We start from the raw sequence: 57,671 nt of genomic DNA on the forward strand, positions 1-57,671 counted from the left end.
AGCTATCCGCATGACTGGCGCACAAAGAAACCGGTCATCTATCGCGCAACGCCGCAATGGTTCGCATCCATCGATAAATTCCGTCAAGACATTCTGGACGAAATCGAAAATGTAGAGTGGCTGCACCCATCCGGCAAAGTCCGCTTGTTCAACATGATCCGCGACCGCGGCGATTGGGTCATTTCCCGTCAACGTGTCTGGGGCGTTCCGTTGCCGATCTTCTATGCGGAAAATGGAGAACCTGTCATCACGCCGGAAACGATCGACCACGCTGCGAAATTGATCGGCGAATTCGGATCGAACGTCTGGTTCGAAAGAGAAGCGAAAGACCTGCTGCCTGAAGGGTTCACGCATCCTGGCAGCCCGAACGGGGAATTTACCAAAGAAATGGACATCATGGATGTCTGGTTCGATTCCGGATCTTCGCATGAAGCGGTGCTTCGTGCAAGAGAAGATTTGACATTCCCTGCGGATATGTACTTGGAAGGCTCCGATCAATACCGTGGTTGGTTCAATTCAAGCATCACGACCAGCGTTGCGATCAATGGTGTTGCACCATACAAGACAGTCCTTTCCCAAGGTTTTGTATTGGATGGAGAAGGCCGCAAAATGAGCAAATCATTAGGCAATACTGTCCTGCCTGAAAAAGTCGTCAAGAATATGGGCGCCGATATCATCCGTTTATGGGTGTCCAGTGTCGATTACGAATCCGATGTGAGAATCAGTGACGATATTCTGAAGCAAGTTTCTGAAACTTACCGCAAAATCCGCAACACCATGCGTTTCTTGATCGGGAATACGGAAGATTTCCAACCGAAGGAACATGCCGTAGCCTACGAAGAGCTGCGCAGTGTCGATCAATACCTGATGGCGCGCTTGGATCAAGTGGTTGAAACATGTGTGACAGCTTATAAGGAATATGAGTTCTCGACCATCTATCAAACAATCATGAACTTCTGTACAGTTGATTTGTCGGCATTCTATCTTGATTTTGCGAAAGATGTTGTCTACATCGAAAAAGAGGATAATCTGGAAAGACGCGCCATGCAGACCGTATTTTACGAAGTATTGGTTAAGTTGGCTAAACTTTTGACACCGATCATCCCACACACAACAGAAGAAATCTGGAGTTTCCTGAAGGAAGAGGAACAATACGCCCAACTGGCTGAATTGCCGGAAAGCAGCATCCGTGAAGACCAGGCAGCGATTCTGGGTCAATGGGGAAAATTCATGGATATCCGCGATGCAGCTTTGAAAGCATTGGAAGTTGCGCGTAATGAAAAAACAATCGGGAAATCCTTTGAGGCGCATCTATCCTTATTCGTTGATGAAGAAACAAAAGACTTGTTCGCGTCCCTTGATGCGAATCTGGAACAGTTATTCATCGTTTCACAGCTTGACATCAATGAATTGACGGCTGCTCCAGCTGAAGCGATACAGTTCGATAATCTTGCCATTCTTGTAGAGCATGCCCATGGGGAAACCTGCGAAAGATGCCGTGCCATTAAAGAAGAAGTCGGAACGATCGAAGATGCAGCTACACTTTGCGGACGTTGTGCAGATATTGTGAAATCTGAATACCCAGAAGCACTCGTGCCAGAAGAGGCATAACCTTATCGCTCGGAACAAAATTGGTAAGGGCATGTGAATGAAAAGTAAAGAGTACGCAGGAAGACGTCTTCTGACGGCATTCCTGCGTGCTCCTTTTGATTTTAAGCGTACATCAAAGATGGTTCCATTACTGTTAAAGTTTTTAAAGAAAGCGCATAAATTCCTCTTGAATTTAGATGAGATATTCGTTATAATTATATTAGTAATTTGTACTAATATGATAGTATTTATTTGTATTAGCATTTTACCAATGAAAATTTTGGAGGTATTACACGATTATGGAACAAGGCAAAGTAAAATGGTTTAACGGCGAAAAAGGTTTTGGATTTATCGAAGTTGACGGAAAAGACGATGTATTCGTACATTTCTCAGCTATCCAAGGCGAAGGTTTCAAAACTTTAGAAGAAGGCCAAGATGTTGAATTCGAAATCGTTGACGGCAACCGTGGCCCTCAAGCAGCTAACGTTGTAAAATTATAATCCTATTCTTTTTAACCTTAGCGAATTCAAAGCGCCCAGAGTTTATCTGTGGCGCTTTTTACATGCAAAGAAAACCGTTGTTCGACAATCCATATCAGGATTGCCAAACAACGGTTTTATGAGAAAACAGACGGCTGTCTGCTTAGTTTATGTAGTGACAGGTTACTTCTTCATACTTCTCATAGCAAAGGATACGATGAAAATCAGGATGACTGCTCCGACTAATGCAGGAACAATGTAGAAGCCTCCTATTTCTGGACCCCATGCTCCAAACAGAGTTGTTCCTAACCATGAACCGACGAAACCAGCAATGATGTTACCGATAATACCACCGGGAATATCCTTACCCATGAACGATCCTGCTAATGCTCCTAAGACGCCACCAACAATTAAAGACCAAATAAAGCCCATTTCTCTTCCTCCTTTTTCTAATACGAGTGCAGTAACAATATAGTTATTTCCAATTAACTATACTCTTATTATATATAAAATGAGTCACATTACAAATAATAAGCCCTCGAGATGGTAGTTTTTCTGAAAACAGGAAGTGGGAGTCAGCCATCTGATGCGAGAAAAGCTCAGTTTCACAAAGAACAAAAATCAGGATAAGAGGATAAATAAAGAGCTGCCCCGAAAAGACGAGGCAGCCCTAAGGTATCAGTGGAGTTGTTGTTCCTGTTGGTGGATATTCAACAGTTTAACTTTCAGATCGTTCTCCATCAGAGACAGCTCTTTTTCGGCCTCTTTGCGTTTGATGCGGCCTTCTTGCTGGATCTTCAGCGTCTCTTCCAAAGTTTCGATCAGATCCTGCTGTGTCTGTTTGAGCGTTTCGATATCGATCACACCCCGTTCATTTTCTTTGGCAGTTTCGATGGCTGATATTTTCAGCATTTCGGAATTCTTGCGCATCAGATCATTCGTGGTCTGCGATACTTGCCTTTGCGCCGTTACGGCATCCTTTTGGCGCAGCAGCGTAAGGGCGATGGCCACTTGGTTTTTCCATAACGGGATGGCAGTGTGGATCGAGGACTGGATTTTCTCAGCCAACGCTTGATTGGTGTTTTGGATCAACCGGATTTGTGGCGCTTGCTGGATCGTCATTTGTCTGGTTAAACGCAAGTCATGGGTACGTTTTTCAAGTCGGTCAAGGAACTGTTTCAGGTCGTTGACGATCTGCACATCCATTTGGCTTTGGGAAGCCTCAGCAGTCTGGATCGCTTTCGGAATTGCGTTTTTCTGAAGATCCTCCATTTTCACCTCACCGGCCGCGATATAGATATTCAAGGCTTCAAAATAATCCTTATTTTTTTGATATAGCTGCTCCAACGTGATGTTGTCATTGAGCAAGCTATTTTTTTCTTTATCCAGTTTGATCGCGATCTTATCGATTTGGGCACCGATCTTTTGGTATTTTGCGGTCATTTCGTAAGCGGATTGTTTTACCTTGCCGAAGATCTTGCGGAAGACATTGTTGTCTTCTGCCCGGAGGTCTTCCGGTTTGGCCTCATTCAAACGATACATCAGATCGTTCAAGGAGTCGCCGATTTCGCCGGTGTCCTGGTTCTGAACATGGTCCAGCATCGAATGGGAAAATTCACCCAATTGTTTTTGGGCTGCAGCGCCATAACTGATGATGGCTTGCATGTTGTTCTCATCGATTTGGCCGGCTAACGCCAACGCCTGTTTTTGCCGTTCTTCCGGTAAGCGATCGATCAGGCGATCCGGATTGATCACCTCGGCTGTGGCTTCGATTGCATCAGCAACAACTGCTGGTTGCGCAAATGGATCCGAAAAAGGATTGGCCAGCAAATCTTCCAATTCTTGATTGACATTTTTGCTGTCAGTTTGTTTATTTTGTCCGGTAGCATCAAATTGGTCCATCAGTATTCCCCCTATATTTCTTCGTCCAAAGCATTTGCATTGCTTTTTCCTTCATTATCCCTTTTCAAAACTTGCTTTGCAAGTTCCAACTCGATATCCATATCTTCGATATCGTTGGACATGAAGTGAACGTAATCTTCGCCGATAAGCCGGCTCATATCATCGATTGTTCTGGCGCAGTTGTCCAAGGCTGTATAGGTTTCTTTTGTCTTGGAAACGTGGCCATCGATTGCGATGTATTTTTCTGTCAGCTCTTTCAGGCTGGGAAGATGTGTATACAGGAATTTATCAACCTCATGAAGACGATTCGGTTGATTGACGATATTTTTGAAGAAATCCTTCAGTATGTCCATCGTATCGTTGCGTGCCGCGATAGCTTTTAATTTTGAGCGCTGCTGCAGGTTGGATTCGATTTCTTGAATTGTTGTTTTGGCTTGATCCATCGTGCTGCGGAAATAGGCAATCTGTTCCTTGGTCATCCCTTTGGATTGGTAGAAGGCTTCTTTGTCGGCGCTCACTTTTCCGAGTGTGCCTCGTTGTTTTTTTGCCTTAGGCGACCATTGCATCCTTCCGCCGTTTTGGACGTAATACAAGCAAACGCCCAAGCCGATGGTCATCGCGATCGACGTCCAGAAATCGAATCCGAAGATGAAAAAGAAAATCACTAATGCAATCAGGCAGACTACGCTGGAAAACGTATATTTCAGTATATCTTTGATGTTGCTCCACATAAATTTTTCCTCCTTTGATAACGTGCTGTTCACTTTGTCTGTGCTTATGCTATTATTCTAGCATAAAAGTCTATTGAGCACCTATCGGCCGAAAGGATGATTTTCGTATCCGCTGCCCATTTAGCCTGAATTTCTCGCGGCTCTTGTAAATGGCGGAAAAGATAGGTTATGATATTAGATGATGAGGAAAGTGGATTGGGAGGTACAGAAATGGAATTTGAAGAAAAAACATTGAAAAGCGAAAAAATATTCGACGGTGTCTTGTTGCATTTAGTTAGGGAAGAAGTGCTGCTGCCGAACGGAAAAACTTCAGTCAGAGAGATGATCAGACATCCGGGTGCGGTAGCGATGATACCATTTACTTCCGACGGGAAAATGGTCATGGTCAGACAGTTCCGGAAACCGTTGGATCGGACCGTTGTCGAAATACCGGCAGGCAAATTGGAGACTTCCGATGCGGAACCTTTGCTGGCAGCGATCCGTGAGCTGGAGGAAGAGACCGATTATCGCGCAGAAAAATGGTCTGAATTGACGGTTTTTTACCCGACACCGGCTTATTTGGATGAAAAAATCACAATCTATTTGGCGGAAGGCTTGACGAAAGTCGAAAATTCTTTGCCTATGGACGAAGATGAATTCATCGAAATATTGGAATTGACCTACGATGAAGCGAAAGCTTTGCAGGAATCCGGAGAAATCTGCGATTCGAAAACAATCTATGCCATGCTGTTCTGGGAGATGCGTCTTTTGCGGGAAAGAATAGAGGGATAGCATGCCAGAACCAAAGAAACCGCTGATCACCAGGGAACGCTATCGTCAGTATAAAAGGGACCAGACTAAACCGCTGGTGACCGACGAAAAGAAACACACTCCGGCAACGGAAAAAAACAACAAGCAATCAACTGCTTCTGCGGGCGAGAAAAGCAGTATTCCGGCTGAAAAGAAACGTTCGGAAAACGGCAATAAAGCCAAAACCGCCAAGCCAAAAGCGAAGCTGTTCCGGAAGGCCGACAAACCGACAGCCTCAACAAAGGTGGAGCGTTTGTCGGACAAAGAAAGAGGCCGAAAGCTGGACGGCTATCTGAACAAAGCCATTCTGATCGTCGTCTTGTTGATCATTTTGGTTTTTGCTATAGCCTTTGTCCTATAACATAACAATGCAGATACAAGGAAGGAAATACTCATGATCGGAATTATTGGAGCAATGGAAGAAGAAAACCGTATTTTGTTGGAAAATATGGCAGAAAAAACAGAGAAAACGCATTTCCACCTTGTTTTTACAAGAGGGAAAATCGAAAACCAGGAAGTGGTGCTGGTGCAATCCGGTATCGGTAAAGTCAATTCAGCTATAGCTACCGCTTTTATCATCGATCGCTACCGTCCCGACTTCGTCATCAATACCGGTTCCGCCGGTGGGTTGAACACAGCTTTGCATGTAGGCGATGTCGTCGTAGCGGATAAGGTTGCTTATCATGATGTGGACGCTACCGCCTTCGGTTATTCGGTTGGACAAGTACCACAGATGCCGCATTATTATACGGCTGATAAAAAAGTCGTTGAAAAGATTACGCGGGCAGCTGAAAAAGTCGGCTTGCACGCTGTCCAAGGAACGATTGTCTCAAGTGATTCCTTCATTGCGTCTGAAAGCGGCACAAACCGCATCAAGGAACATTTCCCTGATGCCTATGCGACCGAAATGGAGGGCGCATCGATAGCACAGACTTGCTACGTTCTGGGGACCCCCTTCGCCATCATTCGTGCCATTTCGGACGGCGCAAGCGATGGTGCAGCCCTGAGTTTCGACGAATTCATCGTTGAAGCCGGAAAGAAATCAGCGGAAATGGTCATCGAATTACTGAAAAATAACGGAGCATAGTCCGAAATTGAACCGCTCATCCGATAATGGCTGAGTGGTTTTTGCTTTCTGCAGAATTTTGGAGCGCTGTTACTTCAGAAAAGGAAGGGCTTACTGTTGTAAGGGTTTTTCAAAATACTGTACAATAAGGATGAAATGTCAGGCTAAGGAGGGATTTTGGATGCGCCAAGAACTGGTTATCGGACAAGGGGAAAAACCGGCCATCATCCATTTGGATAAGTTGAATCGACACGGCTTGATAGCCGGAGCGACCGGAACAGGGAAGACGGTGACTTTGAAAGTGATAGCGGAAAAATTGAGCAAAGCTGGTATTCCGGTATTCCTCGCGGACGTCAAAGGGGACCTGGCGAGCATTGCGGAACCGGGTGAGTTGAGCGAAAAGATACTGGAGCGAGCAGCGAAACTGCAACCGGAGGATTTTGAGCCGCGCGCATATCCTGTTGAACTCTTGGATATATTCGGAGCGAACGGTGTACCGGTGCGGACAACCATTTCCGATATGGGGCCGATTTTGTTGTCGCGTCTGCTGGGACTCAATGAAACACAAGAGGGTATCCTGAACATTGCGTTCAAAGTAGCCGATGAAAAACAACTCTTGCTCATTGACATCAAAGATTTGCGGGCGATGTTGAATTTTGTCGGAGACAACGCCACAGAATTGCGTCGTGAATACGGGAATATTTCCAAGCAATCGATCGGTGCGATCTTAAGAGGTCTATTGGTTATTGAGGAACAGGGAGGCGACCTTTTCTTCGGGGAGCCGATGTTCGATATCCAGGATTTATTGAAAACAGATGCAGCTGGGCGCGGCTATGTGAACATTCTCATGGCGAACCGCCTGTTCATGTCTCCGAAACTCTACTCGACTTTCCTGCTATGGTTTCTTTCGGAGCTGTATGAGCAATTGCCGGAAGTCGGTGACCTTGAAAAACCAAAGATTGTTTTCTTTTTTGATGAAGCGCATGTCCTTTTCCAGGATGTTCCGGATGTGTTGGAGGAAAAAATCGAACTCATAGTCCGGCTGATCCGTTCCAAGGGAGTCGGTGTTTATTTCGTGACGCAAAATCCCACCGATCTGCCGAATGCCATTTTGAGCCAATTGGGCAACAAAATTCAGCATGCTTTGCGAGCCTTTACGCCGAAGGAACAAAAGACCGTCAGAGCAGTTGCCGAAACTTTCCGCCAACAGGAAGGAGAGGAATTGGAAAAGAAATTGACGGAACTGAAAGTCGGTGAAGCGCTGGTTTCCTTTCTCGATCCGGAAGGAATTCCCGGCTATGTTCAGCAGGTCATGATTTATCCTCCGGAGAGCAAAATGGGCATCCTGGATCCGCTCGTAAAGGAAGAAAAAATCAACCGTTCCTTGCTGTATTATAAATACAGCGAGGCAATCGACAGGGAATCCTCCTACGAACAACTGCAACGATTGTCGGAAATCAAGGCGATTGAGTTGGAGGAAAATGAAGAGCTTGCCGCGAGAGACAGGGAAAAAGCCGAACAATTGAAGCAACTCGAAATAGAGCACCAAAAACAAAAAGAACAAACCCAACAAAAACGAACGAGCAGTTCCCGCGATTCCACGATGGACAGATTCACAAAAAATTTGATGTCCCAAGTAGGCAGGGAAGTCGGGCGCGTCATTTCGCGTGGCATTTTGGGCATCTTGAAAAAATGAAAACAGACCGAAAAAGTAAAAGCCAGTCATTGATGACGCGCCCTTACTTTTTCGGTCTTTACAATTTTTCTGGATATTGGTGACGCTTTCCTTAAAATAGCTTACTTTTTTTCATGAAAATCTCATATTTGGTATTGTGTTTTATTTCCTCATCCATTAGAATAACATCTATACCATTAATTGAGAATGATTCTCAATTAGAATTGTTCTCATTAAGGAGTTGTTTTTGGAAGATGGTGAAGAGATGTTGAAGAAATTACTGCTTACTCTCGCATTGGCGGGAGTAATCGTGCTTTCCCTGAGTGTGGGAACGGCTGCGTTTTCGGTTGAACAGTTTCTGGTCGGGAGTAACACGGATCGTCTGATCCTATTGTCGTCAAGGCTGCCGAGGACGGTTACGGTTCTCTTGGCAGGTGCGGGATTGTCTTTATCCGGGTTGATCATGCAATCCTTGACACAGAACCGTTTTGCTGCCCCTGATACAGTCGGAACGGTGGATGCAGCGAGAGTTGGGATGCTCTGCGGCATGATTCTCTTTCCGGGTTTATCGGTTGTGGGAAAGATGGCCCTCTCTTTCTTCTTTGCGGCAGCGGGAACCTTCCTTTTTTTGGTGGTGGTGAATCGCTTACCTTTCAAGAGCCAGATGACAATCCCTTTATTAGGGTTGATGTACGGAAATATTTTGGGAGGCGTAGCTAATTTCTTTGCCTTCCGCTTCAACGTCACGCAAAATCTTTCGGCCTGGATGCAAGGAGATTTCTCATTGGTCATCAAAGGACAATACGAGGGGATGTATCTCATTTTCCTGTTATTTTTGGCACTTTATTTTTTTGCCGACCATTTTACGATTGCGCGTTTTGGGAAAGACGCGGCCAAAAATCTTGGTTTGCCTTTTGAAGCGGTCCTGTTCATCGGGACACTATTCGTATCCTTGACGGTTGCTGTCATCTTGAGTACGGTCGGAAATCTGCCGTTTTTGGGAGTCATCATCCCGAATCTTGTATCATTGCGCTTCGGCGACAACATCCGCAATACCCACGGCAAGGTTGCGCTTTTTGGAGCGGTTTTCCTGTTGCTGTGCGATATCTTTTCGCGCGCGGTTATCCCTCCATACGAAATACCGGTAGAAACGGTACTGGGTGTTTTCGGCGGTGGCCTGTTCTTGTGGCTGTTGCTGAAAGGAGGGCGGACTGCATGAAAAACGTGTTGAAAAATCGCATCATTATGAAGCGGCTGGCGGTGATGGCAGTGGCTGTGGCTTTGGTTTATTTTTTTTGGAACCAGGGTATCGGTAATTTATTCATTATGAAGTTGCGGAGCACGAAACTTTTGACATTTGCGGTCATCAGTATCAGTACTGCTTTTGCGACAGTCAGCTTTCAGACGATTGTGCACAGTAACTTTTTGACCCCTAGCATTCTAGGGGTCGAATCCTTCTACCGCCTTCTGCAGACAGTGTTGATGTTCTTCAGCTTCTCGTTGCTGGGCAGCCAATTGAATGCGGAATGGCAGTTCGTTTTCCTGGTATTCTTGATGTTGGGCAGTTATTTCTTGCTGTACCGGCTTTCGTGGAACCGGAAAAATTACGATATGCAAATCATTTTGATGATCGGGCTTGTCATGGGGACTTTTTTCAACAGTATCAGTTCCTTCATGCAGGTGCTGATGGATCCGAATGAGTACGACAAACTGCAGACGAAGCTGTATGCCAGTTTTCAGAACATCAATGATTCTGTACTTGTTTTGGCTGTTCCGATCGCCTTGTTTTCGATCATCAGTCTGTGGCGCAAGCGGAAGGTGTTGGAAGTTATGGGACTGGGTACACAAACGGCCAAAAATTTAGGGATCTCCGTCGAAAAGGAGACCAAGCTCACCTTCATGCATGTCATCCTGTTGATGACTGTCTCTGCAGCGCTCGTCGGGCCGATGATGTTTCTCGGTTTCGTGGCGGCGAATATCGCTTATCGTCTGTTCAGAACGTATTGCCTGAACTATCTGCTGCCTGGTGCGAGTCTACTCAGTTTTGTGATGGTCGTGGCCGGACAATTTCTGGCAGAAGAAGTTTTCAAGTTGCAGACGAATTTAAGCATTCTGGTCGAACTGTTCGGGGGAATCTATTTCTTTTGGTTATTATGGAAGGAAAGGAGTAAGTTATGAAAATCAGTCATGTCAGCAAAGCCTATGAGGATGAAAAAGTATTGGATGATATCTCTTTGGCTATCGAGAGAGGTAAAATAACGGCTTTCATCGGTCCAAACGGGGCAGGCAAAAGTACGCTCCTTTCAGTCATCAGCCGTCTGTTGACAAAGGACGAAGGCATATTGACGATACACGGGAAAGAAATTGAGGCCTGGCAATCCGATGAACTGGCGAGGGAGCTTTCGATCCTGAAACAACAGAATGCTTATCAAGTGCGTATGACGGTCCGTGAACTAGTCTCGTTCGGCAGGTTCCCCTATACGAAGGGCAGGCTGAATGAAGAAGATCATGCTATGATCGACAAGGTTTTAGGCTATCTGAACCTGGTGGAATTCTCCAACCGCTATTTGGATACGTTGTCTGGGGGGCAACTCCAGCGGGCGGCCATCGCAATGATCTTGGTGCAGGATACCGAGTATATCTTATTGGATGAACCGCTGAACAATCTCGATTTGAAGCAGAGCATTGTGACGATGCAGACCATCCGGAATTTGGCGGATGAATTGGGTAAAACCATTCTGGTCGTCATCCACGACGTCAATTTCGCCTCCGTTTTTTCGGACAACATCATCGCCATGAAAAATGGGAAAGTCTTCCGGAGCGGCACGGTCGAGGAAGTGATCCGGACTCAAGTTCTGCAGGAATTATATGAAGTGCCATTGGAAGTCATCACGACTGCAGATGGGAAAAAACATTGCACGTATCAAGCAATTTAACATAGAGGAGAATGGAAAATGAAAAAATGGCAAAAGACAATCATCAGTTTGGCTTCAATCTTTACCTTGGCGGCTTGCGGCGCCCAAGAAGGGGCTGCCGATGCGGCAGACTCAACAACAGTGACTTCGAATGCGGAAACTGAAACGACAGTGACCATCGAGGATGCGCGTGGATCCGTAGAAGTACCGAAAGATCCTGAAAATGTAGCTGTTTTGGATTTTGGCCATTTGGACACATTGATCGCCTTGGGCAAGCAAGATGCAGTCACAGGAACTGCGACAGACAACATGCCGGCTTATTTGGCGGATAAGGCAGATCAATTCGAGAATGTAGGGACACTTAAGGAACCGAATGTGGAAGCATTGGCGAATTTGGCGCCGGAGCTCATCATCATTTCCAACCGCTTGTTGGACTTCGCGGAACAGTTGGAGGAAATCGCCCCTGTAGTCGTGCTCAGCGTCGATTACACGGACTATTGGGGATCTGTGCAAAAAAACATCACAACTTTAGGAGTCATCTTTGACGAAGAGGAAGCCGCTGAAGAAGCCATTGTAACTTTGAATGAGGAGATTGAGTCCGTCAAAGCGAAGACAGCAGGAATCAGCGAGAAAACATTGACGTTACTCCTGAATGACGGCAGCATGTCCGCTTTCAGCACAGGCTCGCGTTTCGGCTTCATCTATGAGACACTGGGCTTCACTCCTGTCGATGCAGCGATCGAGGATTCCACACATGGGCAGTCCGTCGGGTACGAAGGGTTGTTGGAAATCAATCCGCAGATTTTGTTTGTCATCGACCGTACGGCAGCTCTTGGGACAGCCTCTGATGAAAATGCGGCGTTGTTGGAGAATGATTTCGTTTATCAAACGGATGCTTACAAAAACAATAAAATCATCAACCTGTCTTCCGACTTGTGGTATCTTTCAGGTGGTGGGATAGAATCAATCCATTTGATGATCGAAGAGATCGCAGTGGGCTACCAGTAAGCAAAAAATTGTCCAGCTTCTGATTTTTTCTCTATAATGATGGAAGCAAATCAGAAAGAGGTGCACAATTTGGCAGGTTATCATTTCGATAAGGCAGACTTCAACGTTTTTGATATTCAGGGACTCGATGAAAGGATGGCAGGCATCCGCGACCGGATCCAGCCCAAGTTCAGGCATTTTGCGGAAGCGGGTGCCCACCTCATCGTTTCGGAAGCGGGTCCCGAGTCGGTGCCTGTACATGTCGCCAAGCATCTGCGCCGCACAAAATATGCGCCCGAGAATACCTGGTGCGCCATCGGTGGGGATGCGAGGGGCTACAAGAAATATCCGCACTTCCAGATCGGCATTGCGAAGGAAGGGGTCAGCTTCTACCTTTGTCTGATCGACCAACCCGTCAAAGAGAAAGAAATGGCGGCCGCTTTATTGGAACGGATTCCGGAACTGGAAAGATTGCCGCATGATTACGTCGTTTCGGTCGATCATACCGTGCCGGATGTGCTTCCGATTGAGGCAGTCAATTGGGAGTCTATCCTGATCCGGTTGCGGGATGTGAAGAAAGCTGAGCTGTTGATCGGCCGCAAGTTGGCGCCAACCGATCCGCGCTTAGCGACGGAAGCAGGTACGCTGGCAGTGTTGGAGGATACTTTCCGTGAACTGCTGCCGATCTACCAGGCCTGCATGGAACACTACCGCTAAACGTGTAACCCAATACAAACTAAAAAGGACTGAACAGCGAGATTGATTGCTGTTCAGTCCTTTTTGGCTTGAAAAATATTTTGAGCATCCAAAACGTTGGCTAGCTTCACGGGTTAGTCCTTCGGAAAAAAGAATAAGGAACCTCTTGTCTCTGCGAGCCAAGACATACTGTTCGACTTGTCATGGTTCTTGCCATCTTTGATGGCTTAGAAACATGATACAACTGACCGGTACGGTCACGTTGATTCCTTTGTTTCGGAAGTCTCTCAGCAATTGCGCTCTGCGATGCTCATTTGCATGGAACTCTTGGGGATTCATCCCTTAGAGTCCCAGTACAAGGTGACTGTAGGGAACGTTGCGAGGCCAGATTTCCTAAATTGTCATGACTCTTGCGATTTCAATCGCTTAGTCCTGTCATCAGGCCATCCAACTGGTTTCGTAGTGAGGCCCTCTGATGTCGCACTGTGACATCAGAGTACTTGACCGATTAGGTCACAGTGTTTCCTTAAAGAAGGGCTGTACGAACCCGTTCCGCTTTTCCTGTACAAAAAAAACGGCAAATTGCTTTGCCGTTTCCTTGATGCCGCTCTCCGGGGAGATTAGCCTAATTTGTTGTAGTATTCTACTACGAATGACTCATCGATTTCAGCTGGCAATTCTTCGCGAACTGGCAGACGGTTCAATGAACCTTCCAATTTTTCTTCGTCGAAAGTAATGAAGTCAGGACGTCCGAACAAAGCTTCAGCAGCTGCTTTAACAACTACCAAGTTTTTGGATTTTTCACGCAAGCCGATTACTTGGCCAACAGCCACTTCGTATGAAGGGATATCGACACGTTTGCCATCGACAGTTACGTGACCGTGGTTAACTAATTGACGTGCTTGACGACGAGTAGAAGCCAAACCTAAACGGTAAACTACGTTATCCAAACGTTGTTCCAATAAGATCATGAAGTTAACACCTTGTTTACCTTCTTTGATTTTACCAGCTTTTTTGAATAAAGTTGCGAATTGGCGTTCGTTCATGCCGTACATGTGACGCAATTTTTGTTTTTCTTGCAATTGCATAGCATATTCAGATAATTTTTTACGGTTGTTAGGGCCGTGTTGACCTGGAACGTATGGACGACGCTCCAATTCTTTACCTGTTCCCAAAAGGGAGATGCCTAGACGACGAGCTTGTTTCCAACTTGGTCCTGTATAACGTGACATAATAAAATTCCTCCAATAAATGTTTGATTTTTGGAGTAAAATAAGAATGATAAGTCAGCAATGCGTGCAGGTCATCCTTCAATCTTCACCTTATGCAGCCGCAAGGGTACGCAATTGAACCATCTACAGATGGCGATGAACTGTTGACGCGGGTGCTTCTTTCTCGCTGCATTATTTTACACAAAGATTATTGTACCAAACAAAATCAGTAAATGCAATGAAAAAGTGGTGATATTCATCGTTTGCACAGCGGTGGACCACTTGGGGTATTCCAAACGAAGGAATTAAGTTTCCAGATTATTTTCTGGTTTATGATTGGTTCTTTCTATGTTATACTAAAAAATGAGATATATTGGGCGTTTTCAATTTTAAATCAAATAAACGAAATTGTCGGAATAGGTGGAGGATTTATTGATGGAGTTTATATATTGGTTAGTAGCGATAATATTGTTAGTATTGGTCGGGTATGGTGCGATCATGTATTTGACAAGACAACAAGCGAATCGGATCAAAGCAATCGATGAGAAGAAACAAAAAGCGATGGCCATACCGGTGGCCGACAATCTGTTCACGTTGAAAAACATGAATTTGACAGGGCAAACGAAGCGCACCTATGAGAGTTGGCAAGCCACGTGGCAGACCATTACGCGTTTTCAGTATCCTGAAATTGAGGCGGCGCTGGTCAGTGCCGAACAGTACATTCAACGCATGAATTTCATTAAGGCGAAGCAAGCCATCTCGCAAGCGGACCAATTGATCGACGAAACGAAGAACAGCGTCGAAAAAGTGAACAAGGCTCTCGAAAAGCTATTGGAAAGTGCGCAAGAAAACCGCAAAGAGTTGGAAGAAATCCAGGAACGATACAATAAAATCCGCAAGCAATTACTGGCGCACAGCTTTACATTCGGTCCGGCAATCGAAACGTTAGAGAAGAACCTGAATTACATGGAGTTGGATTTCACGAAATTCAATTCATTGACGAACGAGGGCGACCATATGGAAGCCAAAGAGATCTTGTCGCGTATCGAGCAAGATTTGTTGGTGATGGAAGAAGTTGTCGAAAAGATCCCTGAATTGAACGAAAAAATCAAGACCGAGTACGAAGAACAAGTGAGTGATCTGAAAGACGGCTACCAACGCCTGTTGGATGAAAAATACATTTTCGAAGGTGTAGATGTCTCAGCTGAGATAGCTGCGGTTGAAAAAGAAATCCAAGAAGCGAAAGATTCCATCGGCCTTGCCGATATCAATGAAGCAGGCAAGAAGATGGACAAGGTAGAACGCGACATCGAAGCAGTCTATGCTATCATGGAAAAAGAAATGGAAGCCAAAGAATTTGTAGGTCGTCACACTGCGAACCTGCAAAAGAAAATGGATCATGTCCTGCAGAGCAACCGTTATGTGTTGCTTGAAATCGATCGCGTCTCACAGAATTATTTCTTGAACAAAAATGAGCTAGGCCGAGCGCAAGAGTTTGAAGAGCAGTTACTGAAAGAAAATGAAGCCTTGCGTTATTACGACAAGATGATGAAGGAACACGAAATTTCTTACTCGGTTGTCCGCGAGTATTATGAAAAAATCAGTCAACGTCTTTCCGAAATCGACAAAGAACAATCTGAGTTGGTCAGCAACCTCAGTGATTTGCGCAATCGCGAAAAGGAAATCAAGGACAGCATCGATCTCTACGAATTGGATATGCGCAATATGAAGCGCACAATCGAAAAATACCATCTGCCCGGTTTACCGAAAATCTATTTGGATCTTTTCTTCTCAGTCACGGATCGCATCGAAGATTTGGCTTCCAAGTTGAACCGCGTGAAGATTGACATGGACGAAATCGATGCGATTTCGAAGATGTGCGAAGAGGATATTGAAATGTTGGATAACCAAACCCAAGCAATTGTGGACAATGCGATGCTGACTGAATATATGATCCAGTACGCAAACCGTTTCCGTCATTCACATGTGGAAATTGAAAATGCCATCAACAAAGCTTTAGTGCTTTTCCACCGCGAATATGACTATGAAGGTGCGTTGGAAGCCATACGAATTCCTTTGAACCGTATAGAAGCAGGGGCTGCCCGCAAGGTCGAAGAATCCTATCAGGAAGAAAAAAATCGCCGTTACTATTAAATACAGAATCAATAAGACGCAGGGGTCGGGACATTGTCTCGGCCCCTTTTTGGACACTCTTTTATGAGAGGAGAATAAAATTAAACCGTAAGCTTTTAATGGTCAGACATTTTCTATATAATGGATAGGATGTCCCGCTAAGGGTGCAAAGTTATTAAGGAAGTGTAGATATAGATGATTTATTTTGACAACAGTGCAACAACGAAAATGTATCCAGAGGTTTTGGATACGTACCGAAAGGTCAATGAACAATTTTTTGGCAATCCTTCCAGTTTGCACAGAATAGGTAATGAGGCAGATGCGTTGCTCCAACAATCGCGCAAACAAATTGCGCAATTGCTGGCTGTACAGCCGGATGAAATTTTCTTCACGAGCGGCGGTACAGAGAGCGATAACTGGGCAATCAAAGGTACTGCAATGGAAAAGTTCCACGCCGGGAAACATATGATCGCCTCTTCTGTCGAACATCCTGCCGTCTCAAAATCGCTGGAACAGTTGGGGAAATTGGGATTTGAAATTACTTATCTGCCTGTCGATACTGACGGAATCATATCCGTTGAGGAGCTTGGGAAAGCGATAAGAAAAGATACGATCCTGGTGAGTGTCATGGCAATCAATAATGAGGTCGGCAGCATCCAACCAATCGAGGCTATCGGAGAACTGTTGGAAAATTATCCTTGGGTTCATTTCCACGTAGATGCCGTGCAGGCTGTGGGTGAATGCGTGCCGCTGATCCAACATCCTCGTGTGGATCTCTTATCGCTTTCAGCACACAAATTCCATGGCCCTAAAGGTGTCGGTATCCTTTATAAGAAACATGGTAAACGGATTGCACCGTTGTTGACTGGAGGCGGGCAAGAAGCTGGTATGCGCAGCACGACAGAGAATGTCGGCGGCGTTGCGGCAATGGCGAAAGCTTTGCGCATGACGCTTGAAAATGGTGCTTCAAGCCGCGAGCAGGAACAGTTGGTCCGGGGTAAGTTGTTTGCTGCCCTTTCGGAATATGAAGATGTCCGAATCTTTTCGCCCGAAGATGGCGCCGGGCATATCCTCTGCTTTGCCATGAAAGGCGTCAGGGGAGAAGTGATGGTCCATGCTTTTGAAAGCCAGGACATCTTCATTTCAACGACAAGCGCCTGCTCAAGCAGAAAGAAAGGCACACCCTATACGCTGGGGTCGATGGGCGTACCGCTTTCCTGGAGCCAGTGCGCAGTCCGGATAAGCCTTTCCGGCGAGAATACGCAAGCGGAAGCAGATGCCTTCATCGAACATTTTCGGACGCTGCATCAACAGTTCCAAAAGATACAATAGAATAATAACTGACAGATTGGAAGAGAATATAAATGGAAACGCACATTCAAATACGCTTTGGTGAATTATCGACCAAAGGGAAAAACAAAAAACGTTTTGTCCAGCAGTTGGCGCAAAATGTCAGGATGGTCACAAAGGATTATCCGCAGATCAGAATCAAACCCGAGCACGATTTTATGTTATTGGAACTGAATGGAGCTGCAGAGGCTAACATTCTCGAGCGCTTGCAGCATGTGTTCGGTATTCAAAACTTTTCGCCCGTTTATCTTGTTTCGCACGATCTGAATGAAGTGAAACGGGTTTTGGTGGAGTTGCTTGGTAAAATGGAGACGGCGGGAAAAACGTTCAAAATAGCTACGCGCCGTTCCGACCATTCCTACGAGCATGACACTACTTTTATGAATGCCGAGCTGGGCGCTACTGTGTTGGCTGCTTTTCCGGCCATTTCTGTCAAGATGAAACAACCGGATATTCTTGTACGTGTAGACATCAAAACTAGCGGCATCATGCTCAGCACGCAGACATACCAAGGGGCTGGCGGGTTGCCTGTCGGTTCCAGCGGCAAAGGCATGCTGATGCTTTCCGGAGGCATCGACTCACCGGTTGCCGGTTATCTTACTATGAAGCGCGGTGTGAAAATCGAGGCTATTCATTTTCATAGTCCGCCGTACACAAGTCCACAAGCATTACAAAAAGCAAAAGATCTGGCTGCCAAATTGACTAAATTCGGTGGTGAAATCCAGTTCATCGAAGTGCCGTTCACTGAAATCCAGGAAGAAATCAAAGAGAAGGTGCCGGCGGATTATTTGATGACGATCACACGCCGGATGATGCTGCGGATCACCGATGCCATCAGAGCCGAACGCAAAGGATTGGCCATCTTTAATGGAGAATCTTTGGCTCAAGTCGCTTCTCAGACGCTGGAAAGTATGGTTGCCATAAATGATGTCACAACGACGCCGATCATTCGTCCTGTCGCTACGATGGACAAATTGGAAATCATCGCATTAGCGCAAAGAATCGATACCTTTGATTTGTCTGTGCAACCGTTCGAAGACTGCTGCACTATTTTTGCACCACCAGCGCCAAAAACGAAACCACACTTGGATAAAGCCAGACGTTTTGAAGCGTTGCTTGATGTGGAACCACTCGTTATGCGCGCGGTTGAAGGGATTGTAGTATCTAGCATAACGGGTCGGGAAGACACTTCCAGCCAAGATGAGGCGCTCTTTTCGGATTTGCTTTAATCTATTTTGCAAGTGCGTATCCTTACCATAAATCGCCACTTATCTGTATAATGAAGATATTATCGATCAAGGGGGAATGTTTTCATGCAAGTAACATTAAAGGGTGAAATTGTTGAAGTTTTAGGAACACAGCCAGTTGTTGGGGAGAAGGCGCCGGCTTTTTCGTTGTACAATACGGAAGACGAAAAGGTAGCTTTGGATGATTTGCGCGGATCGGTAGTCTTGATCAGCGTATTCCCGGATATCAACACGAGCGTTTGCGATAAACAAACACGTAAGTTCAACGAGACGGCAGCGGACATCGAAGGTTTGACTTTGTTGTCGGTTTCCAGAAATACAAAAGAAGAATTGGTCAACTGGTGTTCAGCAAACGGCATCGATATGCAGATGCTGCATGATGATGCAGGCGAATTCGGCGAGTCCTATGGCCTTAAAATTCCAAAAATGGGCAACAAGTTGGCCCGCAGCGTATTCGTCATCGACAAGGAAGGCGTCCTTTCCTATATGGAGATCGTCCCTGAAATCGCGACGGAGCCGGATGAGGAAGCAGCATTGGCAGCTGCCAAAAAATTACTTTAATCGCATTGAGATTTCAATGAAAAGGTGCTAAACTAGTGAAGTATAAACAAAGCGTCGATCAAGAAGAGTAGCTTGCCCGGAACCACACAAGAGAGAAAAGCGATTGGTGAAAGCTTTTTTGGGGAAGGAAAGTGAAGTAGCTTGTGAGCAAGTTGTGTGAAGGTCCGTGGACTGGGTAGCGCAGCTCGGAGTATTCTCCGTTATCAAAAAGAGAGACAGGGATCCGTTTCCTGTAATTTAGGTGGTACCGCGATTCATATCGTCCTGCATATTCGTATGCAGGGCGTTTTTTTTCGCAATAAATCAATGTAAAGAGAGAGGAAGTGGCTGAATGTCTAAAGCAGACGCAATGCCGACAAAGTATCAACCCCAGCAAGTAGAATCTGGGAAATATCAAAAATGGGTGGAAGCGGGGCTTTTCAAGCCTAGCGGAGACAAGAGCAAAAAACCGTATTCGATCGTGATTCCGCCTCCGAACGTAACCGGCAGGCTGCACTTGGGCCATGCTTGGGATGTGACGCTGCAGGATATGCTGATCCGCCAAAAACGCATGCAAGGGTTCGATACGTTATGGTTGCCGGGTATGGACCACGCCGGCATAGCCACCCAAGCCAAAGTGGAAGCGAAACTGGCCGAGGACGGGCTTACCCGTTATGACCTTGGTCGTGAAGCCTTTGTCGACAAGGTTTGGGAATGGAAAGAGGATTATGCAAGCGTCATCCGCGAGCAATGGGGAAAAATGGGGATCTCCGTTGATTATGACCGTGAGCGTTTCACGTTGGATGATGGTTTGTCCGATGCAGTCCGTAAAGTCTTCGTCGGCTTGTACGAAAAAGGTTTGATCTACCGCGGCGCATACATCATCAACTGGGATCCAAAGGCAAAAACGGCCTTATCAGATATTGAAGTTATCCATAAGGACGTCCAAGGCGCCTTCTATCACTTCCGCTATCCGATGACGGATGGTTCGGGATACTTGGAGCTGGCTACTACCCGTCCGGAAACGATGCTTGGAGATACTGCCGTAGCGGTTCATCCGGAAGATGAAAGATATCAGCAGTTCATCGGCAAGACCGTGACTTTGCCGCTCGTGAATCGGGAAATCCCTGTCATTGCGGATGATTATGTCGAAATGGACTTCGGGACCGGTGTCGTAAAAATAACACCGGCTCATGACCCGAACGACTTTGAAGTCGGTTTGCGTCATGACTTGCCGCAAGTGAATGTCATGAACGATGACGCGACGATGAACGAAGCAGCCGGAAAATATGCAGGTATGGACCGTTTCGCAGCGCGCAAAGCGATCGTAAAAGATATGGAAGAACTGGGCTATTTGGTCAAAATTGAAGAAATGACCCACAGTGTCGGACATTCTGAACGCACAAACGTTGTTGTGGAACCGCGCATCTCGACGCAATGGTTCGTCAAAATGCAACCATTGGCTGAGCGTGCGGTCGAAAATCAATCCGCAGAAGAAAAAGTTTCCTTCTATCCGGAACGATTTGAGAATACTTTCCTGACGTGGATGGGCAACGTCCATGACTGGGTCATCTCCCGTCAATTATGGTGGGGACATCAAATCCCAGCTTGGTATCATAAAGAAACCGGCGAAATGTACGTAGGCATGGAAGCTCCGAGCGACAGCGGAAACTGGACGCAGGATGAGGATGTTCTGGATACATGGTTCAGTTCGGCGCTTTGGCCGTTCTCGACAATGGGCTGGCCGGATGAAGATGCGGAAGATTTCAAACGTTATTTCCCTACCAGTACGTTGGTTACCGGCTATGACATCATCTTCTTCTGGGTAAGCCGGATGATCTTCCAGAGTCTGGAGTTCACCGAAAAGCGTCCGTTTGAGAATGTGCTGATCCATGGCCTGATACGTGACGAGCAAGGACGCAAAATGAGCAAATCGCTCGGAAACGGGATCGACCCGATGGATGTGGTCGAAAAATATGGGGCGGATGCTTTGCGTTGGTTCTTGGCGAACGGTTCCGCACCTGGTCAGGATGTCCGCTTCAGCTATGAGAAGATGGATGCATCCTGGAACTTCATCAACAAAATCTGGAATGCCAGCCGTTACGTGCTGCTTAACTTGGAAGACCTGACATTCGACGCTATCGACATTTCAGGGGAAAAGACGATAGCCGATAAATGGATTCTTTCCAGCCTAAACAAGACCATCACTAAAGTGACGGACCTGTTCGAGAAATTTGAGTTCGGTGAAGCCGGTCGCTTGTTGTACCGTTTCATCTGGGACGATTACTGCGACTGGTATATAGAAATGTCCAAAGAAGTCCTGCAAGGGGAAAATGAAGCTGCTAAAAAGACAACCCGCAGCATCTTAGCTTATGTTTTGGATAACGTCTTGCGCTTGTTGCATCCGGTTATGCCTTTCGTCACCGAAGAAATCTGGCAGAACGTACCGCATCAAGGTGATTCCATCGTGACGGCAGCCTATCCGGTAGCGGATGCAAGCCATATCGATGAAGCTGCTGAAGAAGCGATGGAGAAACTGATCGAATTGATCCGTGGCGTCCGCAATGTCCGCGCTGAAATGAACACACCGTTGTCCAAAAAGGTTCCGATGCAGTTGAAAGTGAATGACGAGGCGACCGAAGCGATTTTCCGCGCCAATGAATCGTACATCTTCCGCTTCTGCAATCCGGATACACTGGAAATCGGCCAGCACATCCAAGCGGCCAGCGACGCTGTCACCGCAGTTTTCTCAGGCGGAGAGGTATACATGCCGCTTGCCGGTCTTATCAAATTGGAAGATGAGATTTCCCGTCTCGAAAAGGAAGCGGAGAAATTGACCAAAGAAGTCGACCGTGTGGAAAGCAAATTGAATAACGAAAAATTTGTCAGCAAAGCCCCTCAGGCTGTAATCGACGGGGAAAAACAAAAAGGGACCGAATACCGCGAAAAACTGGCGGCCGTTGAAGAACGCATCGCTGCCCTAAAAGAACAGCTAGCTTAATAAGAGAATCGAATTGAACAGGAAGAACCCTATTAGCAAGTTCCTTTGTAGATAGGGTTCTTCTTAAACAGAAATGGAGTGAAGAGGTAGATGTTTGCAACTTATGAAGAAGCGATGGAATGGATCCATACCCGCAAAGGCATGGGGCCTAAGCCCGGAATAGTCCGAATGAAATGGTTGATGGAAAAACTGGATCACCCGGAACGTAAATTCAGATCCATCCATATTGCCGGAACAAACGGAAAAGGATCGAATGTTGCTTACTTAAGAAGCCTGTTCATGGCGGCCGGCTATACGGTGGGCACCTTCACCTCGCCGCATATCGTCAGTTTCAATGAAAGGATCAGCGTGAATGGGGCGAATATCCCGGATGAAGACGTATTGGAGCAAGCGAACATCCTTTACGCACTCTATGAGGAAATCGGCCGCACGGATATGGGTCCACTGACGGAATTCGAAGTAGTGACAGCCATGATGTTTTCCTATTTTGGGACACATCCTTGTGATGTCGTATTGTTGGAAGTCGGTCTGGGCGGTTTGTACGACAGCACGAATGTTGCCGAGCCGGATTTTTCGCTCATCACGACGATAGGCAAAGACCACAGCAATATCCTCGGGGATACCATTGCGGAGATCGCCTACCAGAAAGCCGGAATAATCAAGCAAGGGACACCTGTCGTCATCGGAAGATTGCCTGAAGAGGCTTTTGCGGTGATGCGTGACACTGCGGAAAAAAAAGCTGCGCCCTTGCATGCATTCGGCCCGGATTTCAGTGTTTCCAATTGGCATGAGGGTTCCGATTATCATGAGGTCTTTGACTTTGCCTCTCAGTTGGGCGCTTTTGAAAAACTGGAAATAACCTTGATGGGTGGCCATCAAGTCGATAATGCAGCCACTGCGCTACAAACTTTCTTACTGTTCTGCAAAAAATACGCTTTGAGTTACTCGGAGACGACGATCAAATCCGGTTTGCTGGGGACAGCTTGGCCGGTCCGGATGGAGATCATTTCGCAAAAACCGTTCATCATGCTGGATGGTGCCCACAATATCCCGGCTATGGCAGTGCTGACTGAAGCGATCAAAAAGAAGTTTTCGGATAAAAATATCACCATCCTCTTGGCGGCTTTGGCGGATAAGGATCTGGAGGAAATGGGCCAGTTGATCAAATCAATTCCCGCGAGTAAGCTGCACGTGACCACTTTTGATTTCCCGAGGGCTGCATCAGTCAAAGAACTGTGCGAGCGGGTAGGTGTACCGGAAGCTGGAGCCTACGAAGATTGGCGATTTGCGATTGATGATCTGAAGGCGAAGCAAGCTGAAGCAGGTATGCTATTGATTACCGGTTCGCTGTATTTTCTTTCCGAAGTAAGACATTATTTATTAAAGGATAAGGAGTTTGGAGATGCGTAAAAAAGCAGTCATTTTTGATATGGATGGATTGATGTTCGATACGGAAACGTTGGGTTATCAGGCACAAGGCGAACTGGCTGAAGAGATGGCTTTGCCGATAGCGTTCGACTTCGATTATTATCTGAAACAAGTAGGGCGATCCGATAAAGATGTGATGCCTGAATTGGCTTCCGACTTTGGTGATGCGGAACTGGCGGAACGATTTTTGAAGAGAATGAAGGAGAGGCAGACGGGCATCGCCACTGAAAAGGGGCTTCCGATCAAAAAAGGCCTTTACGATCTGTTGGCCTTTCTGAAGGAGGAAGGCGTAATATGCGTCGTTGCTTCCAGCAGCCGGAGGAAAGAAGTCAGTTTCTACCTCGAATTGGCTGATATTTCACAGTATTTCCGCTACCAAGTGTGCGGGGATGAAGTATCCTTCGCCAAACCGAATCCGGAAATTTTCCTGAGCGCCTGGAAACCCCTTGGCATTCCGAAAGAGGACTGTCTGATCCTGGAAGATTCGCTTAATGGCATCCGTGCTGCCTACGATGCGGGCATTGAAGTGATCATGGTTCCGGATCTGATCGTTCCCGATGACGAAGCCAAAGCAAAAACAATTGCCATTTTGCCCGACCTGCATGCGGTCATGGATTGGCTGAAAGAGAAATAACCTGTTAGGCTCCTTCCTGCGTACCTATTGAGTAGACGGAAGGAAAGGGGTAAAACAGGATGGTGCAAGAAACAAATCTGCTGATGGAGGTTCCAAAAGCCTCGCGACCGCGCGAAAGATTGGATCAATTCGGAGAAAAAGCCTTGGCGACGCATGAATTATTGGCTATCGTTCTGCGGACAGGGCCCAGGGACAGCAACGTTATGCAGCTGGCGTTGCGGGTGCTGAATGAGTTCGAGGATCTGCATTCCTTGAAGATGGCCTCGCTTGAAGAATTGACTGCTATTCATGGAATCGGCCGAACCAAAGCGATCGAAATCAAGGCCTGTGTTGAATTGGGGGTGCGTGTAGCCAATGCCACGCAACTGAAGAGCGGAACGATCACATCGACGCAAAGCGCCGGGACGCTGCTGCAGAAAGAGATGCGCGATCTCCAGCAGGAGCACGTGGTGGCTGTCTATCTGAACACAAAGAACGAAATCATCAAGAAGAAGACGATCTTCATCGGCAGCCTGAACAGTTCGGTTGCGCATCCCCGTGAGATATTCCGGGAGGCGGTAAGGTTTGCGGCAGCGCGGATCATTCTTGCGCATAATCATCCTTCCGGTAATCCCGATCCCTCGGAAGCCGACCTGGTGTTTACCCGCAGGATGGTGGAGTGCGGAGAAATGATGGGGATCGAGATCCTTGATCATTTCATCATCGGGGTCGATGATTATCTCAGCCTGCGGGAATACGGTATCATATAGTAAAGGTTCCTAAACGATTTACGCAAGCTGAAATGAAAATTTGATGGCAAAAAACTTGCAATATCGGAAAACCTGATATATCATTATGTTAGTGTTTTTGTTTGGTAAAGAATAGATTGTCATGAACATTCCTATCGTACCAAAAGCAAGAATAACAATTTAAAGTGCTTTGCACGAGGAGGAATTTTTCATGGAAAAAGGAACAGTAAAATGGTTTAACGCAGAAAAAGGCTTCGGATTTATCGAACGCGAAAGCGGAGATGACGTATTCGTACATTTCTCAGCTATCTTAGGCGACGGATTCAAGTCATTGGAAGAAGGACAAGCCGTTTCATTCGAAATCGTTGAGGGAAATCGTGGAGCACAAGCTGCCAACGTTGAAAAAATCTAATTAATCTTAACTTAATCGATCAAAAGGCCCGGGACACTGTCTCGGGCCTTTTTAAATGCCGGATGCCTGATGTTCGTCCGGGAACTCCGATCCACCGGGATATTCCCTGTGAATGGTCCAAACGTATTGTGTCAATCTGGAGGGATAATCGGCAGCAGTATTACCGATCAACGTCATTCCTGTCAAATTGATTAATTCTTTCTTTTGTTTGTTACATTGATGTTTTTCTTGTTCCGGTTTGTGGTAAAATAGAAAAGAATTTGTTTGTGGGAGAGTTTGTAGTCAATCAGACGGAAGGATGAGAAGTACTTGGTAAGTTTGAATTTTAAAGGCAAAAACATCGGCATTGATTTAGGTACGGCCAATACGATCGTCTTCGTAGCCGGCAAGGGCATCGTATTCAGAGAACCTTCTGTCGTCGCAAAAAATATCCATACGGGGGAGATTCTCTCCGTTGGAGAAGAAGCATTCCAGATGCTTGGAAGGACACCCGGCACCATTGTGGCATCCCGCCCAATGAAAGAAGGGGTCATTGCGGATTATGATACAACTGTCGCGATGATGAAATATTTCATCAAAAAAGCGACGGGTAATGCATTCATCAAACCATACGTGATGGTCTGCGTACCGAGTGGTGTTACAGAAGTGGAAAAACGGGCAGTTCTTGATGCTACCCGGACAGCCGGAGCGAAAGAAGCCTTCATCATAGAAGAGCCCTTCGCTGCTGCTGTGGGTGCTGGGCTTCCGGTGCATGCGCCTACAGGCAATATGGTGGTGGACATCGGAGGCGGTACGACGGATGTCGCGACGATTTCGCTTGGCGGAATTGTTACGAGCCGTTCCAGTACAGCCGGTGGCGATCGGATGGATGAGGCAATCATTCAGTTCATCCGCAAAAAGTACGGTCTGCTGATAGGCGAGCGGACTGCCGAAAACATCAAAATAACGATCGGTTGTGCCGATATTGAAAAGGCAGCTTCCTATGGCTCCATGGAAATAAGAGGCCGGGATATGGTCAACGGCCTGCCCAAGACTTTGGAAATCCACGCCGAGGATATTGCGGTTGCGATCCATGATGTGGTCGAGAACATCATCCTTTCCGTAAGAGAAGTGCTGGAAGAGACGCCTCCCGAAATATCTGCTGATGTCATTGACCATGGTATCGTTTTGACGGGTGGTGGCGCTTTGTTGAAAAACATCGCTGAAGTCATTTCAGCAGAAGCGGAAGTTCCTGTATTTATCGCCAACGATCCATTGGACTGCGTCTCCATCGGGACCGGTGAAACCTTGAAGAACATTAACGTTTACAAGCGTAAAAATTTAAGGCAGTAAGTATAATGAATGTAATTGAAAGTGATGTACGAAATGAGGTGTCAATGTGAATCAGTTTTTTAACAATAAAAAATTGATTATCCTATTGATCAGTGTGATTACCTTTATCAGCTTGATAGCATACTCTCTTACCAACAACAGAGAAGATACATCGATACCGCAACAAGTAGGGAACGATGTAACAGGCTCCATTGCGAGAATATTTTCTAAGCCAGCGGAAGTAGTGGCGAATTTTGTTGATTCAGTCGATAACCTGATGAATACGTATGAAGAAAACCAATCTTTAAAAAGTAAAATTGATACCGTTTATGAGCTGCAAGTGAAAGTCTATAATTTGGAGCAAGAAAACGCAAGGATGCAGGAAGAACTTGAATTGAAAACTACTTTGTCAGAGTATGAACAGATCAATGCTTCTGTGGTATCCCGCAATCCCGACAGTTGGCTGAACCAAATCGTCATCGATAAAGGATCCCAGGACGGGGTGGAGGTCGATATGTCGGTGATGGCGGGGAACGGTCTGATCGGCCGTGTATCCGAAGTCAATTCGACCAGTGCGAAAGTCCTGCTTTTGACCACATCCAACGATACAACCAACCGTGTATCAGCTGAAATCCAAACGGAATCTGGACCTGTACATGGTATTGTCAATGGTTATGATGAGAATACGAAGAAGCTTTCCATGTCCCAGATTGCCCCTGATGCAGTGATCAATCCGGGCGATAGCGTGATTACATCAGGATTAGGCGGTGTTTCTCCAAGCGCTCTGTTGATCGGGAGCGTCAAAGAAGTATCGATGGACAGTTACGGTTTATTTAAGCAAGTCACAATCGAGCCCGCCGGTGAGGTTTACAATATTCGCTTCGTGACGGTCATCAAACGGCTGAGCGGAAGTGGTGAGTGATGGTGCAAAACAGATCTTTGCATCACACTTATTTCATCCCTGTGGTGCTCTACGTGCTTTTGATTTTGGATGGCTTTTTGATCAATGCCTTTCCGGGCCAGTTTGTCAGCGAAGAGTATATTCTCGTGCCGCATTTGGCGTTGTTCGGATTCGTGCTTTTTTCCTACTATTTCCCTAAACAGCCGATGCAGTTGTACGCAGTTCTTTTCGGACTGTTGTTCGACAGTTATTATAGCGGCATTCTGGGTGTTTACGCAGTCGCTTTTGCCGTAATCGTTTACTTTGTGAAGAAGATGCAGAGATTTCTGGCGGAAAATGTTTTTGTAGTGGCGTTGTTGTTTATTGTTGCGATCGTCATGGTGGATTCATTCGTTTTTGGCTTCTACAGTTTGATGGATATCACGCAACTTGACTTCAGTGCATTTGCTTCAGAGCGATTAGGGCCGACTATTGTGTTGAATATTGTATTGTTCATTGTGATTTATTACCCACTGTTCAAATTGGTGGGCTGGATGTACGATTGAACCTGATGAGAAAATAATGAGATATTTTTTAATGAAATGCTTGCATTTGACGAAAGCTGTGGTATTATTGTCTTAAATTCTAAATGCAATGAAGAGAAAAAGTAACTTTTGACTATTTCCAGAGAGTTTGCGGCCGGTGTAAGCAAACAATAGAAATAAGTGAAATCACATCTCTGAGCAAGGATACCGAAAAGACAGCTTCCGCTTTCTCAGTAGGTTGACTCGGTTGTGCCCGTTACAGCACTGACGTTTCAAACGGAACGTTATGAGGCGGTTTCTGTGAAGAGCCCGCAAAAAAAGGTGGAACCACGACTTCAATCGTCCTTTAACTTTCAACAGGAAGTTAAAGGGCTTTTTTTATTGGAAACGGCGTGATGGGGGACACCACAAAAATAAGGCAGTAAAAAGTACACATATATGGAGGAGAAGGATATGAAAAAATTAGCATTATTGTTGTTGGCATCTACAAGTTTATTGGCTGCATGCGGTGGAGGTGCCGCTGAGGAGTCTTCTGCAACTGGATCGGAAGTTTCAGAAATCAAAGAAACACTGGTGATGGGACTGGACGATACATTTGCACCGATGGGCTTTAAAAATGAAAGTGGCGAAATCGTCGGTTTCGATGTCGAGTTGGCGAAAGAGGTTGCGGAACGCTTGGATGTGGAAATCACTTTCCAACCGATCGATTGGGCAATGAAGGAAACCGAATTGGCTTCCGGTAACATCGACATGATCTGGAATGGCTATACCATAACGGAAGAACGCAAAGAGAAAGTCTTGTTCTCAGAACCGTATTTGAGCAACAGCCAAATTATTGTCACAATGGCGGATAGTGATATCGAAACAAAAGCTGATTTGGCCGGAAAAGTCGTTGCGACACAACAAGGATCTGCGGCATTCGATGCTATCATTGCCGACGAAACGGGAATTGCTGCTGAGTTTGATGGGGGCACGCCGATTTTGTATCCTACCTTCAACGACGTGTTCAATGACCTGGAAAGCGGCCGCAGTGATGCAATCGTCGTTGACGAAGTGTTGGGCCGATACACTATGAAACTAAAAGGCGAGGAAAAGTTCGCTGTTCTTACCGATAATTTTGGCGATGAAGAATATGGTGTGGGTCTCCGCAAAGAAGATGTCGCGTTGAAAGAAGCAATCGATGCAACGATGAATGATATGCGTGGAGATGGAACCTACGATGAAATCTACGCAAAATGGTTCGCTGAATAATAAAACTTCTTGTTGAGGGGGAAAGTCGTATGTTGGATAAGCTTAAAAAAGCCGCACTGGTCGGATCAGGGTTATTGGTGTTGGCTGGATGCAGCAGTGAGTCGGCTGATGACGCTTCTGTCAACTCTGAAGCCGTTGGTGCAGAAACGTTGGTTGTTGGTTTGGATGATACTTTTGCTCCGATGGGATTCCGTGATGAAAATAATGAAATCGTCGGCTTCGATGTCGACTTGGCCAAGGCGGTCGGTGAACGGATCGGAGCTGAAATTGTTTTTCAGCCGATCGATTGGGCAATGAAGGAAACCGAATTGGATTCCGGCAACATCGACATGATCTGGAATGGCTATGCCATCACACCGGAACGGGCTGAAAAAGTCCTCTTGAGCGAACCGTACATCGTGGATGCGCAATCCATCATCGTTTTGAAGGACAGCGCAATCGAAACAAAAGCGGACTTGGAAGGGAAGTTGGTTTCGACGCAGCAATCTTCCAGTTCAGTGGACAAGATTATGGAAGATGAGTCAGGGATATTTGGAAAGTTGGGCGGGGATCTGGTGCTCTATCCTTCCAATAATAATGCCTTCAGCGACTTGGAATCAGGACGTGTGGATGCCATCGTCGTCGGTGAAGTCTACGGTCGTTACTACATGAAGCAATCCGGTAAAGACATCTACCGTGTTCTCGAGGATAACTTCGGGGAAGACGAAATGGCGGTTGCCTTCAAAAAGGATAATAAGGAACTGCAGGAGCGCGTCGATGCAGCCTTGGCCGAAATGAAGGAAGACGGGACTTTCGATGAAATTTATGACAAATGGTTCTATAGTGAATAACGAAAATAAAGGGTAAGAAAGAGGTTTAAGAAATGGACTTGATACAGACGATACTGCCATCATTGCTTGACGGCTTGAAGATGACGCTCACGTTGTTCTTCATCATAGGGTTATCCAGCATTCCGTTAGGTTTTCTGGTCGCCGTCATCCGGGTTTACGGACCGAAGTGGCTGGGTTTTCTGATCCAGATATATGTATTCATCATGAGGGGCACACCCTTACTTTTGCAATTGATGTTTGTTTTCTTCGGTTTGCCGCTGATAGGCATCACGTTGGATCGTTTTACGGCAGCCATTCTGGCATATATAATCAACTACGCTGCCTATTACGCGGAAATCTTCCGTGGAGGTATCACTGCTGTACCGAAAGGACAGTTCGAGGCCATTTCGGTGTTGGGTATCGGTAAAATCAGAGGATTTTTCAAAATCATCATTCCGCAGGTCACTAAAATTGTGTTGCCGTCTGTCGGGAATGAAGTGATTGCGCTAGTGAAAGATACATCTTTGGTTTATGTCATCGGTCTCGGGGAATTATTGCGCGCAGGACAGATTGCTGCCAATACGTATGCCTCGTTAGTGCCTTTCCTGGCAGTCGGAATCGTCTATTTATCGATTACGGCTGTCATTACGGTGCTGCTGAATAAACTTGAATCCAAAGGAAACTTTTAGGGGGGAGCGGCAATCATGTTATTAAATGCGATGAATTTAACAAAGTCTTATCATGACATAACCGTAATCGATGATTTTTCATTCCATATCGATTCCAGTGAAATCGTTGTGTTGGTGGGTCGTTCCGGAACCGGTAAGACCACTTTGATGCGCTTGCTCAACAATCTGGAGAAAGCTGACCAGGGAACCATTTCGATTGAGGATGCCTTGTTGTGCAAGCAAGGTTTGAAGGGTGCAGAATATGTGGACCGCAAAAAAAGGCGTCTTTACCAAAATAAAATCGGCATGGTGTTTCAAGACTATGCTCTGTTCCCGAACCTTTCGGTGTTGGAAAATCTTCTGGAGGCGCCGCTTGCCCAAAAATTGGGTACCCGCGAAGAACTGGCGGCGAAAGCAGCCGGATTACTGGAGCAAATGGGATTGGAAGACAAACTGGAAGCAAAGCCGTCAACTTTGTCCGGAGGCCAGAAGCAAAGGGTCGCAATCGCCCGGGCGATGATGCTGAATCCGCGCGTGCTTTGTTTTGACGAACCGACTTCTGCGCTCGATCGCGAATCTTCCGACAGCATCGGTAAGCTGATACAGGAAATTGCAGCAGGAGGAACCGGTATCCTGATCGTTACGCACGATACCGAGTTCGGGCAACAATACGGCACACGGATCGTATCCTCAAGCGAATTCGTCAAGAACCGCGGATAAGATGAAAAAATGAAATAATGCGCTCTTTTCAGGTCTAAACAGCTTGCTTTTTTTATGTAAGTATCTGTATAATTACCTTTGGTCAAAAATAATGAATGCCTGAGAGCATTCCTTTTAAGGGGAGACACATTATGGAAAAAAGTAAAAAACGCGTGCTGAATGCCGCAATAGTAGGGTCAGGAACGGACGATTTGACGAATATGTTCCTGTCTCTTTCTTTGGCTTCGATCATTGCGGATTTGGCTATCACTAAGGCGCAGGCCGGACTGATCTCAACGATCACGAATATCGGGATGTTGGCAGGGGGACTGTTGTTCGGATATCTTGCGGACCGTTACGGCAGTTTAAAACTGTTCAAAATAACGTTGTTGTTGTTTTCTGTTGCGACGGCAGCCATGTTTTTCGCTGAAGACCTTTCGACGATCTATGCGCTTCGATTCATTGCCGGGATCGGAACAGGTGGGGAGTATGGCATCGCAATCAGTCTGATCGCTCGTGTCACGCCAGTTCATAAAATGGGCCGGATGTCTTCCTTGAATGCAGTAGCCGGAATGGTAGGGAACATCAGCGCGGCTTTTCTTGCCAGCCTGATTTTGCCTCGTTTTGGATGGAACGCCTTATTCCTTTTAGGCTTGCTTCCGCTCTTGATTGTGCTGTGGGTGCATCTGACCGTTTCGGAGAAGGACTTGGTTGAGACGGAGAATGCCAAGTCGGAAAAAAACGGTGAAATCCCGGAATCGAAGCCGTCCTTCAAAGAGTTGTTCAACTCGCCGGCATTAGCAAGACAAACGTTATCACTGATGTTCATGGCTGTGGTTCAGATTGGCTGTTATTTCGGATTGATGAACTGGTTGCCACAAATCATGCAGACAAGTTTGGGTTTGTCGGTTTCAAATTCTTCTTTATGGATGATTTCGACGATCATCGGTATGTCGATCGGGATGTTGTTCTTCGGCAGAATTCTGGATGCTGTTGGTCCGAGGATCGCATACAGTATTTTCTTGCTGGCTTCAGCATCTGCAGTTTTCCTTTTCGTGATGGCTAAAAGCAGTATCGCGATGTTGGTGGGCGGTGCGATAGTAGGATTTTTTGTGAACGGGATGTTCGCTGGTTACGGCGCTATCGTTAGTCGCCTTTATCCGAGGCATATCCATTCCATGGCGAATAATCTCATCATCAATGTTGGACGCGCAGTCGGCGGATTCTCTTCGCTCATCATCGGTCTGCTGATGGATTATTCCAGTGTCACAACAGTCATGGTTTTCTTATCCGTTTGTTACCTCTCCAGCTTTTTGGTGATGCTGAGCATCGAGGGGTTGCGCAAAGATGTATATGCAAAAGCCGGTCTTCAGAAAGTGTGATATGTTTGAAAATGGGGAAACAGGGCATCTGCCCTGTTTTTTTTTGAATTAGATTGACACAGGCATTTATTTTTGGTAGACTATTAATGTTGTAAATGTGCGCACCACAGCTACAACCGCACGGATAGGAGTCATGAGACCTGCAAGGGCACTCCGTTTGGCGAGTCTAAGTAAAATAAGGAGGTGCAGAGAATATGTACGCAATTATCAAAACTGGTGGTAAACAATTAAAAGTTGAAGTTGGTCAAGCGATCTACATTGAAAAATTAGATGCTGAAGCTGGTGATAAAGTAACTTTTGATGAAATCGTATTTGTAGGCGGAGAAGAAACTAAAATTGGCGCTCCATTCGTAACAGGTGCTTCTGTAGAAGGCACTGTTGAAAAACAGGGCAAAGAAAAGAAAGTCACTACTTTCAAATACAAGAGAAGAAAAGATACACACCGTAAGCAAGGTCATCGTCAACCTTATACAAAAGTAATCATTGACGCAATCAACGCATAAGAGTGTGAATAACCATGATTGAAGTGAAATTTAAAGAAGATGACCATGGCAACCTGCTTTCTTTCGAGATTACGGGACACGCCGGGTATGGGGTAGAAGGCGAAGATATCATCTGTGCTGCTGTTTCTGTACTGGCCATCGAAACTGTGAATAGCGTTGAACGTTTAGCCGGCTATCAGATGCTTGTTGATGAAGCGGATGAAGAAGGCGGGTATCTCTATGCGGAAATACTTTCCGAAAGGGAAGCGGAACAGCAATACATTACGCAGATTTTACTGAAGCATCTATTCTACTCGTTGGAGGATGTCGCTCAGACATATCCAGATTATGTGACCATAAACATGCAATAAATACTGTACTACTTAATAAGGAGGTGCAAACCACATGTTGAAATTGAATCTACAATTGTTCGCCCACAAAAAAGGGGGCGGATCTACTACCAACGGACGTGAGTCCCAATCCAAACGTTTAGGCGCTAAACGTGCAGACGGACAAACAGTAACTGGCGGATCAATTTTGTACCGTCAACGCGGAACAAAAATCCATCCAGGTACTAACGTCGGTATCGGTGGAGATGACACTCTATTTGCAAAAGTTGACGGTGTCGTTCGTTTCGAACGTTTAGGCCGTGACAAAAAACAAGTTTCTGTATACCCTACAGCTAAATAATACTTGTACTTTTGCCGATCAACCAATTACATACACACAAAAAACCTTGCGGGGGCAAATGATCAATCACTTCCTTCGCAGGTTTTTTTGTATTTTAGATAAAGACAAAAAGTAAGGGACGGTGAACGACTTGAAAGCAACAAATGTTGAGAGTCTTTTCGGATTGATGGATGAAGCCATCAAATTACTTCAAACGGAAGCTGAGCTTTCTTATATAGAGGCGTTATCCGAAACGCTGGAAAATCTATCCTTTGAAGGGAAAGCGCAACAGGTGGAGGGCTTACCCTCAAATAGGGCAATCGAACGTTTGAACAGCCTCTACAAAAAAATGAATTTGAAAGCATTGGACAAAGAAATCATCCGCAAGAGCATCCAGTTGACTTTCATCAAAGCGACGAAGGAAGACAAACTCCAGATGAATCATCAAATGACACCGGACACGATTGCCTATCTGATCGCATATTTTATCGGAGAAATAAAAAAAGATAAAACAGAAAAACTGCATGTTTCTGATTTGGCTGCAGGAACAGGAAATCTTCTGAATATCGTCGTGGCGCATTTGACCAGCAGGGGAAATGAAGTGACTGCAGAAGCAGTTGACAATGATGATCTGTTGATCAGTGTTGCGGCCAACAGCGGAGCCTTGCTGGGATTTTCGGAAAAAATCCATTACACCCACTCGGACAGCCTGCAGGAACTGTTGATTGCGCCTTCGGATATCATGGTATCGGATTTCCCTGTCGGATATTATCCGGTTAATGAACGCGCCAAGAACTTCAAAACGGCTTTTTCGGAAGGAAATTCTTTTGCCCATTTCCTAATGTTTGAACAAAATGTGAACTATTTGAAAGAATCCGGTTGGGGGATTTTTATCGTTCCTTCTGACATTTTTGAAACAGATAAAAGTTCTGTATTAATGGGGTGGTTGAAGGAAACCGTTCATATACAGGCATTTTTAAGCCTTCCGGCAGATCTGTTCCATAAAAATGGAATGAAAAAATCAATCATTATTGTTCAAAAAATTGGTGAAAAATCGATTCAAGCCGAACAAGTGCTTTTGGGGGAAATTCCAGATCTTAAAAACGCACAAAAGATGCAATCTTTCCTGGATATTTTCCACAATTGGAGCGCAAAGATGATATAATATTTATTAGAGATATAAGAAAAATCAGTCAATTTAAAGGAGAGAAAAAAATGTCAAAAATCATCGCTATCAATGCTGGTAGCTCAAGCTTGAAATTTACATTATATGCTATGCCTGAGAAGGACGTTCTGGCGAACGGAATTATCGAAAGAATCGGTTTGAACGATTCCGTCTTCACAATCAAACATGGAGAAGGCCAAAAATTCCAGGTAACGGAGGACATTGCGGACCATGAAATCGCAGTGCAAAAGTTGCTGGATCAATTGTTAGCATTAAACATCATTTCAAGCTACGATGAGATCACGGGCGTCGGCCACCGCGTCGTTGCCGGCGGAGAAATCTTTAAAGATTCCGCTCTTGTGGATGACCTTGTTTTGGAACAAATCGAGGAATTGGGCGAATTGGCGCCGCTGCACAACCCAGCAAACGCTACCGGAATCCGCGCATTCAAAAAACTGTTGCCTGAAATCACAAGTGTGGCCGTATTCGACACTTCTTTCCACACAACAATGCCGAAAGTTAATTACCTTTACAGCATCCCGATGGAATACTATGAAAAATATGCTGCCAGAAAATACGGCGCACACGGAACAAGCCACAAATACGTAGCTGAACGCGCTGCCGAAATGTTGGGCAGACCGATCGAAGAATTGAAGATCGTAACATGCCACATCGGTAACGGCGGATCGATCACTGCTGTCGAAGGCGGAAAATCAATCGACACTTCCATGGGCTTCACGCCATTGGCAGGCATCACGATGGGAACTCGTTCAGGGGACATCGATGCATCTTTGATCGCGTATTTGATGGGCAAACTGGGCATCACGGATATCAATGAATTTGTTGACATCCTGAACAAAAAATCAGGTCTGTTGGGACTTTCCGGCGTATCAAGCGATATGCGCGATGTTGAAACAGCAGCAGAAAACGGAAATGAAAATGCTCAAATCGCATTGGATATCTTCCATAACCGCATCATCAAATACATCGGACAATATGTTGCGATCATGAATGGTGTGGACGCGATCGTCTTCACTGCCGGCGTCGGTGAAAATTCTGCTCCTACCCGCAAAATCATCATTGATGGTATTTCATGGTTCGGTTGTGAAATCGACGATGAAAAGAACAATGTCCGGGGTGTTGAAAGAATCATTTCTACTGATGATTCAAAAGTGAAAGCATTATTGATTCCTACAGATGAAGAATTAATGATTGCTCGCGATGTCGTTCGTTTCAGCGAAAAATAATCATTTGAAATAAAAAATCCGTTATGCCGATGTTTCGGCATAACGGATTTTTTCATGCCATCAAATTTGATGGCTAGCTTCACGGGTTAGCCCTTCGGAAAAAAGAATAAGGAACCTCTTGTCTCTGCGAGCCAAGACATACTGTTCGACTTGTCATGGTTCTTGCCATCTTTGATGGCTTAGAAACATGATACAACTGACCGGTACGGTCACGTTGATTCCTTTGTTTCGGAAGTCTCTCAGCAATTGCGCTCTTCGATGCTCAGTTGCATGGGACTCTTAGGGATTCATCCCTTAGAGCCCCAGTACAAGGTGACCGTAGGGAACGTTGCGTGGACAGATTTCCTAAATTGTCATGACTCTTGCGATTTCAATCGCTTATTCCTGTCATCAGGCCATCCAACTGGTCTCGCAGTGAGGCCCTCTGTTGTCGCACTGTGACATCAGAGTACTTGACCGATTAGGTCACAGTGTTTCCTTAATCAGGGCTGAACGAACCCGTTCAGCTTTTCTTAGTTTTGGGTTTGTTCTCGAGGTCAGTCCGGACTACCAACACATCGCAAGGTGCGTTGCGGATGACATACTCGGATACTGAGCCTATGAAAAGTCTCTCGATGGCATTAAGACCAGTCGCTCCAATCATAATTAGATCCACGCCGTATTCGGCAGGCAAATCTTTTGCGATGATCGCTTTTGGAGAACCATATTCGATGACTGTTTGAACATCTGTAATGCCTTCATTCGTAGCATAGATTTTGTATTCTTCCATTAACGTTTTGGATTGACGGACAATCTCATCTGTAAAGCTACCCTCGAAACCTGTAGGGGTCTGGATGGCTCTTGTGTCGATAATATGAGTGATGATGATGGCTGCTTTATTCCGTTTGGCTACTTCCACTGCCTTACGGAAAGATAATTCTGATTCTCTGGATCCGTCAACCGGTATCAAAATCTTCTTATACTCTTGAAACATATTAACCACTCCTCTAAACTAGTATCGCTTACAAGTTTATTTTACTTCACTTTCCTTAAAAATGAAAGCGTATGCGATTTTTTTCGGTAATTTATTGATCAGTGGCTTTGATCTTTCATCATGCCAGCCAAGCGGATGCTGAAGAGTGCTGTATACCCTGAGGAGATCAGCACGGCAAATACATAAAGCAGGGTACTCCTGAAGAAAATCGTCAGGAGGCAGAGAAATCCGACCAACATGTACAGAGCTCCGCCATTACGGAAAAAGAGCCAGATCTGCTGGCGTTGTTGTTCCGTGATCCGGTCCGGAGCCAATACGAAAACAGTGGGGCCTTTCAACGTCATGAAAAGGCCGGTCGAAACCAGCAGTAATGAAAAAAGGGCAATCAACAATTCTAACAATATGCATCCTCCTTAAAGGAATTGTGGGATAAGAGCTCAAGTAGTACTTTTATGTGCTTTTAAATCTGCAAAAAAAGCTGCTCAATGAGCAGCTCCAAAAGTATAAAACTTTATTAGAAATCCGATGGTGCCGGTGAGTATATTCTACTAGTTTTGAACCCGCATATAAGCAGGTGGGCTCCAATATCCAGTCTCTAACTACCAAATGATAAGGCGTGTTATCCACCGAAATAAACAGGATCCCAAGGTAGTAATAAATTGTTCGGTCAACACATTGAGAATATGTCGAACACCTCAGAAATCTATATACGTATAGTAGCATACTAATCAATTGTTGGCAAGCAAAACACATGGAACTGAGTCCGGAAACATAATGGCGACAATGGGTTAAACGCTACCAACAAATCATCAAGAATCTTTGTTGAAGCGGTGCTGCAATTGGTTGGCCAAGGCTTGCTCATATTTGCCCGTTGCAGCCGGCTCGTAGTAGCGTCTACTCTTCAGCGAGTCTGGTAAATACTGTTGTTTGACCCAGTGGTCCGGGAAATCGTGCGGATATTGATAACCGATGCCGCGGCCTAACTTATTTGCCCCGCTATAATGGGCATCACGCAAGCTATCCGGTATGTCGCCGGACTTTCCGGCGCGCACATCCGCCAGTGCGCTATCCAAGGCAAGATAAGCCGAATTGGATTTCGGGGAAAGGGCCAGATCGACGACGGCATTTGCCAGGGGAATCCGAGCTTCCGGCAAACCTAACTTTTCTGCAGCCTGAACGGCCAAAACGGTCCGAGCCACAGCTTGAGGATTGCCTAGGCCGATATCTTCGTAGGCGCAGACCATCAGTCGTCTGCAGGCGATCAGCAATTCGCCGGCTTCCAGCAGCCTGGCAAGATAATGCATGGCTGCATCGACATCACTGCCACGGATCGATTTTTGGAATGCCGAGATGACATCATAATGGGCATCGCCATTCTTATCGTGAACCAGGGCTTTCTTTTGGATGCACTCCTCAGCGATGTCCAAGGTGATATGGATCGTTCCGTCCGCATCAGGTTTAGTGGATAAGGCAGCCAACTCCAAAGCATTCAGCGAACCGCGGACGTCTCCCATCGTACTCCTGGCGAAATGGAGCAAGGCGTCTTCCTCGATCAGGATCTTTTCTTTTCCCAATCCGCGCTTTTCATCCGCAATGGCACGTTCCAGTGCCTGTATGACGTCTTGAGTAGTAAGGGGCTTCAATTCAAAAATTTGGGTCCGGCTCCGGATAGCAGGACTGATGCTGATATATGGGTTTTCGGTGGTGGCGCCGATCAGAATGACCTGGCCGCTTTCAAGGTGCGGCAAGAGAAAATCCTGCTTGGGTTTATCCAACCGATGCACCTCATCCAACAAGAGGATGACCTGGCCGGAAAATTTGGCTTCTTCCACGACGATCTGCAAGTCTTTTTTTGTGTCGGTTGCGGCGTTCAACTGACGGAAAGCCGAATGGGTCGATCCGGCGATGGCGCTCGCAATGCTGGTTTTACCGATTCCCGGTGGGCCATACAATATCATGGAAGAAAGCATCTTCGCATCGACCATGCGACGGATGATTTTATTTTCGCCGACCAGATGACTTTGACCGATGACTTCGTCAATGTGGACGGGACGCATACGGTATGCTAAAGGTTGTTTCATGATTCTCCGCTCCTTTTTCTCTACCCATTATATGCCATCTGATAAAAAAGAACAAACATTCGCCCGATTGTTTTTTGAAGAATTCTGAAAATTGATTGAAAAGAAAGACAGGCAACATCTTTACTATTTACAAGCAGAAAAGCTATAATGAATACATTGAAAATTGGAAGCAGAAAGTGAGCGTACATAATGACGGATTTCAAAGAGATTATTCTAACACACAAATTATCGGCATTATTTTCGAAAGCCTCTTTTGGAATCGAAAAAGAAAGCCAAAGGATAACGGACGAAGGCACAATCGCCAAAACTAATCATCCGACAATATTCGGGAATCGCAGTTTCCATCCGTACATACAGACTGATTTCGCGGAGAGTCAACCGGAATTGATCACTCCACCGATGCAATCGATCGAAGAAATGCATGAATGGCTGATGGCTATCCATGACGTTGTTCTGCGGTCTTTACCCGAAGGTGAATACCTGTTGCCTTGCAGTATACCACCTGCTATGCCGGCAAGTGAAGAAATTAAGGTAGCCAAATTGGACAATGAGAGTGATATCGCTTATCGGGAATATCTAGTATCAGTGTACGGAAACAAGAAGCAGATGGTCAGTGGCATTCATTTCAATTTCGAATTGAATCCTGTACTTATCAAAGAGCTTCATCAGCTTTCTGGTTCCGTCAGGACGCTTAGGGAGTTCCAATCGGATGTATACTTGAAGATGGCTCATAATTTTATTCGTTACCAATGGATCATGACCTACCTTCTGGGCGGATCGATATCAGCTGACCGTTCGTACTTTGAAAAAGAATCACAGCATGATCTGCCGTTGGATCAGTATACAAGAAGTATCCGCAGCAGCAAGTACGGATATGTCAATAAAGCGGACGTGCATGTTTCTTTTGAATCGATTGATGCCTATGTGCAGGATATCGAAAAAATGGTGACAACCGGTAAGCTTATTGCCGAAAAAGAATTTTATTCCACTGTCCGTTTCAGGGGGGCCAACAAAGCGCGTGATTTGCTGACGAACGGAATCGCCTATCTCGAATTCAGGCTGTTCGATCTGAACCCATTTGCTGAGTTTGGCATGCATAAAGAGGATATGTACTTCATCCATTATTTCTTGCTCTATTTGTTGTGGATCGATCAGGATGCCAGTGAGGCAGAGATGCAGCTCGGTAAAGAAATGAATTACAGCACTGCTTTGGAGAATCCTTTGCAGCCATCCGCATTCCAAGCGGAAGGACAATCCGTCCTGGAAGGTATGCTGCAGATGCTGGAAGCGATCGATGCAGAAGAGAAAATCAGCGCAATCGTCAAAGAAAAAATCGAAGCATTCCAAAATCCGGAGAAAACAGTGGCGGGCCAGATGGTCAAGGCATTGGAAGCGGGAGAGGACAAAACGGCTTGGGCCGCTTCCTTGGCCAAGAAGTACAAAGAGGCTGCCTGGAAACGTCCATATGCTTTGAGGGGATTTGAGGACATGGAACTCTCCACGCAAATCCTGATGTTCGATGCCATCCAAAAAGGTTTGAAAATCAACATGCTTGACCGTTATGACCAATTCATCTCGCTGACTTACAAGGACCATCGCGAATACGTGAAGAATGGCAATATGACGGCAAAGGACAGCTATATCGGTCCGCTCATTATGGAAAACAAAGTCGTCACCAAAAAAATATTGGCGGAGAACGGATTCGCGGTGCCGGACAGCGGCGAGTATCATTCTGCGGCAGCAGCTCTCCGTGATTATTCCATCTTTGCCGGGAAAGGCATCGTCGTCAAACCAAAGACCACGAACTACGGGTTAGGGATTTCCATTTTCAAGGACGGCGCAACATTTGAAAACTACGAGAAAGCGGTTCGCATCGCATTTGAAGAGGATGAAGATATATTGGTTGAGGATTTCTTGTCCGGAACCGAATACCGATTCTTTGTCATCGGTAATGAAACAAAAGCTGTCTTATTGCGTGTACCCGCCAATGTGGTAGGCGATGGCAGACACACGATCCGTCAATTGGTTGAGGAGAAGAATAAAGACAGTCTCCGTGGGAAAAATCACCGGTCTCCATTGGAGCTGATAGCGACCGGTGAGCTCGAAAAATTGACGATCCAAGGACAAGGCTATACCTTTGACAGTATCCCACCTGAAGGCACGATGGTCCGTCTGCGGGATAATTCAAACATCAGCACCGGCGGCGATTCGATTGATTTTACGGATCAGATGGATGACAGCTACAAGCAATTGGCTGTACAGATGGCAGCTGCACTGGGCGTTGCAGTCTGTGGAGTGGATATCATCATCCCGGACCATTCAGTCCCAGCCACGAAAGTGGAACCAAACTACGGGGTGATCGAAGCGAACTTCAACCCAGCCATGCTGATCCACATTTATCCTTACCAAGGGAAGAGCCGACGTTTGACGATGGAAATCCTGCGGCTGTTGTTCCCGGAAATGCAGCTGGAGCAAGTGTGAAGAGTAGGGGGAGCCTCATGAAAAAATCATTTCTGAGAATTGCCGGCCATACTACAATTGCCGTCATCATGCTGTACGGATACCTGATTACGAAGGCATTCAGCAATTGGGGGCAACTGTTGTCGTTTGATCCGATTCTCATTCCCATGTTGTTGGTCGGCCTTTTCTTATCCATCCATGTGCATATTTTTCTTCATGAAGCGGGACATTTTATCTTCGGAAAACTGAGTGGCTACCGGCTGGTCAGTTTTCAAGTCAGGCGATTTAAGTACAGTCAAGCGGATCACAGCCTGCATCATATGCAGACTGCCTCGCCTTTACTGGCGGGCCAATGCTTGATGGCGCCACCCAAAGGGGACTATGCGGAATTGCCATATCGCAGCTATCTGCTGGGGGGCATCATGGCAAATGCATTGACGGGGACAGTCTTGTACAGCTCGGCTTTTTTGATGGAACTGAAACTAGGCTTTCTGTTCGTTTTGTTCAGTTTTGTACCCATCTGGATGGCTTTCGCGAACCTGCTGCCGAAAGGGCAGAATGATGGAGCCGTACTGAGGGAAGTAAGTCAATCGTTGCTCGCGCGCAAGCTCCTGTTCCAACAATTGGAAATGGCACAGCTTATCGAAGGCAAAGTCCCGTTTGCGGACCTGCCGGATACCTATTTCGAAAGTATAAATGATGCTCAGTATCAAAAAACTTTCCTGATCGACTACTTCTTCATGGTCGCGTATGCCCGCGCTCTTGATGGCCTGGAATTTGAAGAAGCCAATTCATTGTTGCAGGCTTTTTCAGCCAACCGTCCAGTAGAAGAGTCGGTCTATTGGCCCGTTTATATGTTGGAATCTTTGTTTTGTGATGTGCTGTTCGGTCGGCTCGCTGATGCAGAGGAAAAATACATTCAAATACAAGCCCAGCCATTGTTGAAAAGGCATTGGTTCGGGAACCGCAGAATAAGGGCGTCCTATGCATTTTTTTGCCTTGTCGATGTTGAAGCAACAAAAAAATTACTTGAACAGGAGCAAGCAGCTGCCATGGATCCCACTCCGGAAACGGATGCCAACATCGAACTGCGCCTGTACCGTTGGCTGAAGAGTTATTTTGAAAACTAGAAAGACAAGTGAAAGAAAGAAGGTAACAAATTGATCTATTTCGACCATGCCGCTACCACGCCGGTGCGCCCTGAAGTTGTGGCAGTCATTCAGGAATCGCTTATCGAAGATTACGGGAATCCTTCCAGCACCTATGCGCTTGGAAGACGAACAAGACAGCATATCGACCAAGCACGCAGAATTTTTGCGTCATCCGTCAAGGCGGATCCGGCTGACATCATCATCACAAGCTGCGGTACTGAATCAAACAATACCGCAATCATACCGACTGCGTTGGCTTTGGAAGGGAAAGGCAAACATCTGATCACTTCTGCAACGGAACACCACGCAGTCCTGCATCCGATGCATTATCTGGAAGAGCTAGGCTTTGAGGTGACGTATCTGTCTGTTGACGATACCGGGAGAGTAACTTTGCAATCCGTGATGGATGCGGTTCGCGAGGATACAATCCTGGTCTCATTGATGTATGCAAACAACGAGGTGGGCAGCATCAATCCGATTGCCGAAATCGGTTCATTTTTAGCGGAGAATAACATCCTCTTCCACACGGATGCGGTTCAGGCATTTGGCAGCGAGACAATTGATGTTAGGCAACAGCACATCGATCTGTTGTCCGTTTCCGCGCATAAAATCAACGGACCTAAAGGTATCGGATTTTTATACCGCAAAAATAGCCTGCATCTGCCTAATTTCATCCATGGCGGCAGTCAGGAAAACGACCACCGTGGCGGTACGGAAAATACGCCTTATATCAGGGGATTTGCCAAGGCCATCGCTCTGATGGAAATCGAAAGGGAAGAGAGCAACCGCAAAAAACGTGGACTGGGTAATTATTTTCTGAGCGAATTAGAAAAGAGCGGAGTCCCATTTGAATGCAATGGCGTTTATCCTGAAGGGGTTCCCCATATTCTGAACCTTTGGCTGCCGGGTATGAGATCCGACAAAATGCTGATCCAGTGCGATCTAAAAGGAATCATGCTGGCAGCAGGATCGGCCTGTACAGCCGGCAGCCTTGAACCGAGTCACGTTCTGGAAGCCATGTACGGAAAAGGGAACCCTCGTGCAACGGAATCCCTGCGCATTTCGTTCGGACCGGATAATACAACTGATGAGGCAGACACATTGATTTCCTTGCTGAAAAGTATCCACAATAAGCAATACAAGAATGGCTGAACAAAGAAAAAAGTATGTTATGATAGAGAAAACGTTATCTTGGAGGACTGCAAATGGCATTCGAAAATAATGTATCTTTAAAGGGATCAGGCAAAACTTTCCAAATGAATGAACAAGTGAAGCGCTACACTTTGCGCGACAATGGCTTTGAAGAAACCAAAAACGGCAATTTTCAAATGGTCCGCGATTTGGACAACAGCGTGCTGCATAAGCAAGGGATCAAAGTGAAGATTGTCGTCGCTTCCGATCTGAAAACTTTGAAAGTTTCCACAACGACGAGCAACGGATTGAAGATGGTGGATGTTTATGGCAAAGCAACCATGGCGGCTGCGAAAGAGCAGTTGGAATATATATTGGACAGTCTGGTCGAAAATGGCGTCCTGGCTGAAGTGACTGAATGACCAGACTCTTTTAAGAGTCCGATAATGGCTAAGGACCGGTTCTGTAAGAGCAATTCTTACGACCGGTCTTTTTGTGGCAAAATCAAAAACTCTTTCGGATCCATGTGCACAAAAAAAGCACTGCACACTATAAATGCGTTAATATTATTACATTAAACGCTGTTTTTTTCATTCCAATTCCTATGAAATATGATATACTTATTCAGAATCGCACAAACAATTCGGGAGATGAAGAAAGTGGAACAAAAATATCAAGGCGCAGCCATGACTACAGTTGACAAGAGCGCCCTAAAGAAGTCAGACTTATTTGAGACTTCACAAGTAAAGTATTTCATCAGATGTATGCTTGCCGGTATGTTTCTGACGTTGGGGACATCAATCGCTGTGATGGTGGCTGAAAAGGCAGAACACATGCTGCCCGGTAGCGGGAAATTTTTCTACTCATTCATGTTTGCATGGTCGTTGGTCATGATCAATTACATGAACACAGAATTGGGTACATCCAACATGATGTACATGACGGCAGCCATTTACCGCAAGGTATTGGTACCGAAAAGGGCTTTAGCAATTTTATTCGCTTGTATCCTATTCAACCTTATCGGTGGTACGATCGCATCATTCATTATGTCATTCACGAACATTTTCCAAGATTTGCCGGCTGAGCACTTCCTTTTCCATGCAGTGGAAGGCAAGTTGATCAAAACGCCTATCCAGATGGTAGCCGAGGGTATTTTCGCAAACGTCATCGTAAATACGACTGTATTCGTGAGCGCCCATATGAAGGATGACGCCGGCAAACTTTTCTCGACCATCTTCATCATCTTCATCTTTGCATTTTTAGGCTTTGAGCACGTTATCGCTAACTTCTCTTCCTTCAGTCTTGCGTTTTTCGCATTCGGCGGCGCTTTGCCAGGGATGACGGTCGGCAGCGTTCTGACGAACTGGTTTTTCGCTATGATCGGAAATTACATCGGCGGCGGCTTGCTCATCGGTTTGCTTTATGCGTGGATGAACAAAGATTCCGAAGTATACGTAGACTAAGCTTCACAACTTAAAACGAGAAGGATCCTGATGCTGGATCTTTCTCGTTTTTTTCTACGGATAAAAAATAGAAAGAAATGAAATTTTGTTCGCTTTTCAGGGAGGTTGCTTGTATCAATCGGTGATTATCCTTATGGAAGGTTGACAAAAGCGAAGATTATCTGTATTGTTTTACTGTCATTTGTTATTTAAAACAAGTCATTCAAGCCGATTGCAACTATCGGCTGATAGATAAAAAGAAATGTGATTAGGGAGGCTTTTTTATGAAATTGCTTGAAGAGCGCATATTGAAGGATGGTATCGTGTTGGGCGATAACGTGTTGAAGGTGGACAATTTCTTGAACCATCAGATCGATCCGGTATTGATGCAACAATTGGGGGATGAATTTGCACGGTATTTCGCCGATAAAAAAATTACCAAGATTCTGACTGTGGAAACATCGGGCATCGTGCCTGCGGTGTTCACAGGATTGGCATTGGGAGTGAAGGTTGTTTTTGCGCGAAAACAAAAGAGTCTGACGATGAAAGACAATCTGTATTCGGCCACTGTCTACTCCTTCACAAAAGATGTCACCAACGAAATTACAATTTCCAAACAATATCTTGACGAGAACGATCATGTCCTCATCATCGACGACTTCTTGGCGAATGGACAGGCAACAAACGGCTTGATGGAAATCTGCAACCAGGCAGGAGCGGAAATCGCCGGTGTCGGTATCGTCATCGAGAAATCCTTCCAAAAAGGCAGAAAAATTTTGGAAGAGCAAGGTATGGATGTTTATTCATTGGCGCGCATCAAATCCTTTGAAGCTGGAACAGTCCAGTTCATCGAAGAATAGCAAGTCCGGAAGACAGACACGTTCTGTCTTTTTTTGTTCCTCAGAATCATTCCATTTCGCCTCAATATCTACACAAAGCCTTTGGGAATTGTGGTAAAATGTTAAATATATATGAGATTATGAGCGCTATCTTAATGAGGAGGTTCAATAATGAGAATCGAAACACAATGTTTACACGAAGGGTACCACCCAGGGAACGGAGAGCCAAGCGCGCTCCCGATCTACCAAAGCACCACTTACAGATATGACTCGACGGAACATATCGGAAAATTATTCGATTTGACGGCTGCCGGACACATGTATTCGCGCATCTCAAATCCTACTGTTGCAGCTGTGGAAGAGAAAATTGCGGCGATGGAGGGTGGCGTGGGGGCTTTGTGCACAACTTCCGGGCAGGCAGCCACTATGATCAGCTTGATGAACATCCTGAAGGAAGGCGATCATTTCATCAGCACCGCCTCCATTTATGGCGGAACCATCAATCTGTTTGCCGTAACCTTGAAGCGTTTCGGGATCGAATGCACCTTTGTCGATCAGGAACTGCCCGAGGAAGAAATCCAAAAAATGTTCAAACCGAACACGAAGGCCGTATTCGGCGAAACCATCGCAAACCCAGCCTTATCAGTTCTGGATATCGAAAAATGGGCAGCGATTGCGCACAAAAACAACGTGCCGTTGATTGTGGACAACACGTTCCCGACTCCATACCTTTGCAGACCGTTTGAGTTTGGAGCGGATATCGTGGTCCATTCCACTTCGAAATACATGGATGGCCATGCAGTGCAGATGGGCGGGGTCATTGTCGACAGCGGTAATTTTGACTGGAAAAACGGCAATTTCCCCGAATTCACTGAACCGGATGAGTCCTATCATGGCATCGTCTATACGGAAAGTTTTGAGAACGCTGCTTATATCACAAAAGCACGGGTACAAATGATGAGGGATATGGGGGCATACCCAACCGCCAACGCAGCCTTCTTGTTGAATCTGGGGCTTGAAACGCTCCCTGTAAGGATGGACAGACATTGCAGCAATGCCTTGAAAGTCGCTGAATATTTCAAAAAATCCGAAAAAGTTGAATTTGTGAATTATCCGGGCTTAGAAGGAGACAAGTACCACGAATTGGCGAATAAATATTTGCCGCTCGGAACGTGCGGCGTCATTTCGCTCTCCATCGAAGGCAGCAGAGAAAATGCCATCAAATTCATGGACAGTCTGAAGTTGGCGTCCAATGAAGTGCATGTGGCCGATATCCGGACTTGTGTGCTTCATCCTGCAAGTTCGACCCACAGACAGCTGACCGACGAGCAACTGACAGCAGCAGGCATCACGCCGGGCCTGATCCGTTTTTCGGTAGGGCTTGAAAACGTGGATGACATCATCGAAGACATCGAGCAAGCATTGGCCCATCTGAATCTGGATGCAAAACCTTATACAGTTTGATCGATGGCGCTCCTAACGATGAAGCAGAAATCCTTCCAAGGTTTTCTGCTTTGTTTTCTTTGTTTTCGAAAGTAATTTTGCAGCTTGATGAAAATGAATAAAAAGGAAGTGACGGAATAGTGTACAATAACAAAACGGCACTGATCAAGTGGATTGCGATCCTCACAATGACGATCGACCATATCGGCTACTATCTGTTCCCCTCACTGCTTTTTCTGCGGGTTGTCGGACGTATCGCTTTCCCTTGTTTTTTGTACACAACCGTGCAAGGGGTAAGGGAAACGCATGATTTCCGTAAGTATCTGCTGCGGCTTGTCGTGACGGGGCTCGTCAGTATGCCGATAACTGCCCAAACAGGGAATGTCTTCAATATCCTGTTCACTTTGGCACTTTTTGCCTTATCGATCAAAGACTACCGTTTCATCTTGCCGGCCATTTTTTTGGTCCAGTTTACGGAATACGGCTTGTATGGCTTTTTGATGGGCTGGACAATCTATGTGCTGTCGGAAAAAAATGTACAAGCGGGAATTGTTTTGTTTTTATTGGTGAATGCTCTGCAATTCCCATCATTGCAGGGGTTCGCTGCCTTGGCGTTCATTCAGTTGCTTCTGCCGGTCACTTTCCCAGTCAGACCGTTGCCGAAATGGGCCGGGTATGCCTACTATCCCATCCATCAAGTTGTACTGATATTTATCGCTAGGCTGATGTGACAGTCAGCTTGTTTACGGATAGGCAAGAAAGCTTGAAATATGCGCCAGGATGGTGTAAACTGTTTCTTTGTATCGGATGTTACTTATATAATGTAAGAAGTGAGAAAATACACAAATCAAGTAAGGGTGTGATAGGCATGCAAGACAATTCAAAAATACGCGTGGTGGTCGGAATGAGCGGTGGTGTTGACTCTTCTGTCACAGCATTGCTTTTGAAGGAACAAGGTTACGACGTCATCGGCATTTTCATGAAGAATTGGGATGATACGGATGAATTCGGATTCTGTACGGCAACGGAAGATTACAAGGATGTTCAGGCTGTCGCACAACAGATCGGCATTCCTTATTATTCCGTCAATTTCGAAAAGGAATACTGGGATAAGGTCTTCCAATATTTCCTGGACGAATATAAGAAGGGCCGGACGCCGAATCCGGATGTCATGTGCAACAAGGAAATCAAATTCAAAGCTTTCTTGGATTATGCGATGGAACTGGGTGCGGATTATGTCGCAACAGGGCACTATGCGCAAGTCGTCCGTGAGGAAGACGGCACCGCTCATCTGCTCAGAGGCGTGGACGACAACAAGGACCAAACCTATTTCCTGAATCAGCTATCACAAGAGCAACTATCCAAAACGATGTTTCCGCTGGGCGGAATCAAAAAGCCGGAAGTGCGCCGCATTGCTGAAGAAGCAGGCTTGGCGACAGCGAAGAAAAAAGATTCTACAGGCATCTGTTTCATCGGCGAGAAGAATTTCAAAGAATTCTTGACGAATTTTCTGCCGGCAATTCCGGGGAAAATGGTCACATTGAGCGGCGATGTGATGGGTGAGCATGCGGGATTGATGTATTATACAATCGGGCAAAGAAAAGGTCTGGGAATTGGCGGGGGCGGAGAATCCGATGATCCATGGTTTGTTATCGGCAAGGATCTGGCGACCAACACGCTCTACGTGGGCCAAGGTTACCATCATGAGAATCTGTATGCGGACAGCCTTGATGCGACCGATATCCATTTCACATCCGAAGGCAAGAAGCCATCCGTCTTCACGTGTACGGCTAAATTCCGCTACCGCCAACAAGACACGGCAGTCACTGTCTATCTGAACGAAGACCAAACGACCGCTCGTGTAGAATTTGCGGAACCGGTCCGTGCCATCACACCTGGCCAAGCTGTTGTGTTTTACGATGGGATGGAATGCTTAGGTGGGGGCACAATCGACAAGGCATATCAAGCCGACCGTGTCCTGCAGTATATTTAGAGGAAAAGAATAAGCGAGAGGCCGGTTTTTTCTCCGGCCTCTCTTTAATTTGGGCGCGAATTGTGGTATCGTTCTTAAGGAATCTTATAACAAGTCTTAATAGTCAAAAAAGGGAGGGGATCATCCGGATGGATACAGAACAAGGCTATATCGTCGGAGAAATCAAAGCGATTTTCTTTGAAAACGCGAGTAATTTCTACAAAGTCATGCTGATTTCAGTCAATGAATCGAATCTCCCGCAAAAGCAGGATGAAATTGTTGTGACGGGAAGCTTCGGGCAGATAACCGAAGATACAGCTTACCGCTTTTTCGGTGAGGTCGTGGAGCACCCAAGATACGGTGTCCAATTCCAAGCCACTTCCTATCAGCAGGAAAAACCAACCTCCAAGAACGGCTTGATTGCATTCTTATCGGGGGAACGTTTCCCAGGAATCGGTAAACGGACAGCTGAAAAAATCGTCGAGACTTTTGGCGAGGAAGCGGTCGACGTCATCCTTGATGACCCGGAAGCTCTGAAAAGCATCAGCGGCATGACGCCCAAAAAAAGGGAAATGATGCGCGATGTACTGATGCAGACGCAAGGAACCGAGAAGATCCTGATCGCATTGGGTAACTATGGCTTCTCCAATAATCAGGCAGCGAATATCTTTCATTTCTACCGCACTGAAACGCTGACTGTCCTAAATGAAAATCCTTACCGACTGCTCGAGGATATCGAAGGCATCGGCTTCAAGAAAGCCGATCTGCTGGCGGAGGAGTTGAACTTCGCTCCGGATCACAGCAGCCGTCTGAAAGGCGGCCTGATAGCGACGCTGCAGGAACTTTGCCTGTCGAACGGAGATACCTATGTCGACGGGACCGTCTTGCTTGAGCGAACAATCCACTTGCTTGAACAAAGCCGGCGCTTCATTATCGAAGATGCACCAGTAATCGAAGCGTTGATGGAAATGGTCATGGACATGAAAGTGGTCGAGGATCACAGCCGCTTTGCCATCCCGTCCCTTTATTTCGCCGAAGAAGGCATCGCATCATCGATCGACCGGTTGCTGAAACGGAAAACAAAAATTGCTTATCCGGGAGTGAATTTGGATCTGGAAATCGAGAATCTGCAATCCAATCTGCAGATCCGCTATGGGGCCTCCCAAATCGAAGCGATAAAAGCAGCTTTGCTTTCACCGTTCTTCATCCTGACAGGTGGACCCGGTACTGGTAAAACGACCGTTCTCAAAGGGATCGTGCGCATGTTCTCCGAATTGAACGATCTGCCGGAAGACCCTAAGGATTACAAAGACGGACTTTTCCCGATTTTGCTTGCCGCTCCGACCGGCCGTGCCGCAAAAAGGATGCAGGAGACGACAGGTCTGCCCGGCAGCACGATCCATCGCTTGCTGGGTTTGACGGGCCAGGAAAAGGAATCCGAAGAACTTTATACGCAAGAGTTGGAAGGCAAGCTGTTGATCATCGACGAAGTTTCGATGGTGGATACGTGGCTGATGCATCGACTCTTGAAATCCGTTCCGCCTGGTATGCAAGTGCTGTTTGTGGGGGATAAGGATCAATTGCCTTCAGTCGGTCCAGGCCAGGTGTTGTTCGATCTTCTGAACTGCAAAGCGTTACCGCAGGTCGAGCTGAATGAGATATTCAGGCAATCCGGCGATTCATCGATCATCCCGTTGGCGCACGAAATCAAGAACGGCATTCTCCCGCGCGATTTCCGCAACAATCAAGCGGACCGCTCGTTTCTGCCTTGCCAAACGCATCAGATCGAGCCGGTGATCCGGCAAGTCGTCGAAAAGGCGAAGTCAAAAGGGTTCACTGCAAAGGATATCCAGATTCTGGCGCCGATGTACAAAGGAGCTGCCGGCATTGATGCCATCAATACGATGTTGCAGGAGATCTTCAATCCAAAAGGGAACAAGAAAAGACGGGAAGTCGCTTTTTTTGATGTCGTCTATCGGGTAGGCGACAAGGTGCTTCAGTTGGTGAACCAACCGGAAAATAATGTCTTTAATGGGGATATGGGTGAAATCACTGCCATCCAATTCGCCAAGGAAACGGAAGAGAAGGTCGACCAGATCACGATCCTGTTCGATACCGTGGAAGTCACTTACAATCGAAACAATTGGAATAAGTTTGTTTTGGCTTACTGTTGTTCCATCCATAAATCGCAGGGCAGCGAATTTACGATGGTCATTCTGCCGATGGTGAAACAGTACGGGCGGATGCTGCGCCGCAATCTGCTTTACACAGCCATCACCAGGAGCAAAAGCAAATTGATTTTGTGCGGGGATTATGAAGCTTTCGAAACGGCAGTCGTAAGCACTGGCGATATCCGGAAAACGATGCTGCATGAAAAACTGGAGCGCAACCTGAACAATGACAAGGTCTTCACTGCGGAAGAGTCTGCAAAGGACAAGGAAGCGAAGGCGCCCGGTACCGGGATTGAAGTTGCTGAACCGATCACCGAAACAACTGCAGAACCCGCAACCCAAAAGCCAGAAAAGAATGCGTCCCCAAATATATTACCCGTCTACCAATTGACGATCGAACAGATCTCCAACGGGAGCATCGATCCGATGATCGGCATGGGAGATGTAAGGCCGGAAACTTTCATGAGTGAAAAATAATCCGGGAAAAGTCCGCAGACAATGAATAATTTGTCTGTGGACTTTTCAGCAGTCAGAAAATCAATCAGCGCAGAATGCTCCGATCAAAGTCGCATCCAAATTCGGTAGGCTCAGCAAAAGAAATAAGCTACTCGCCGGATCAATATTCTGCTATACTGACAGTAAAGCATGTTACTGGTTTTCCAATACAGCTACAAGAAGAGAGTGGTATAATGGAACTATTTGATCAATTGATGAATCCGAACTGGAAGAACATTCCGATGGAGCACAAGCTTGTTTTGGCCAGCAGTGTCGTCCGTTATTTTGTGAACCCCCTGTTGCCTGTCGCGAATATCCAGCCGGTGTATTATCAAATGGGCGGAATCAAGACCGAGACATTTACAGTGGACATCAACGGAGCGGCGTTTGTTTTTGTGCCTGGGCACAAGGAGGCAGTCCTCGGATGGGACAGCGGAATCAATGGCCTGGACCCGTTGGATATCAGCTCCGACAGGAAAGAGATGTATCTTGCCATCGAAAATTGTCTTAAGCTTTCGGTTCAAGGCGCTGAGTTTCTGCATGACGATCATTGGATGAAGAAGAAAATCGGACCAATTCATAATTTGGAAGAATTGGAAGATTTGGTCAACAGTCAAATGTCTCAACTCCGGACAACAGAAATTCCGCCTTTATTGGTGGAAGTCAGTCCGGCTTATGTGGGAATGACGAAAGTCGGGAATTACGCAGTCATAAACGGCAAATTTGAAGGCCAGCGCGATTGGTTCGAAATACACGAGAGGGCTATTCATCAGGCGTTGATGCCGAGCGCAACCGGCTCATCGGTATTCGCGGACTTTCCGGCGCATCTAGTCCAAAACGATGCTTTCTTCCTGAGGCAGAATGAAGATTTGGATTCGTACACCGTTTTTGCGCCTTACCAGACCACTTATGCAGAGATGCGCAAGCAATTGGAGAAAGACGGCATGGGGTTGCTGTCCAGCGATGAATGGGAATATTGCTGTGGGGCATCTACCCGCAGGCTTTTCCGTTGGGGCAATCAATTGCATCGCAACCTGTTCGAACCGGAAGATAGCCATCTCTATAAAAAGAACATGTTCGGTCTGGAAATCGCAAACATGGGTTGGGGACCGGAACTTGTCGAAGACGGACTGTTGGTCAAAGGTGGCTGGATTTCCATCCAAGCTGAGAATATTCTCGAGAAACTGTTGCCATACGCTACTTATTATGAAAACCATGCGGATGCTTTAAACGAGAAGCAGCAAGAGCCGTTGGCACCCGGATATTACTGTGCAAGACGTTCCATCCGCATAGAAATGTAACCTGTTCCGCTTTTCTGAAGAACAGCTTGCATACGGCTGTAATTTTGGTTATACTAGTTTTTGATTGAAGCAGAGGATATACAAATGGATAACAAAAGAGAGTTTCCGCTTGGTGAAAGGAAACGCATCCGTTTATGCTCCCTTTGCGTGAATTATAGTAGAAATACTATCGCTTCCAGCGTTAACGGATCCGAGAGGTAATGAATGATCAAAACATTTCATTGCAAACAAGGTGGTACCGCGTGATTCGTCCTTGTATGCAGTGGGATGTTTTTTATTTTTGTTCACTCAAAAAAAATAATGAAGAGAAAAGGAAGGTAACAATGAAAAATCTGACAAGCAGTGACATCCGTCAAATGTATCTTGATTTTTGGGCAACAAAAGGGTCGAAAGTGGAACCGAGTGCTTCGCTGATACCGGTCAACGACCCTACGCTATTATGGATCAACTCAGGAGTAGCGACATTGAAAAAGTATTTTGATGGCACATTGATTCCTGAAAATCCGCGCATCACCAATGCCCAAAAGAGCATCCGTACAAACGACATCGAAAATGTCGGGGTGACCGCAAGACACCATACTTTATTTGAAATGTTGGGGAATTTCTCGATTGGGGACTACTTCAAAGAAGAAGCAATCCCTTGGGCTTGGGAATTCCTGACTGACGAAAAATGGTTGGCGTTCGATCCAGAACTGCTTTATGTCACTTACTATCCTGAAGACACAGATACGAAACGCATTTGGCAGGAAAAAGTCGGTTTGCCGGAAGATCATATCGTTCCGATCGCGGACAATTTTTGGGATATCGGGGCAGGACCATGCGGACCGGATACGGAAATTTTCTACGACCGCGGACCATCCTTCCAGGATTTGCCTGACGGGGATCCTGAAATGTATCCGGGCGGAGAAAATGAACGCTACCTTGAAATCTGGAACCTTGTGTTCTCTGAATTCAACCACAAACCGGACGGCACCTATGAGCCGTTACCGCACAAGAACGTCGATACGGGGATGGGTCTGGAGCGCGTCACGAGCGTAGTCCAAAACACACCAACCAACTTTGAAACGGATCTGTTCATGCCAATCATAAAAAAAATCGAGACGTTGAGCGACGGCAAGAAGTACGGCGAAAACAAAACATTGGATATCTCTTTCAAAGTCATCGCCGATCATGTCCGCGCCGTCAGTTTTGCGATCGGGGACCGTGCCTTGCCGTCCAATGAAGGCCGTGGCTACATTTTGCGTCGTTTGATCCGCCGCTCGGTCATGCATGGGCAAAAATTGGGCATCGAAAAATTGTTCCTGAACGAATTGGTTCCGGTTGTGGCAGATGTTATGGAATCCTATTATCCAGAAATAAAAGCGGACCAGGATTTCATCATCAAAGTCATCACAAATGAAGAGCAACGTTTCCAGGAAACGATCCACGAAGGGATGGACATCCTGAACAGCGTCTTTGAAGAGATGAACGAAAAGGGCGAAACGGCCGTAAATGGCAAGAACGCCTTCAAACTGTATGACACATACGGCTTCCCGTTGGAACTGACGAGCGAATATGCTGAAGAAAAAGGCTTCACAGTTGATACAGAAGGATTTAACCAAGAGATGCAGGAGCAACGGAACCGCGCCCGTGCAGCAAGACAAGTGGAAGACTCCTTCTCTGTGCAATCTCCGGTATGGGCTGAAGTGTTGGTTCCAAGCACGTTTTCCGGATATGCACAAACAAAAATTTCGTCCGAGCTTTCAGTGATGGTTGCGGATGACGAAATCGTCGAAAAAGCAGCTGCAGACGATCGCGTTCAGATCATTTTCCGTGAAACGCCTTTCTATGCAGAAATGGGTGGTCAAGTTGCGGATAAAGGAACGATCGAAACTGAAACGGGTGAAGTGATCGCAGAAATCGAAGATGTCAAACGCGCTCCAAATGGGCAAACGATGCACATCGCGCGTGTCCTGACGGAAATCCATTCGAACGAAACCTATGTCCTGCACGTGGATGAAGCCCGCAGAAGAAACATCACGAAAAATCATACAGCGACGCATTTGTTGCACCAAGCTCTGAAGGATGTTTTGGGCAATCATGCCAACCAAGCTGGATCGTTGGTGAATCCGAACCAACTTCGTTTTGACTTTACGCATTTCGGCCAAGTAACTGCAGAAGAGTTGGTGCGGATGGAAGAAATCGTGAATGAAAAAATTTGGGAGAGTCTGCCAGTCGTTACTGTCGAAACAACCATCGATAAGGCAAAAGAAATGGGTGCCATGGCTTTGTTCGGCGAGAAATACGGTAAAGAAGTCCGAGTAGTCGATGTCGGAGGCTATTCAGTCGAACTTTGCGGAGGAGTCCATGTTCAAAATTCACAGGATATCGGCGTCTTCAAGATTTTGTCCGAATCCGGGATCGGTGCGGGCGTTCGACGTATCGAAGCAGTGACCGGACAGGAAGCTTATCAGTATTTCCGTACAAAAGAAGCTGAGTTGAGCGAAGCGGCGCACCTTCTGAAGGCTCAACAAACAAAAGAAGTGGCCGGTAAAATCAATCAGCTTAAGCAGGAAATGAAGGAAATGCAAGGCGAAAATGAGTCTTTGAAAGCCAAAATCATGAATGCCGAAGCCAAAGACCTCTTTGAGAACGTGGAGACCGTCAACGGTGTCACGTACATTACCTATGAAACAAAGAATCAAGATATGAATGCCTTGCGTCAATTGGCTGACCAATGGCGTCAAAAGGCTGTCTCTGATCTTTTCGTGGCAGCTTCAGCTACAGACGGCAAAGTCAATATGCTGGCTGCGGTTTCCAAAGGCAAGTTGGAACAAGGCCTGAAAGCCGGCGATCTGATCAAGACTCTCGCTCCGTTTGCTGGAGGCAAAGGCGGCGGACGCCCGGATATGGCACAAGCAGGCGGCAATAACCCAGCAGGCATCCCGGATGCGCTGAAACACGTTGCAGTCTGGATCGCTGACAATACAAAATAAGCATCCTTTCCTAGGGGGCGGCATCCACATATGGATGCTGCCCCCTTTTTGGACATATAGGAATTTATAAATTTTTTTCAACTCAGAAGTGCATCACCGTAGGTGTTTCACAAGTTTGCAACATGTTTCATGCATCTAAACTGATGGCTAGCTTCACGGGTTAGCCCTTCAGAAAAAAGAATAAGGAAGCTCTTGTCTCTGCGAGCCAAGACATACTGTTCGACTAATCTGCTGACGCAGAAAGTCTCTCAGCAATTGCGCTCTTCGATGCTCAGTTGCATGGGACTCTTAGGGATTCATCCCTTAGAGCCCCAGTACAAGGTGACCGTAGGGAACGTTGCGTGGACAGATTTCCTAAATTGTCATGACTCTTGCGATTTCAATCGCTTATTCCTGTCATCAGGCCATCCAACTGGTCTCGCAGTGAGGCCCTCTGATGTCGCACTGTGACATCAGAGTACTTGACCGATTAGGTCACAGTGTTTCCTTACTCAGGGCTGAACGAACCCGTTCAGCTTTTCTTACACAATCTGTCTGCAACAAAATGCGGAATATACTGACAGGAGGGGGAGCAGAAAGGTCATGAAGCCGATCTGAGGAATGACAACGGCATTT

At 46.2% G+C, this 57,671-nt stretch carries 52 protein-coding genes, 1 other RNA gene and 3 other annotated features (1 of these 56 running past the window's edge); of the genes, 45 read left to right on the forward strand and 8 right to left on the reverse strand.

Features of this window, described 5'->3' with window-relative positions; translation table 11 throughout:
* Both ileS and ACKPCD_RS07100 read left to right on the forward strand, forming a co-directional pair.
* A protein-coding gene (ileS, locus tag ACKPCD_RS07095; protein WP_321434486.1) for an isoleucine--tRNA ligase crosses the window boundary here: on the forward strand, positions 1–1,611 show its 3' portion. 1,170 nt of this gene lie to the left of the window's left edge; only the last 1,611 of its 2,781 coding nucleotides appear in the window; its start codon lies off the left edge, out of view; the stop codon is at positions 1,609–1,611.
* 278 nt (positions 1,612–1,889) lie between these two features.
* Positions 1,890–2,090 (forward strand): cold-shock protein, encoded by a 201-nt coding sequence (locus tag ACKPCD_RS07100; RefSeq protein WP_068560061.1) that lies wholly within the window; start codon positions 1,890–1,892, stop codon positions 2,088–2,090.
* 162 nt (positions 2,091–2,252) lie between these two features.
* Here the strand turns inward: ACKPCD_RS07100 and ACKPCD_RS07105 are convergent, their stop codons facing one another.
* From ACKPCD_RS07105 to ACKPCD_RS07115, 3 genes are all read right to left on the reverse strand, one after another.
* Positions 2,253–2,501 carry a GlsB/YeaQ/YmgE family stress response membrane protein gene (locus tag ACKPCD_RS07105; protein WP_068560064.1) on the reverse strand — a complete coding sequence of 83 codons (249 nt, stop codon included), beginning with the start codon at positions 2,499–2,501 and terminating at the stop codon, positions 2,253–2,255.
* A 246-nt stretch (positions 2,502–2,747) separates the two neighbouring features.
* A complete protein-coding gene (locus ACKPCD_RS07110; protein ID WP_321434487.1) occupies positions 2,748–3,971 on the reverse strand; it encodes a toxic anion resistance protein in 1,224 nt (407 codons plus the stop codon).
* 11 nt (positions 3,972–3,982) lie between these two features.
* Entirely contained in the window at positions 3,983–4,702 is a 720-nt protein-coding gene (locus ACKPCD_RS07115; protein WP_321434488.1) for a 5-bromo-4-chloroindolyl phosphate hydrolysis family protein, read from the reverse strand.
* Between the two features lie 210 nt (positions 4,703–4,912).
* Here ACKPCD_RS07115 and ACKPCD_RS07120 point away from each other — a divergent pair, with 210 nt between their 5' ends.
* From ACKPCD_RS07120 to ACKPCD_RS07160, 9 genes are all read left to right on the forward strand, one after another.
* A complete protein-coding gene (locus ACKPCD_RS07120) occupies positions 4,913–5,473 on the forward strand; it encodes an NUDIX domain-containing protein (RefSeq protein WP_276645345.1) in 561 nt (186 codons plus the stop codon).
* Position 5,474: 1 nt separating this feature from the next.
* Entirely contained in the window at positions 5,475–5,852 is a 378-nt protein-coding gene (locus ACKPCD_RS07125; RefSeq protein ID WP_321434489.1) for a hypothetical protein, read from the forward strand.
* Between the two features lie 33 nt (positions 5,853–5,885).
* Positions 5,886–6,578 (forward strand): 5'-methylthioadenosine/adenosylhomocysteine nucleosidase, encoded by a 693-nt coding sequence (locus ACKPCD_RS07130; RefSeq protein WP_321434490.1) that lies wholly within the window; start codon positions 5,886–5,888, stop codon positions 6,576–6,578.
* Between the two features lie 160 nt (positions 6,579–6,738).
* A complete protein-coding gene (locus ACKPCD_RS07135; protein ID WP_321434491.1) occupies positions 6,739–8,253 on the forward strand; it encodes a helicase HerA-like domain-containing protein in 1,515 nt (504 codons plus the stop codon).
* Between the two features lie 244 nt (positions 8,254–8,497).
* Complete coding sequence (locus ACKPCD_RS07140; RefSeq protein WP_179193118.1) at positions 8,498–9,451, forward strand: ABC transporter permease; 954 nt, start codon at positions 8,498–8,500, stop codon at positions 9,449–9,451.
* Positions 9,448–10,410: an iron chelate uptake ABC transporter family permease subunit gene (locus ACKPCD_RS07145; protein WP_068560074.1), complete on the forward strand. Its 963-nt coding sequence runs from the start codon at positions 9,448–9,450 to the stop codon at positions 10,408–10,410. Before ACKPCD_RS07140 ends, ACKPCD_RS07145 begins: the two co-directional genes overlap by 4 nt.
* Positions 10,407–11,168, forward strand: a complete 762-nt coding sequence (locus tag ACKPCD_RS07150) for an iron ABC transporter ATP-binding protein (RefSeq protein ID WP_068560077.1) — start codon at positions 10,407–10,409, stop codon at positions 11,166–11,168. The genes ACKPCD_RS07145 and ACKPCD_RS07150 overlap by 4 nt, the downstream gene beginning before the upstream one ends.
* 18 nt (positions 11,169–11,186) lie before the next feature.
* Complete coding sequence (locus ACKPCD_RS07155; protein WP_068560080.1) at positions 11,187–12,155, forward strand: siderophore ABC transporter substrate-binding protein; 969 nt, start codon at positions 11,187–11,189, stop codon at positions 12,153–12,155.
* A gap of 69 nt (positions 12,156–12,224) precedes the next feature.
* A complete protein-coding gene (locus ACKPCD_RS07160; protein ID WP_276645331.1) occupies positions 12,225–12,851 on the forward strand; it encodes a DUF1054 family protein in 627 nt (208 codons plus the stop codon).
* Positions 12,852–13,450: 599 nt separating this feature from the next.
* Here ACKPCD_RS07160 and rpsD read toward each other — a convergent pair.
* Entirely contained in the window at positions 13,451–14,062 is a 612-nt protein-coding gene (gene rpsD / locus ACKPCD_RS07165; RefSeq protein WP_068560083.1) for a 30S ribosomal protein S4, read from the reverse strand.
* 414 nt (positions 14,063–14,476) lie between these two features.
* On the opposite strand from rpsD, the gene ACKPCD_RS07170 reads away from it, so the two are divergent.
* The 22 genes from ACKPCD_RS07170 to ACKPCD_RS07275 all read left to right on the forward strand — a co-directional run bounded on the left by ACKPCD_RS07170 (position 14,477) and on the right by ACKPCD_RS07275 (position 36,622).
* Positions 14,477–16,195 (forward strand): septation ring formation regulator EzrA, encoded by a 1,719-nt coding sequence (locus ACKPCD_RS07170; RefSeq protein ID WP_276648477.1) that lies wholly within the window; start codon positions 14,477–14,479, stop codon positions 16,193–16,195.
* Positions 16,196–16,369: 174 nt separating this feature from the next.
* Complete coding sequence (locus ACKPCD_RS07175) at positions 16,370–17,506, forward strand: cysteine desulfurase family protein (RefSeq protein ID WP_321434492.1); 1,137 nt, start codon at positions 16,370–16,372, stop codon at positions 17,504–17,506.
* Between the two features lie 32 nt (positions 17,507–17,538).
* Positions 17,539–18,753 carry a tRNA uracil 4-sulfurtransferase ThiI gene (thiI, locus tag ACKPCD_RS07180; RefSeq protein WP_086988552.1) on the forward strand — a complete coding sequence of 405 codons (1,215 nt, stop codon included), beginning with the start codon at positions 17,539–17,541 and terminating at the stop codon, positions 18,751–18,753.
* 84 nt (positions 18,754–18,837) lie between these two features.
* On the forward strand, positions 18,838–19,332 hold the full coding sequence (gene tpx / locus ACKPCD_RS07185) for a thiol peroxidase (protein WP_068560092.1): 495 nt from the start codon (positions 18,838–18,840) through the stop codon (positions 19,330–19,332).
* A 45-nt stretch (positions 19,333–19,377) separates the two neighbouring features.
* Positions 19,378–19,602, forward strand: a binding site (T-box leader).
* Between the two features lie 61 nt (positions 19,603–19,663).
* Positions 19,664–22,312 carry a valine--tRNA ligase gene (locus ACKPCD_RS07190; protein ID WP_321434493.1) on the forward strand — a complete coding sequence of 883 codons (2,649 nt, stop codon included), beginning with the start codon at positions 19,664–19,666 and terminating at the stop codon, positions 22,310–22,312.
* A 90-nt stretch (positions 22,313–22,402) separates the two neighbouring features.
* Positions 22,403–23,722 carry a bifunctional folylpolyglutamate synthase/dihydrofolate synthase gene (locus ACKPCD_RS07195; RefSeq protein ID WP_068560097.1) on the forward strand — a complete coding sequence of 440 codons (1,320 nt, stop codon included), beginning with the start codon at positions 22,403–22,405 and terminating at the stop codon, positions 23,720–23,722.
* Positions 23,715–24,374: an HAD family hydrolase gene (locus ACKPCD_RS07200; RefSeq protein WP_321434494.1), complete on the forward strand. Its 660-nt coding sequence runs from the start codon at positions 23,715–23,717 to the stop codon at positions 24,372–24,374. Before ACKPCD_RS07195 ends, ACKPCD_RS07200 begins: the two co-directional genes overlap by 8 nt.
* Positions 24,375–24,433: 59 nt before the next feature.
* A complete protein-coding gene (gene radC, locus ACKPCD_RS07205; RefSeq protein ID WP_068560104.1) occupies positions 24,434–25,123 on the forward strand; it encodes a RadC family protein in 690 nt (229 codons plus the stop codon).
* Positions 25,124–25,313: 190 nt separating this feature from the next.
* On the forward strand, positions 25,314–25,514 hold the full coding sequence (locus tag ACKPCD_RS07210) for a cold-shock protein (protein ID WP_068560106.1): 201 nt from the start codon (positions 25,314–25,316) through the stop codon (positions 25,512–25,514).
* A gap of 318 nt (positions 25,515–25,832) precedes the next feature.
* Positions 25,833–26,846 carry a rod shape-determining protein gene (locus ACKPCD_RS07215; protein ID WP_321434548.1) on the forward strand — a complete coding sequence of 338 codons (1,014 nt, stop codon included), beginning with the start codon at positions 25,833–25,835 and terminating at the stop codon, positions 26,844–26,846.
* 46 nt (positions 26,847–26,892) lie between these two features.
* On the forward strand, positions 26,893–27,747 hold the full coding sequence (gene mreC, locus ACKPCD_RS07220) for a rod shape-determining protein MreC (RefSeq protein WP_321434495.1): 855 nt from the start codon (positions 26,893–26,895) through the stop codon (positions 27,745–27,747).
* Complete coding sequence (gene mreD, locus ACKPCD_RS07225; protein WP_321434496.1) at positions 27,747–28,271, forward strand: rod shape-determining protein MreD; 525 nt, start codon at positions 27,747–27,749, stop codon at positions 28,269–28,271. The genes mreC and mreD overlap by 1 nt, the downstream gene beginning before the upstream one ends.
* A 79-nt stretch (positions 28,272–28,350) precedes the next feature.
* Positions 28,351–28,600 (forward strand) — a binding site (T-box leader).
* Between the two features lie 103 nt (positions 28,601–28,703).
* A complete protein-coding gene (locus tag ACKPCD_RS07230) occupies positions 28,704–29,501 on the forward strand; it encodes an amino acid ABC transporter substrate-binding protein (protein WP_321434497.1) in 798 nt (265 codons plus the stop codon).
* A 29-nt stretch (positions 29,502–29,530) separates the two neighbouring features.
* Positions 29,531–30,331 carry an amino acid ABC transporter substrate-binding protein gene (locus ACKPCD_RS07235; RefSeq protein ID WP_321434498.1) on the forward strand — a complete coding sequence of 267 codons (801 nt, stop codon included), beginning with the start codon at positions 29,531–29,533 and terminating at the stop codon, positions 30,329–30,331.
* Positions 30,332–30,363: 32 nt separating this feature from the next.
* Positions 30,364–30,999: an amino acid ABC transporter permease gene (locus tag ACKPCD_RS07240; protein WP_068560120.1), complete on the forward strand. Its 636-nt coding sequence runs from the start codon at positions 30,364–30,366 to the stop codon at positions 30,997–30,999.
* Between the two features lie 15 nt (positions 31,000–31,014).
* Positions 31,015–31,698, forward strand: coding sequence for an amino acid ABC transporter ATP-binding protein (locus ACKPCD_RS07245; RefSeq protein ID WP_321434499.1), 684 nt, complete (start codon positions 31,015–31,017; stop codon positions 31,696–31,698).
* A gap of 131 nt (positions 31,699–31,829) precedes the next feature.
* Positions 31,830–33,059 carry an MFS transporter gene (locus tag ACKPCD_RS07250; protein WP_321434500.1) on the forward strand — a complete coding sequence of 410 codons (1,230 nt, stop codon included), beginning with the start codon at positions 31,830–31,832 and terminating at the stop codon, positions 33,057–33,059.
* Between the two features lie 104 nt (positions 33,060–33,163).
* Positions 33,164–33,237: a sequence feature (ribosomal protein L21 leader region), on the forward strand.
* 16 nt (positions 33,238–33,253) lie between these two features.
* Complete coding sequence (rplU, locus tag ACKPCD_RS07255; RefSeq protein WP_086941781.1) at positions 33,254–33,562, forward strand: 50S ribosomal protein L21; 309 nt, start codon at positions 33,254–33,256, stop codon at positions 33,560–33,562.
* A gap of 14 nt (positions 33,563–33,576) precedes the next feature.
* Positions 33,577–33,912 carry a ribosomal-processing cysteine protease Prp gene (locus ACKPCD_RS07260; RefSeq protein ID WP_276640971.1) on the forward strand — a complete coding sequence of 112 codons (336 nt, stop codon included), beginning with the start codon at positions 33,577–33,579 and terminating at the stop codon, positions 33,910–33,912.
* Positions 33,913–33,946: 34 nt separating this feature from the next.
* Positions 33,947–34,231: a 50S ribosomal protein L27 gene (gene rpmA / locus ACKPCD_RS07265; RefSeq protein ID WP_068560128.1), complete on the forward strand. Its 285-nt coding sequence runs from the start codon at positions 33,947–33,949 to the stop codon at positions 34,229–34,231.
* Between the two features lie 130 nt (positions 34,232–34,361).
* Positions 34,362–35,375: a class I SAM-dependent methyltransferase gene (locus ACKPCD_RS07270; RefSeq protein WP_321434501.1), complete on the forward strand. Its 1,014-nt coding sequence runs from the start codon at positions 34,362–34,364 to the stop codon at positions 35,373–35,375.
* Between the two features lie 50 nt (positions 35,376–35,425).
* On the forward strand, positions 35,426–36,622 hold the full coding sequence (locus ACKPCD_RS07275; protein ID WP_321434502.1) for an acetate/propionate family kinase: 1,197 nt from the start codon (positions 35,426–35,428) through the stop codon (positions 36,620–36,622).
* Between the two features lie 502 nt (positions 36,623–37,124).
* Here ACKPCD_RS07275 and ACKPCD_RS07280 read toward each other — a convergent pair.
* The 4 genes from ACKPCD_RS07280 to ACKPCD_RS07295 all read right to left on the reverse strand — a co-directional run bounded on the left by ACKPCD_RS07280 (position 37,125) and on the right by ACKPCD_RS07295 (position 39,676).
* On the reverse strand, positions 37,125–37,595 hold the full coding sequence (locus ACKPCD_RS07280; protein ID WP_276645720.1) for a universal stress protein: 471 nt from the start codon (positions 37,593–37,595) through the stop codon (positions 37,125–37,127).
* A gap of 98 nt (positions 37,596–37,693) precedes the next feature.
* Positions 37,694–37,996, reverse strand: a complete 303-nt coding sequence (locus ACKPCD_RS07285; protein ID WP_321434503.1) for a hypothetical protein — start codon at positions 37,994–37,996, stop codon at positions 37,694–37,696.
* A gap of 114 nt (positions 37,997–38,110) precedes the next feature.
* Positions 38,111–38,300, reverse strand: a non-coding RNA gene (ssrS, locus tag ACKPCD_RS07290) — 6S RNA.
* A gap of 104 nt (positions 38,301–38,404) precedes the next feature.
* Complete coding sequence (locus ACKPCD_RS07295) at positions 38,405–39,676, reverse strand: replication-associated recombination protein A (RefSeq protein ID WP_068560137.1); 1,272 nt, start codon at positions 39,674–39,676, stop codon at positions 38,405–38,407.
* Positions 39,677–39,865: 189 nt separating this feature from the next.
* Here ACKPCD_RS07295 and gshAB point away from each other — a divergent pair, with 189 nt between their 5' ends.
* The 12 genes from gshAB (at position 39,866) to alaS (ending at position 57,056) form a co-directional block, all read left to right on the forward strand.
* On the forward strand, positions 39,866–42,157 hold the full coding sequence (gene gshAB, locus ACKPCD_RS07300; RefSeq protein ID WP_321434504.1) for a bifunctional glutamate--cysteine ligase GshA/glutathione synthetase GshB: 2,292 nt from the start codon (positions 39,866–39,868) through the stop codon (positions 42,155–42,157).
* Between the two features lie 17 nt (positions 42,158–42,174).
* Positions 42,175–43,266, forward strand: coding sequence for a zinc metalloprotease (locus ACKPCD_RS07305; RefSeq protein ID WP_321434505.1), 1,092 nt, complete (start codon positions 42,175–42,177; stop codon positions 43,264–43,266).
* Positions 43,267–43,296: 30 nt separating this feature from the next.
* A complete protein-coding gene (locus tag ACKPCD_RS07310) occupies positions 43,297–44,439 on the forward strand; it encodes a cysteine desulfurase family protein (protein ID WP_321434506.1) in 1,143 nt (380 codons plus the stop codon).
* Between the two features lie 53 nt (positions 44,440–44,492).
* Positions 44,493–44,840 carry a cysteine desulfurase gene (locus ACKPCD_RS07315; protein WP_086941770.1) on the forward strand — a complete coding sequence of 116 codons (348 nt, stop codon included), beginning with the start codon at positions 44,493–44,495 and terminating at the stop codon, positions 44,838–44,840.
* Positions 44,841–45,104: 264 nt separating this feature from the next.
* On the forward strand, positions 45,105–45,881 hold the full coding sequence (locus ACKPCD_RS07320; protein WP_321434549.1) for a formate/nitrite transporter family protein: 777 nt from the start codon (positions 45,105–45,107) through the stop codon (positions 45,879–45,881).
* A gap of 263 nt (positions 45,882–46,144) precedes the next feature.
* On the forward strand, positions 46,145–46,720 hold the full coding sequence (locus ACKPCD_RS07325) for a xanthine phosphoribosyltransferase (protein ID WP_321434507.1): 576 nt from the start codon (positions 46,145–46,147) through the stop codon (positions 46,718–46,720).
* Positions 46,721–46,870: 150 nt separating this feature from the next.
* Positions 46,871–48,163, forward strand: a complete 1,293-nt coding sequence (locus tag ACKPCD_RS07330) for an O-acetylhomoserine aminocarboxypropyltransferase/cysteine synthase family protein (RefSeq protein ID WP_321434508.1) — start codon at positions 46,871–46,873, stop codon at positions 48,161–48,163.
* 119 nt (positions 48,164–48,282) lie between these two features.
* Positions 48,283–48,873, forward strand: a complete 591-nt coding sequence (locus ACKPCD_RS07335; RefSeq protein WP_321434509.1) for a TraX family protein — start codon at positions 48,283–48,285, stop codon at positions 48,871–48,873.
* A gap of 137 nt (positions 48,874–49,010) precedes the next feature.
* Positions 49,011–50,135 (forward strand): tRNA 2-thiouridine(34) synthase MnmA, encoded by a 1,125-nt coding sequence (mnmA, locus tag ACKPCD_RS07340; RefSeq protein WP_321434510.1) that lies wholly within the window; start codon positions 49,011–49,013, stop codon positions 50,133–50,135.
* A gap of 128 nt (positions 50,136–50,263) precedes the next feature.
* Complete coding sequence (recD2, locus tag ACKPCD_RS07345; RefSeq protein ID WP_321434511.1) at positions 50,264–52,762, forward strand: SF1B family DNA helicase RecD2; 2,499 nt, start codon at positions 50,264–50,266, stop codon at positions 52,760–52,762.
* A gap of 212 nt (positions 52,763–52,974) precedes the next feature.
* The gene (locus ACKPCD_RS07350) at positions 52,975–54,081 is read left to right on the forward strand and encodes a DUF7278 family profilin-like fold-containing protein (RefSeq protein ID WP_321434512.1); all 1,107 of its coding nucleotides are present in this window, start codon (positions 52,975–52,977) and stop codon (positions 54,079–54,081) included.
* Between the two features lie 323 nt (positions 54,082–54,404).
* On the forward strand, positions 54,405–57,056 hold the full coding sequence (alaS, locus tag ACKPCD_RS07355) for an alanine--tRNA ligase (protein WP_321434513.1): 2,652 nt from the start codon (positions 54,405–54,407) through the stop codon (positions 57,054–57,056).
* Positions 57,057–57,671 lie beyond the last annotated feature (615 nt).

The sequence above is a fragment of the Trichococcus flocculiformis genome (assembly GCF_963662535.1).
Classification (GTDB): Bacteria; Bacillota; Bacilli; order Lactobacillales; family Aerococcaceae; genus Trichococcus; species Trichococcus flocculiformis.

Bases quoted from the DNA above. Each gene is read 5' to 3' on its own strand.
- ACKPCD_RS07200 (WP_321434494.1), top strand. From the start codon at position 23,715: ATGCGTAAAAAAGCAGTCATTTTTGATATGGATGGATTGATGTTCGAT.
- ACKPCD_RS07275 (WP_321434502.1), top strand. From the start codon at position 35,426: ATGTCAAAAATCATCGCTATCAATGCTGGTAGCTCAAGCTTGAAATTT.
- mreD (WP_321434496.1), top strand. From the start codon at position 27,747: ATGGTGCAAAACAGATCTTTGCATCACACTTATTTCATCCCTGTGGTG.
- ACKPCD_RS07280 (WP_276645720.1), bottom strand. From the start codon at position 37,595: ATGTTTCAAGAGTATAAGAAGATTTTGATACCGGTTGACGGATCCAGA.
- ACKPCD_RS07230 (WP_321434497.1), top strand. From the start codon at position 28,704: ATGAAAAAATTAGCATTATTGTTGTTGGCATCTACAAGTTTATTGGCT.
- thiI (WP_086988552.1), top strand. From the start codon at position 17,539: ATGGAAACGCACATTCAAATACGCTTTGGTGAATTATCGACCAAAGGG.
- ACKPCD_RS07305 (WP_321434505.1), top strand. From the start codon at position 42,175: ATGAAAAAATCATTTCTGAGAATTGCCGGCCATACTACAATTGCCGTC.
- ACKPCD_RS07295 (WP_068560137.1), bottom strand. From the start codon at position 39,676: ATGAAACAACCTTTAGCATACCGTATGCGTCCCGTCCACATTGACGAA.
- ACKPCD_RS07210 (WP_068560106.1), top strand. From the start codon at position 25,314: ATGGAAAAAGGAACAGTAAAATGGTTTAACGCAGAAAAAGGCTTCGGA.
- ACKPCD_RS07195 (WP_068560097.1), top strand. From the start codon at position 22,403: ATGTTTGCAACTTATGAAGAAGCGATGGAATGGATCCATACCCGCAAA.
- mnmA (WP_321434510.1), top strand. From the start codon at position 49,011: ATGCAAGACAATTCAAAAATACGCGTGGTGGTCGGAATGAGCGGTGGT.
- ACKPCD_RS07315 (WP_086941770.1), top strand. From the start codon at position 44,493: ATGGCATTCGAAAATAATGTATCTTTAAAGGGATCAGGCAAAACTTTC.
- ACKPCD_RS07155 (WP_068560080.1), top strand. From the start codon at position 11,187: ATGAAAAAATGGCAAAAGACAATCATCAGTTTGGCTTCAATCTTTACC.
- ACKPCD_RS07140 (WP_179193118.1), top strand. From the start codon at position 8,498: ATGTTGAAGAAATTACTGCTTACTCTCGCATTGGCGGGAGTAATCGTG.
- ACKPCD_RS07115 (WP_321434488.1), bottom strand. From the start codon at position 4,702: ATGTGGAGCAACATCAAAGATATACTGAAATATACGTTTTCCAGCGTA.
- gshAB (WP_321434504.1), top strand. From the start codon at position 39,866: ATGACGGATTTCAAAGAGATTATTCTAACACACAAATTATCGGCATTA.
- alaS (WP_321434513.1), top strand. From the start codon at position 54,405: ATGAAAAATCTGACAAGCAGTGACATCCGTCAAATGTATCTTGATTTT.
- ACKPCD_RS07175 (WP_321434492.1), top strand. From the start codon at position 16,370: ATGATTTATTTTGACAACAGTGCAACAACGAAAATGTATCCAGAGGTT.
- ACKPCD_RS07260 (WP_276640971.1), top strand. From the start codon at position 33,577: ATGATTGAAGTGAAATTTAAAGAAGATGACCATGGCAACCTGCTTTCT.
- ACKPCD_RS07125 (WP_321434489.1), top strand. From the start codon at position 5,475: ATGCCAGAACCAAAGAAACCGCTGATCACCAGGGAACGCTATCGTCAG.
- ACKPCD_RS07100 (WP_068560061.1), top strand. From the start codon at position 1,890: ATGGAACAAGGCAAAGTAAAATGGTTTAACGGCGAAAAAGGTTTTGGA.
- ACKPCD_RS07330 (WP_321434508.1), top strand. From the start codon at position 46,871: ATGAGAATCGAAACACAATGTTTACACGAAGGGTACCACCCAGGGAAC.
- tpx (WP_068560092.1), top strand. From the start codon at position 18,838: ATGCAAGTAACATTAAAGGGTGAAATTGTTGAAGTTTTAGGAACACAG.
- ACKPCD_RS07240 (WP_068560120.1), top strand. From the start codon at position 30,364: ATGGACTTGATACAGACGATACTGCCATCATTGCTTGACGGCTTGAAG.
- ACKPCD_RS07190 (WP_321434493.1), top strand. From the start codon at position 19,664: ATGTCTAAAGCAGACGCAATGCCGACAAAGTATCAACCCCAGCAAGTA.
- rpsD (WP_068560083.1), bottom strand. From the start codon at position 14,062: ATGTCACGTTATACAGGACCAAGTTGGAAACAAGCTCGTCGTCTAGGC.
- ACKPCD_RS07110 (WP_321434487.1), bottom strand. From the start codon at position 3,971: ATGGACCAATTTGATGCTACCGGACAAAATAAACAAACTGACAGCAAA.
- ACKPCD_RS07105 (WP_068560064.1), bottom strand. From the start codon at position 2,501: ATGGGCTTTATTTGGTCTTTAATTGTTGGTGGCGTCTTAGGAGCATTA.
- ACKPCD_RS07135 (WP_321434491.1), top strand. From the start codon at position 6,739: ATGCGCCAAGAACTGGTTATCGGACAAGGGGAAAAACCGGCCATCATC.
- ACKPCD_RS07130 (WP_321434490.1), top strand. From the start codon at position 5,886: ATGATCGGAATTATTGGAGCAATGGAAGAAGAAAACCGTATTTTGTTG.
- ACKPCD_RS07320 (WP_321434549.1), top strand. From the start codon at position 45,105: ATGACTACAGTTGACAAGAGCGCCCTAAAGAAGTCAGACTTATTTGAG.
- recD2 (WP_321434511.1), top strand. From the start codon at position 50,264: ATGGATACAGAACAAGGCTATATCGTCGGAGAAATCAAAGCGATTTTC.
- ACKPCD_RS07325 (WP_321434507.1), top strand. From the start codon at position 46,145: ATGAAATTGCTTGAAGAGCGCATATTGAAGGATGGTATCGTGTTGGGC.
- ACKPCD_RS07350 (WP_321434512.1), top strand. From the start codon at position 52,975: ATGGAACTATTTGATCAATTGATGAATCCGAACTGGAAGAACATTCCG.
- ACKPCD_RS07120 (WP_276645345.1), top strand. From the start codon at position 4,913: ATGGAATTTGAAGAAAAAACATTGAAAAGCGAAAAAATATTCGACGGT.
- ACKPCD_RS07150 (WP_068560077.1), top strand. From the start codon at position 10,407: ATGAAAATCAGTCATGTCAGCAAAGCCTATGAGGATGAAAAAGTATTG.
- rpmA (WP_068560128.1), top strand. From the start codon at position 33,947: ATGTTGAAATTGAATCTACAATTGTTCGCCCACAAAAAAGGGGGCGGA.
- ACKPCD_RS07170 (WP_276648477.1), top strand. From the start codon at position 14,477: ATGGAGTTTATATATTGGTTAGTAGCGATAATATTGTTAGTATTGGTC.
- ACKPCD_RS07250 (WP_321434500.1), top strand. From the start codon at position 31,830: ATGGAAAAAAGTAAAAAACGCGTGCTGAATGCCGCAATAGTAGGGTCA.
- ACKPCD_RS07235 (WP_321434498.1), top strand. From the start codon at position 29,531: ATGTTGGATAAGCTTAAAAAAGCCGCACTGGTCGGATCAGGGTTATTG.
- radC (WP_068560104.1), top strand. From the start codon at position 24,434: ATGGTGCAAGAAACAAATCTGCTGATGGAGGTTCCAAAAGCCTCGCGA.
- ACKPCD_RS07245 (WP_321434499.1), top strand. From the start codon at position 31,015: ATGTTATTAAATGCGATGAATTTAACAAAGTCTTATCATGACATAACC.
- rplU (WP_086941781.1), top strand. From the start codon at position 33,254: ATGTACGCAATTATCAAAACTGGTGGTAAACAATTAAAAGTTGAAGTT.
- ACKPCD_RS07145 (WP_068560074.1), top strand. From the start codon at position 9,448: ATGAAAAACGTGTTGAAAAATCGCATCATTATGAAGCGGCTGGCGGTG.